Here is a 55323-nt window from a genome sequence, read left to right on the forward strand (position 1 = left end):
GCGCAGCGCGTCGTACACGTAGGAGTCGTTCTCGAAGGTCGTCACCACCACGATCCGGGGCGGCTCCGCCATCCCGGCGAGGATCTGCTCGGTGGCCCGGATCCCGTCGATCTCCGGCATCCGCACGTCCATGAGGACGACGTCCGGCCGCTCCGCCCGCACCACCGCCACCGCCTCGGCGCCCGTGGACGCCTCGCCGACGACCTCCAGGCCGGGTTCCGCGTCCAGGATGACCCGCAGGGCCGTCCGGACCATCCGCTCGTCGTCGGCGAGGACGACCCTGATGGGGGCGCTCACCGGGGGATCCTGACCGCGAGGCGCCAGGCGCCGTCCGCCGGACCCGCCTCGGCGGTGCCGCCGAGGAGCCCGGCCCGCTCGGCGATCCCGCGCAGGCCGCGCCCGCCGTCGGGCCGGGTGACCGGGGGACGGTCGGGGAGGGGGTTCTCCATCGTGATCTCCAATTCCTCGGTACGGGCGTCGAGCCGTACGGTGACGGGCGCGCCGCCCGCGTGCCGGGCCGCGTTCGTCAGCCCCTCCTGGACGATCCGGTACGCCTCCCGGGACAGCGCCTCCGGTACGGAGCCCAGGGCGCCGTCCACCGTCAGCGCCACCCGCGGACCGGCGCCCCGCACCAGGGCCTCCAGGGCGTCGAGCCCCGGGCCCACGCCCTCCTCGACCTCCCCGCCCCGGCGCAACAGGCCGAGGACCCAGTCCAGTTCGCCGACCGTGCGCCGGGTGGTCTCCTCGATCGCGGTCAGCGCCTCCCGGACGAACTCCAGGTCGGCCGCGTCGCCGTCCAGGACCCGGCGGGCCGCGCCCGCCTGGAGGGTGACCGCGCTCAGGGCGTGGCCGACCGAGTCGTGCAGTTCGCGGGCGAGCCGGTTGCGGGACTCGGCCTCGGCGGCGCGTCGCTCGGCCGCCGCGAGCCGGTCCGCCGGGCTCGGCCCGAGCAGCCGGGGCGCCTGCCGGGCGAGCAGGGCCCCGGTCGCGGCGGCGGCGGCGGCGAGCGCGAGCAGCATCAGGAGGCCGGCGGGGAGTGCCGCCCAGACCCAGGCCCGGTCGAGCCCCCAGAACCGGCCGAGTTCGGAGGTGCGGAGGGCCGGCGAGAACGGCAGCGCCATGACCGCGGCCGCGAACGGCGGCAGGGCCAGCGTCGCCCCGCTGAGCAGCGCCCCGGCGCCCAGGTGCAGGGTGAACCAGCCGGCCGTCCGGGCCCTGGCCTCCCGGCCGCGCGCGGGGCCGTCCGCGAACCGGTCCGGCTCCACCCCGCACAGGGCCCGCGCCGCCGCCACCGACATCGGGCGGGCCAGCGGGAAGAGCGCGGTGACCGCGGCGAGCGGCAGCCCCGCCGCGTACGCCCAGAGCTGTGTCCCGAGGCCGCCGGTGAACATGCCGCCGTCGTCCAGCAGCGGCGCCACGATCAGGGAGCCGACCATCCAGAACGGCATGAACAGCGCGCCGCCCAGGATCAGATGGAGCCAGCGCAGCCTGGCGCGCTGCCCGAACAGAGCCCGCACCGGTCTCACGCGTCGGCGCTCCGCCGCAGGGCTGCGCTCTTCCTCAAGTAAGCCGCCACGCACGCGGCGAGAAGGAACCCGGTGATCATCTCGCCAGCGTAGGACAGCTGTACGAGCCCGGGGATGCGCTTCGTCGGATCCGGATCCGGCAGCAGGGCGACGAGCGACATGTAGGCGCCCCAGCAGCCGACGGCACCCGAGGCCGTCCAGGCCAGGGCGAGCGTGGTGCGGACCCGGAGGCGGGCGGGCCGGCGCAGCACCAGGAACAGGGTCAGGGCGACGGCGACGACGAGGAAGCCGACCCACTCGGCCTCCAGGACGTAGAAGTCGGAGTCGCGTTCGGCGATCCGCCGGGCGGACAGGCCCGTGGTCGAGCCGGTCGCCCACAGCAGGTGGAGCGTGGCGGGCAGGAGGGAGACCACGGCACCGGCCACGGCGAGGGCCCGCGCGCCGGGACCGGAGGTGCGGGCGGGCAGCTCGCCGAGCCGGCCCTGCCACAGATGGCCCCAGCGGTCCCGGGTGTACAGGGCGAAGAGGGTGCCGAGGGAGAGGCCCTGGAGGATGAACCCGCCGTAGACGACGGCGAAGACCCAGTCGTCCAGGAAGGGTTCGGCGGGCGCGGCGGCCTTCTCGTCGCCGGTGAAGAGGGCGACCGCGAGCTGCGTGGGATAGCCGGCCATGATCGGGGCGAGCAGCCCGGTCGCCGCCCACATGGGGAGGGCGAGCGGCCAGGCGGGGAACCGCCGGCCCCAGGCCTGGGTGAGCAGCAGGGCGAGGACGGCGACGAGGACGTCGGCGACGACCGAGACCGAGTTGGCGATCACCAGCAGCTGCCGGTGCTCCAGGAGCGCGCTCCCGGCCGGGATGCCGATCTCGCTGCCCGCCACCCAGGCGATCTTGAGCGAGATGTACGGGAGGCAGGCGAGGATCGCGAGGGCGCGCAGCGCCCGGCGGGCGGTGCTCGGGCGAGGGCCGGCGGCGGGTGCCGGTGCGGTGGGACGCGCGGTCTGTGTCATGGCTCCACGCTCCCGCGCGGGCCCCGGCCGCCACCTCCTGCCGAGCGGTGAACCGCCTCCGCCGCGCGGGGGAGGGGCCCTCCTCCCGCCGTCAGGCCGGATCCAGATTGACCCATGTTTCTGGTGATCGATTGACCCTGCTGCGGGGGTCAATGGCCTTCTAGAGTAGTGATCATGAACGAGATCGAGACCTTCGCCCCGCTCCTCACCCGCGCCGCCACCGCCGAGACCACCGCCGACCCGAGCAGCGTGATGACCCTGCTCGCCGACTCCGACACCACCGGGGGTCAGCTCACCAGCTACCGCTCCTCGTTCGCGAAGGGCGCGGTCGGCGCCCCGGCGCACTTCCACACCAAGGCCTCGGAGATGTTCTTCGTGCTCGGCGGCTCGCTCCAGGTCCTGGTCGGCGAGGAGCTGACCGTCCTGGAGCAGGGCGACTTCCTCCTCGTCCCGCCGCACACCCCGCACGCCTTCGCGGCGGCGCCCGGCGCCGAGGCCGACGTCCTCTTCGTCTTCACGCCCGGCATGGCCCGCTTCGACTACCTGCGCCTCCTCGGCCGCGTCATGCGGGGCGAGGCGAGCTTCGAGGAGATCAAGGCCTCCTCGGAGCAGTACGACAACCACTACGTCGACAGCCCCGTGTGGCAGAAGGCCCTCGCCGACCGCGCGTGACCCGGCGGTTCAGAGGCGGCGGGTCGCCAGCGTCAGCCGGTCCCGCGCGTCGAACAGCGCGTCCTTGATCATCTGCTCGTGGGCCGGGGTGAGCCGCGCCACCGGCACCGAGCAGCTGATCGCGTCCCGCGCCGGGGTCCGGTAGGGGATCGCGACGCCGAAGCAGCGCAGCCCCAGGGTGTTCTCCTCGCGGTCCACCGAGTAGCCCTGCTCGCGGATGACGCGCAGCTCCTCGATGAGCTCCTCGCGGTCGGTGATCGTGTGCTCGGTCAGCGCCGGGAGGGTCTCGGGGAGCAGCTTGCGCACCTGCTCGTCGCTGTGGGTGGCGAGCAGCGCCTTGCCCAGCGAGGTCGAGTGCGCGGGCAGCCGGCGGCCGACCCGGGTGAACGGCCGCAGATAGTGCTGGGACTGACGGGTCGCCAGGTACACGACGTTGGTGCCGTCGAGCCGGGCCAGGTGGATGGTCTCGGTGGTGTCGTCGGAGAGCCGGTCGAGGGTGGGCCGGGAGGCGGCCACCACCTCGTCGCCGTCGATGTACGAGGTGCCGACGAGCAGCGCCCGCACCCCGATCCCGTACCGCGTGCCCGTCGCGTCCGTCTCCACCCAGCCCAGTTCGACCAGGGTGCGCAGCAGCATGTACAGGCTGGACTTGGGATAGCCGACGGCCTCCTGGACGGCGGCGAGCGAATGCATCCCGGGGCGCCCCGCGAAGTACTCGAGCAGCTCCACGGTCCGCACCGCGGACTTCACCTGTGCCCCACCCGCGTCGGCAGTCGCCATCACCCTCGCCCCTTTTCCGTTGTCCGGCCGCCCACCGGCCGCCCCGGCCGAACGGGGCCCTTGTGGAGACGGCCGGGCCGTCAATAGAGTCCCGCCCAGATGCGTTCATCTACGGGAACTGTGTTCAGAATAGCGAACAGGGGCGTGGCGGTGGCGGCAGAACCAGTGTGGAGTGTGGACCCCCGGACGGGGAAGCCGCGCGAGCAGGTTGCGGTGGAGGCCACAGCCGACGAGGTCGACCGCGCCGTCCGGGCCGCGCACGCCGCCCGCGAGGCCCTCGCCGACCGGGTGCTGCGGGCCGCCTTCCTCCGTACCGCCGCCGACCTCCTCGACGCCTCCGGCGAGCACGTCGTCGAGGCGGCCGACGCCGAGACCGCCCTCGGCCCCGTCCGGCTCACCGGCGAACTCGCCCGCACCACCGCCCAGTTGCGTGCCTTCGCCGAGGTCGTCGAGGAGGGCTCCTTCCTCGACGTCCGGATCGACGCGCCCGACCCCGCGGCCACCCCGCCCCGGCCCGACATGCGCCGCTGGAAGATCCCGCTCGGCGTCGTCGCCGTCTACGCCGCCAGCAACTTCCCCCTCGCCTTCTCCGTCCCCGGCGGCGACACCGCCAGCGCCCTCGCCGCCGGCTGCCCCGTGGTCGTCAAGGCCCACCCCGACCACCCGGCCACCTCCGAACTCTGCGCCTCCCTGCTGCGCCGGGCCGCCGCCAGGACCGGGCTCCCCGAGGACGTCCTCGTCCTCGTCCACGGCTTCGACGCGGGCGTGGAGCTCGTCCGTCACCCGCTCGTCGCGGCGGCGGGCTTCACCGGCTCGATCCGCGGCGGCCGGGCCCTCTTCGACGAGGCCGTCGCCCGGCCCGTCCCCATCCCCTTCCACGGCGAACTCGGCTCCCTCAACCCGGTCGTGATCACCGAGGCCGCCGCCGCGGAGCGCGCCGAGGAGATCGGCGCCGGGCTCGCCGGCTCCATGACCCTGGGCGTCGGCCAGTTCTGCACCAAGCCCGGCTTCGTGCTCGCCCCCCGAGGCGCGGACGGCGACCGCTTCCTCGACGCCCTCACCGCCGCCGTCAGCGAGACCGAGCCGGCCGTCATGCTCGACCACCGGATGCGGGACGCCTTCGTCGCCGGGGTCGCCGAGCGCGCCGCGCTCGCCGGGGTCCACACCCCGGTCACCCCCGGCGCGGGCGGCGCCCACACCGTCAGCGCCGGCGTCCTCGCCGTCGACGCCGCCGCGCTCGCCGACGGCGGCCACCGCCTCCTCCTGGAGGAGTGCTTCGGACCGGTCACCGTCGTCGCCCGCTACTCCACCCGGGAGGAGGTGACCGCCGTCCTCGGCCTGCTCCCCGGCAACCTCACGGCCACCCTGCACATCGCCGAGGACGACGAGGCGGCCGCGCCGCTGCTCGCCGAGCTCACGCCCCTCGCCGGCCGCGTCCTCGTCAACGGCTGGCCCACCGGCGTCGCCGTCGCGCCCGCCCAGCACCACGGCGGCCCCTACCCGGCCACCACCTCCACCTCCACCTCGGTCGGCGCGACCGCGATCGAGCGCTGGCTGCGCCCGGTCACGTACCAGTCGACGCCCGACCACCTCCTCCCGCCGGAACTCCGCGACGGCAACCCGCTGGGACTTCCGAGGCGCTAGGAACCGACCCGCACCACGATCTTCCCGAAGTGCGTGTTCGTCTCCATCAGCCGATGGGCGTCGGTGATCCGCTCCAGACCGTCGAAGGTCTCGGCGATCACCGGCGCCAGGGAGCCGTCCCGCAGCCCCGAGCCGATGAAGCCCGCCGCGAGCCGGCGGCCCTCCTCGGTCCTGGCCAGTGCCCCGTTCGCGTACGTGTGCGTGGCCAGCGGCCAGTTCCGGGAGAGCTCGACCGGCCGCGGGTCCAGCCAGCCGTACAGGACGGCGGTGCCACCGGTCCGCAGCGCGTCCCCGAGCCGGGCGAAGCCGGGCCCGCCGATCGCGTCGAACGCCAGGTCCGCGCCCCTGCCTCCGGTGATCCGCCGCACCTCGTCGACCAGGTCCTCGGTGTCGGTGGTGATCACGTGCGCCGCCCCCAGTCCGAGGAGCCGCTTCCGCTTGCCCTCGCCGCGGGTGGCGGCGATCGGTACGGCCCCGATTCGCAGCGCCGTCTGGATCGCGGCCGTCCCCACCCCGCTCGACGCGCCCGTGATCACCACATGGTCGCCGGGGCGCAGCCCGCCGGTCACCACCATCCCGCCGTACGCGGTGAAGTAGCTCAGCCACACCGCCGCCGCCGTCACCGCGTCCACCCCCGCGGGCCGGGCCACCACGTACTCCTCGGGGAGCACCACCCGCTCCGCGTACACGCCGTGCGTCCCGAACTCGAAGTTGGCCGCCGCCATCACCGGGTCGCCCGGGGCGTACGCGGTGACCCCCGCGCCCACCGCCTCGACCACGCCCGCCGCCTCGTAACCGAGCCGCGAACCCGGCAGCGTCGCCGGGTAGTAGTAGGTGCCGGCGCGGAACAGCGCCTCGGCGCGGTTGAGTCCGATCGCCTCGACCCGGATCAGCACCTCCCCGGGACCGGGGGCCGGCAGCGGTACCTCCTCGACCTTCAGGACCTCGGGGCCGCCGAGCTCGTGGAACAGAACTGCCTTCGTCGTCATGGCTGTTGTCGTCATGCCCTCGACGTTAGGAGCCGCGAGGAAGACGATCCATGTCTCCTCGACTCCGGGTCATGTCCGATCGTCTCGCACGCTACCGTTCAGGTCATGGACGTTCTGAGCGATGCCATCGCCGCCATGCGCACCGGGCTCCCGCACTCCTCCCGCACCGTCCGCCTCGCCCCCTGGGGCGTCCGCTACCCGTCGAGCGACAGCGCCGGATTCCACGTCGTGCTCCAGGGCACCGCCTGGCTGCTGCCCCCGGACGACGCCGCGCCCGTCCGGCTCGCCCCCGGTGACGTCGTCCTCTTCGCCCACGGCACCGGCCACGGAATCGCCGACCATCCCGGCACCCCGCTCGTCGACGTCCTGCCCGCCCCCGACGGCTCCTGGCCCACCCGGCCCGACCGGGGACCCGTCGGCACCGAGGAGATCGTGCTGCTCTGCGGCGCCTACCGGCTCAGCCGGGCCCGCGCCCACCCCCTGCTCACCGAGCTGCCGCCGTTCGTCCACGTCCCCGCACGCGTCGGCGCCCACCCCCGGCTGCGCGCCGCCGTCGACCTGCTCGGCGCCGAACTCGCCGAACCCCAGCCGGGATCCGACGCGATCGTCCCCGCCCTCCTCGACACCCTGCTCCTGTACCTGCTGCGCACCTGGTGGCTCGCCGAACGCGGCGACCGCTCCACCGGCTGGTCGGCCGCGCTCAGCGACCCGTCCGTCGCAGGCGCCCTGCGAGCCCTCCACGGCGACCCCGCCAGGGCGTGGACGGTCGAGGAGCTCGGCGCGCTCGGGGGCCTCTCCCGCGCGGCCTTCGCCCGCCGCTTCACCGCCCTCGTCGGCCGGCCGCCCCTCGCGTACCTCACCTGGTGGCGCATGACCACGGCGGGCCGCCTCCTCCGCTCCGACGACCTGCCCCTCCGCGCGGTCGCCGAACGCTCCGGCTACTCATCGGAGTTCGCCTTCGCCAAGGCCTTCAAGCGGGAGTACGGGGTGGCGCCGGGGCAGTACCGCAAGGGCGCCTAGGGCCTGCCCGCGCGGCGCGGCAGCCACAGCGAGGCCAGGGTGGTCAGGGCCAGCAGGCCGGCGCTGATCAGGAGGCTCGTGCGCAGGGCGGCCTCCAGGTCGCGGGCCGCGAGGGAACCGAAGACCGCGATGGCGAGGGCGCCCGCCGTCTGCCGGATCGCGTTGAGGAGGCCCGCCGCCGTGCCCGCCCGCTCCGCCGGGACGGCCTCCATCATGGCCGCGATCAGCGGCGGCAGGGAGAAACCGGCCCCGAGCGCGAGCGGCACGAGAAGCAGCGCCTGGGCCACCCGCGAGGAGTCCGCGTCCACGGTGAGCAGACCGAGCAGTCCGGCGACCGCGACCGCCTGGCCCAGGACGATCGGCAGCCGCGCGCCGTACCGCGCCGCCACCCTCGCCGACAGGATGTTCACCCCGGCGAGCAGCCCCGTCATCGGCAGGAACATCAGCCCCGCGCCGAGCGCCGAGAGCCCCAGCACCTGCTGGAAGAAGAGGCCGAACACGAAGATCATGCCGTAGAACGCCACGCTGTTCGCCGAGCCCGCCGCCACCGCCACCGCCACCGTCGTGTTCCGGAACAGCCCCAGCGGCACCATCGGCTGCCGCCGCCGCGCCTCGATCAGCAGGAACGCGCCGAACGCGGCCACCGCGATCCCCAGCGCCCACCGGCCCTCCGTACCGCCCTCGATGGCCGCGAAGGTCAGCGCCCCGAGCGCGGTCATCGCCGTCAGCTGGCCCGGCAGGTCCAGGGCGGCCGGCCTCCGCGCCGAGCGCGCCACCCGCGTCAGCAGGGCGAGCGCGAGGAGCCCGAGCGGCAGGTTGATGAAGAAGATGCCGCGCCAGCTCCAGGTCGTGGTCAGCGCCCCGCCCGCGACCGGACCGAGCGCCACGGCGACCGTGCCGCCCGCCGCCCACAGCGAGACCGCCCGGGCCCGCCGCCCCGGATCGCCGTACGCCTCCCGCACGAGTGCGAGGGAGGCCGGCAGCATCACGGCCGCCGCCACGCCCTGCACCGTCCGGGCCGCCAGGAGCCCCGGCAGACCCGGGGCCAGGCCGCAGGCGGCCGAGGCGAGCGTGAAGACGACGACCCCCGCCCCGTACGCCCGGCTCGCCCCGACCCGGTCGGCCAGCGCCCCGCTGGAGAGCAGGAGCGCGGCGAAGGCCAGCGTGTACGCGTCGACGACCCACTGGAGCCCGGACATCCCGGCCCGCAGGTCGGTGCCGATCGCGGGCAGGGCGACGTTGACGACGGAGGTGTCGAGGGTGATGAGGGCGAAGCCGAGCATGGCCGCGGCGAGCGCGGGGCCGGGGGCGGGGGCGTCGCGACCGGCGACGGGAGCCTTGGTGAGCAGTGTCGAGGACATGGGTCCACCTTCGTGACCTGCGCGCCCGTACAGTAGTGGCTGGAATGCCATACGACCGGAGGTTCTGGCCATGCCGCCGAGGAGTCCCTCGCCCGCCGCGCCCGCCGGGTCCGTCGGTTCCCGTGTGCGGCGCGTCGCCGTGATCGCCGCCCCGCCCGTCTCGATGTTCAACCTGGCCATCCCGGAGATGCTCTTCGGCAAGGTCGAGATCGACGGCGGACCCGGGTACGAGACGGTCATCTGCGCCCCCGACCCCGGGCCCGTCACCACCAGCGGCGGCCTCGACCTGGTCGTCCCGCACGGACTCGAAGCCGTGGAAGGGGCCGACACCGTGATCCTCGCGGGCAGCGGGGCCTACGAGGACCCCGACCCGCGCGTCCTCGACGTCCTGCGCGCGTCCGCCGCCGGGGGCAAGCGCATCGCCTCCATCTGCACCGGCGCCTTCGCGCTCGCCGAGGCCGGACTGCTCGACGGCCGCGCCGCGACGACGTACTGGGCCTACCGTCCGCTGCTCGCCGCCCGGCACCCGGCCGTCGACCTCCAGGACGACGTCCTCTTCGTCCAGGACGGTCCCGTGCTCACCTCCTCCGGATACGCGGCGGGCATCGACCTCTGCCTGCACGTCATCCGCACCGACCACGGCGCGGCCGTCGCCAACACCGTCGCCCGGCTCGCCCTCGTCGCGCCCGTCCGGCCCGGCGGCCAGACCCAGTTCACCCAGACCCCGCTGCCGCCCGAGCGAGGCGCCTCCTTCGCCGACACGCGCGCGTGGGCGATGGAACACCTCGACGAACCCCTCGGCCTCACCGACCTCGCCCGGCACGCCGGGGTCTCCGTCCGCACCCTCTCGCGCCGCTTCCACGCCGAGACCGGGGTCAGCCCGCTCCAGTGGCTGCTCCACCAGCGCGTCGAGCGGGCGAAGGAGCTCCTGGAGACCACCTCCCTCGCCATGGACCAGGTGGCCCGCGCGAGCGGCCTCGGCACCGCGGACTCGCTGCGCCGGCACCTCCTGCGCCGTACCGGCCTCACCCCCAGCGCCTACCGCTCCTCCTTCAGCCGTCTGGTGCTCCGGCTCACACCGGGCGCCGAAACGGAATGAACAGGACCGGTGGGCACGTTCCCTCCAGGTACACCCCACCGGCAACCCCTCGGAGAGAAGTCACATGCGCGTCGAGATCTGGAGCGACATCGCCTGCCCCTGGTGCTACATCGGCAAGGCCCGCTTCGAGAAGGGGCTCGCGGCCTTCGCCCACCGCGACGACGTCGAGGTCGTGCACCGCTCCTTCGAGCTCGACCCGCACCGCGCCAAGGGCGACACCGGCCCCGTCCTGGAGATGCTCGCGAAGAAGTACGGCCGCACCCTCGACGAGGCCCGCGCCATGGAGGCGCACGTCGCCTCGAACGCGCACTCCGAGGGCCTCGGCTACCGCACCGACGGCCGCGACCACGGCAACACCTTCGACATCCACCGGCTGCTGCACCTCGCCAAGGAGCGCGGCCGGCAGAGCGAGCTCCTGGACCTGGCCTACCGGGCCAACTTCGCCGAGGAGCGCTCCGTCTTCGACGCCGAGACCCTTGTGACGCTCGGTGTGGAGGCCGGTCTCGACGAGGCCGAGGTCCGCGCCGTCCTCGCCGACGAGACCGCCTACGCCGATGCCGTACGCGAGGACGAGCGCGAGGCGGCGGAACTCGGCGCCAACAGCGTGCCGTTCTTCGTCCTCGACCGCCGCTACGGCGTCTCCGGCGGCCAGCCCGCCGAGGTCTTCACCCAGGCCCTGGAGCAGGCCTGGCAGGGCCGGGTCCTCCAGCCGGTCGGCACCGACGCGGAGGCCTGCGGGCCGGACGGTGCCTGCGAGGTCCCGCAGGCCTGACCCGCTGACCTGCGGAGATAAGCGCGGCTTGGGTGTCCCCACGATCGAATCGCCATTGACGGGTGATCGTGGGGAATCCAGGGTGGGGCCATGGATTCCCTTGACCAGCCGCTCGGCGGCGCCGAGTTCGCGCCCAAGAAGACCTATCTGAACACCTCCGCCTGCGGACTGCTGCCCCGCCGGACGATCGAGGCCGTCACCCTCCTCGCCGAGGAGACCGCCGACGGCCGCCCCGACGGCGCGGGCAGCTTCGACATCGTGGACGAGGCGCGCGCCGCCTTCGGCCGGATCGCCGGTGTCTCCCACGAGCGCGTCGCCGTGGGCAGCTCGGTCGCCGTCCACTGCGGGATGATCGCCCAGTCGCTGCCCGCCGGGTCCGAGGTCCTCTTCCCCGAGGGCGACTTCTCCTCCGTCATCACCCCCTTCACGATCCGCGGCGACCTCAAGACCCGCTTCGCGCCCCTGGACCGGCTGGCCGAGTCCGTCCGGCCCGGGACCGCGCTCGTCGCGTTCTCCGCCGTGCAGTCGGCGGACGGGCGCACGGCCGACTTCGCGGCGATCCGGGAGGCGGCCGCCGCCCACGGAGCCCGCACCCTCCTGGACGCCACCCAGTCGGCGGGCTGGCTGCCGCTGAACGCGGGGGAGTGGGACTACACGGTCGCCGGCGGCTACAAGTACCTGCTCTGCCCGCGCGGGGCGTCCTTCCTCACCGTCACCGAGGAGGCGCAGGACTCGCTCCTCGCGATCCACGCCAACTGGGTCACGGGCGAGGAGCTGTGGGTCAACAGCTACGGCCCGGTGCGTGAACTGGCCCGCTCCGCCCGCCGTTTCGACGAGCCGGTGGCCTTCTTCTCGTACCACGGGGCGGCCCGTTCGCTCGCGCTCCTGGAGGAGATCGGCATCGAGCGGATCGAGGCACACGACAAGGGGCTCGCCGCCCGCTTCCGCTCCGGGCTCCTCGACCTCGGGCACGCGCCGGTCATGGACGACTCGACGGTCGTGGCCGTCCCCGGTCTCGGGGACCGTGCGGACGCCCTGCGCGAGGCCGGTGTCCTGCTCTCGGCCCGCGCGGGCCATCTGCGGGCCTCCTTCCACCTGTACAACACGGCGGCGGACGTGGACCGCGCCCTGGAGGTCCTGGCGGGCTGAACCGCCGGCGGGCCGAGCTCTGCCGCTCCGGGGGCGTCCGGCGGAGGGCGTCCGGTCGTGGCGGGCCGGTGCTCAGCAGAGGGCGCCCGGCCATGGCGGCCCCGTCAGCAGAGGGCGCCCGGCCCGGGCGCGCAGGCGTCCTCGCCCGCCTCCTTCGCCAGGTTCTCGCCCACGAGGCCGAGCAGCCGGGCGAGTTCCGCCCGTTCGGCCGGGGCGAGCCCGGCCAGCGTGCTCTGCTCCAGGTCGGCCCAGGCGTTCTCGACGCCGGCGCGCAGGGCGAGGCCCTCCTCCGTCGCCGCGACCAGGACCGCGCGCCGGTCGGCCGGGTCCGGGCTGCGGCGGACGTATCCGCACTGCTCCATGCGCTGGAGCATCTTCGTCACCGTGGAGGGGTCCAGGCCGAGCGACTGGATGAGCTCCGACTGGCGGACCGCCCCGCAGTCCCACAGGCGCATCATCATCAGCTCCTGGCCCGGGTAGAGGCCGAGGTCCCGCAGCCGCCGGCCCATGGCGATCCGATGGAGCCGCGCGACCCACGCCAGGGTGTGACTGACGGTCCCGGTGCACGAGGCGGAGGGCTGCGGCCCTGCGGACGGGGCGGTACAGACGGGGTCGGTTCCTGACATGCGGACTCCTCGGGACGGCTCTTGCCACAAGATTACCTTGGTCGGCCAATGAATGGGTTACAGTGACAGCGGCCCGATTAGTTGGCCGACCACATATTCATGTGAGGGACAGCCGTGACCACAGCATTCGACCCCATCGACCTCGCCGGTACCCGCCTCGCCAACCGCATCGCCATGGCCCCCATGACCCGCAGCCGGGCCAACGGCCAGGACGGCACGCCTCCGGCGATCGTCGCCGAGTACTACGCCCAGCGCGCCTCCGCCGGGCTGATCATCAGCGAAGGCGTCCAGCCGGTCCCCGAGGGCCAGGGCTACCCGAACACCCCCGGACTCCACAGCCGCGAGCAGATCGCCGCCTGGCGCGAGGTCACCACCGCCGTCCACGAGCGCGGCGGACGGATCTTCGCCCAGCTCATGCACTCCGGACGCATCGGCCACCCCGACATCCTCGACGGCGACCTCCACCCCGTCGGCCCCTCGCCCGTCGCCGCCGCCGGCCAGGTCTACACCCACGAGGGCCCCAAGGAGTTCGTCACCCCGCGCGAACTCACCGGCGACCAGGTGCGCGAGGCCGTCGCCGGCTTCGCCTCCGCCGCCCGCAACGCCGTCGAGGCCGGCTTCGACGGCGTCGAGATCCACGGCGCCAACGGCTATCTGATCCAGCAGTTCCTCGCCTCCGGCTCCAACCACCGCACCGACGAGTGGGGCGGCCCCGTCGAGAACCGCATCCGCTTCGCCGTCGAGGTCGTCAAGGCCGTCGCCGCCGAGATCGGCCCCGAGCGCACCGGCCTGCGCATCTCCCCGGCCAACACCCTGAACGACATCAGCGAGACCGACACCGAGGAGCTCTACACCCAGCTCCTCGCCGCGATCGAGCCCGTCGGCATCGCCTATCTCCACGTCCTGGAGACCGGCCCCGAGCGCCGCCCCCTCGTCCTCGACCTGCGCAAGCGGTTCGCCGGCACCTTCATCCTCAACCCGGCCACCGGCGAAGCCCCGACCGGCGCCGAGTCCCTGGCCCTCGTCGAGGACGGCACCACCGACCTCGTCGCGTACGGCAGGCACTTCATCGCCAACCCCGACCTGCCCGCCCGCCTGAAGACCGACGGCCCCTACGCCGCCCCGGACCCCGCCACCATGTACGCCGGCGGCCCCGAGGGCTACATCGACTACCCCGCGCTCTGACCCCGGGTACGCGAAAGGGGCGGGGTCCGGACCCCGCCCCTCTCCCGTACGGACCGCTACCAGGCCTCGGTGACCGCCCGCCGCGCGCCCTCCAGGTCCACCGGGCGGCCCGACTCGCCGAGCACCGCACCCAGGGCGGCGAGCGAGGACTGCACCGCCCCCGGCGTCGCGTCCACCCCGTAGTGGTTGACCCGGATCATCTCCTTGGCCAGCGCCCCGCCGCCCGCGATCAGCGGCAGCGACGGATCGGCCGCGAGCGCCTTCGCCACCAGCTCCGACGCGTCGAGACCGGCGGGCACGCGCAGCGTCGTCGCCACCGGCGCCGCGTCCTTCGCCTCGTACACGTACGGCTCCAGGCCGCCGCCCAGGGCCAGCGCGCCCGCTCGGGTCGCGGCCGCCGCCGAGGCGTGCCGGGCCATCAGCGCGTCCAGGCCCTCGGCCTCGATCCGCTCCACACAGGCCTCCAGGGCCAGCATCTCCAGCTGCGCCGGAGCGTGCAGGAGCGCCTTCCGGCCGCCGTCGATCCAGCGCTCCTTCCAGTCCAGGAGGGAGAGGTACGAGCGGCGCGGCGCGGCCGGGTTGGCGGCGAACCGCTCCCAGGCCCGCGCGCTCACCGACACCGCCGACACGCCCGCGGGGCCGCCCATCGCCTTCTGCGCGCCGATGATGCACATGTCCACGCCCCAGGCGTCCGGCAGCACCGGCTCGGCGCCGATCGACGCCACCGCGTCCAGGTAGAACAGCGCGCCGTGCGCCCGCACGACCTCACCGATCTCCGCCACCGGGTTGGTGTTCCCGGTGGCCGCCTCCGCGTGCACCAGCGACACGAAGTCGATCTCCGGGTGCTCGGCGAGCGCCCGCTCCACCTGCTCCGCCGTCACCGCCGCGTGGAAGGGCACCTCCAGGTCGACCACGGTCGCCCCGCAGTCCCGCAGCCAGTTCCCGAAGGTCTGGCCGTACGGACCGGTGACGACGTTCAGCGCCGTCGAACCCGCCCGGGCACCGCTGCGGATGCAGCCCTCCAGCGGCAGCAGCGCCTCGCCCTGGGTGATCACCACGTCCTGCTCGGTGGAGAGCAGGGCGGCGACCCGGCGCTCGATCGACGCGAACTGCGCGGCGGTCAGCGGGGCCAGGTCCAGCAGCGGATGTGTCACGGTCACGGGGGTTCCTTCTTCGGTGTCGCATGCGTGTCGCATACATCGGGATGAGGCTCGTGCCAGCCTAAGCGCCGCGCGGGCCCCGCCGGCGCGGCGCGGCACCCGTCCCGCAGACCGCGCGCCGTCACGGCGGTGTGCGGAACGTGTCACAGGGCGCGTACCGACGGGTTCCACCGCTTCCCCCGGAGCCTTGCCGGTGGGATGTTGCGGGCCGGAGCGGCCCGCAGGAAGCCGCCGGGAGGAACGGGGTGAACACCATGATCCGGAGAAGCGGAAGAACCGGAAGAACCGACGGGACCGGGAGGACCGAGGGGACCGGGAGGACCGAGGGGACCGGCCGAACCGAAGGGACCGGGAGAACCGAAGGGACATGGAGGACCGGCCGAACCGAAGGGACCGGCCGGGTCCGCGGGGCCGTCGGCACCCGCAGAGCGCGGCCGCGCCGGGCCGTGGTGGTCGCCGCGGCGCTCGCCCTCGCCGCACCGCTGACCCTCGGAGCCTCGGCGGACGCGGACGCGGACGCGGGGGCGGCCGGGGCGGCAGGGCCGGCCAGGGCGGTGTGGGCGGCCCCGGCCCGTCCGATCGTCTTCGCCCGCTACGACGCGACGCACCCCGTCGAGGACCTGTACGCGATCTCCCCGGGCGGCGGCACGCCCCTCGCGCTCACCCACACGCCCGCCGTCAGCGACGTGATGCCCAGCTGGTCCCCGGACGGCAAGCGGGTGGCGTTCCTCCGCTACGGCTCCGGCGGCGTGATCGACGGCATCTGGACGATGAAGAGCACGGGCGGCGACCTGAAGTCCGTGCCCGGCACCCAGGGCGCCTCCGAACCGGCGTGGTCCCCGGACGGCAAGCGGATCGCCTACTCCCGGCCGGTCGGCACCCAGCGCGAGATCTACGTGGCCGACGTCGACGGCACCCCCGCCACCCGGCTCACCCACACCCCGCAGGACGAGTTCCACCCCACGTGGTCCCCGGACGGCAAGAACCTGGCGTACAGCCGCGCGGACACGACCTCCGGGAACAGCAGGCTGATGCGGATCCAGCTGTCCACCCTGACGCAGACGCCGGTCACCCTGGCCGGTTCCCACGACTGGACGCCCGACTGGTCGCGCGGCGACCGCATCGCCTTCAGCCGGGTGGACTCCACCGGCTTCGCCCACCTCCACGTCGTCCGCCCCGACGGCTCGGGCACGTACCGCGTCACCTCGGCCCGCGCCAACGACAAGTCCCCCTCCTGGTCGCCGGACGGCAGGCGTCTGGTCTTCACCCGCGGCGGCACCGACGACGCGGACCCCGAGCACCTCTTCCTGGTGCGGGCCGACGGCACCGCGCTCACCCAGCTCACCACGGCCGACTCGCACGACCTGGAGGCCGACTGGCGCCCCTGACCGGCCCCCTCGACACGGCTCGTAGAGTGCGGGTATGAGCGATCACGTGGTGCTGCATGTGAAGGGGCGGGTGCTCGTCGGCCCGGAGGACGTCCGCGACGAACTGTGGTGCGTCGACGGGCGGATCACCTTCGAGCGGCCCGCCGCCGAGGCCGTGACCGTCGAGGGCTGGGTGCTCCCCGGACTCGTCGACGCCCACTGCCACGTCGGCCTCGACCGGCACGGTCCCGTCGACGAGGCCACCAGCGAGAAGCAGGCCCTCACCGACCGGGACGCCGGCACCCTGCTCATCCGCGACGCCGGCTCGCCCTCCGACACCCGCTGGATCGACGAGCGCGAGGACCTTCCGAAGATCATCCGGGCGGGCCGGCACATCGCCCGCACCCGCCGGTACATCCGTAACTACGCCCACGAGATCGAGCCCGCCGACCTCGTGGACCACGTCGGCCGCGAGGCGCGCCGCGGCGACGGCTGGGTCAAGCTCGTCGGGGACTGGATCGACCGCGAGGTGGGCGACCTCACCGCCTGCTGGCCGCGTGCCGAGGTCGAGGCCGCCATCGCCGAGGCGCACCGGCTGGGTGCCCGGGTCACCGCGCACTGCTTCGCCGAGGACTCGCTCCGGGACCTCGTCGAGGCGGGCATCGACTGCGTCGAGCACGCCACCGGGCTCACCGAGGACACCATCCCGCTCTTCGCGGAGCGCGGGGTCGCCATCGTCCCGACCCTCGTCAACATCGCGACCTTCCCGCATCTCGCCGACGGCGGCCAGGAGAAGTTCCCCCGCTGGTCGGCGCACATGCGCCGGCTCCACGAGCGCCGGTACGACACCGTCCGCGCCGCCTTCGACGCGGGCGTGCCCGTCTTCGTCGGCACCGACGCCGGCGGCTCCCTCGCCCATGGGCTCGTCGCCGAGGAGGTCGAGGAGCTGACCCGGGCGGGCATCCCGCCGATCGACGCGCTCTCGGCCACCGCCTGGGGGGCCAGGGCCTGGCTGGGCCGCCCCGCCCTGGAGGAGGGTGCCCCGGCCGACCTCGTCGTCTACGGCGAGGACCCGCGCGCGGACGTCCGTGTCCTCGCGGCGCCGCGCCGGGTCGTCGTCAACGGCCGGGTCGTGGGCTGATTCCCCCGGCCGATCCCGGGTCGTCGGCTGACCGCCCCGGCCGATCTCCGATCGTGGACCGGTCCCCCCGGCCGGTCCCGGACCGGGGAGCGGCCCGTCAGCGGCTCAGGAAGGCCAGCCGGGCCCGCTTCTCGGGGATGAAGACCTCCGGCAGGTCCACCTCGGGGAGCACGACCTCCGGGCCCAGCACGAATCCTGCCCGCACCATGCGGGCGAGCGCCTTCTCGTTGGCGGCGTCGGGCTCGATCACGATCCGGGTGCGGTCCGTCAGCGTGAAGTCGACGAGCGCGGTGAGCATGCGGCCGGTGAAGCCGGGCTCGGGAGCGAGGCCCGGCGCGACGAACAGGTGCACGCCGATGTCGCCCGCCTGCACCTCGTAGCACTCGCTGACCCGGTCCGCCTCGGGGTCGTACGTCTGGAGCAGGGCCACCGGCTCCCCGTCCCGGCTGACCAGGTAACCGTGGTGCGTGGTCAGCGAGTCGAGGTGCGCGTAGATCTCCCGGACCTGCTCGACGGTGGTGCCGACCATGCCCCAGAAGCGGGCCCGCTCCTCGTTGACCCAGCCGTGGAGGAGCGGGGCGTCGACGTCGGGGTCGACGGGCCGGACCGTGACGGTTCCGAAGCCCTCGACGGTCTGGACGTGTACGGCGGTGGTCATCCCTGCTCCTTGATGAGGTTCTGCCAGTCGGTGGTGACGGGGGCGAGCTCGCCCCGCAGCCACAGGGGGAGTTGGTCGCGGTGGTGCGGGTTTCCGGGGACGCCGGACGCGCCGAAGGGCACGATCCAGCGGCTCCGCTCCCGGTCGGCGAGGTCCCAGACGTACCGCGCGGCCGAGGCGCGGGCGCTGCGGTCCGTCCACCCGGGCACGCTGGACGTGGAGAGCACGCAGTCGTGGTCGCCGCCTAGCCCCGGCCACCGGTCGTCGTCCGGGTCGGGCAGTGCCTGCCAGGGCGCGAGCCGGTGCGTCACGCCCCAGGCGGCCGGCGGCTCACCGGCGCCGACCTCGTCGAGCGCCTCGCGCACGATCCGGTCGACGTCCCCGGCGGGCACGGGCCCGGCCACGAGCAGGGTCTCCAGGGCGAAGGCCACGCGCGGCCCGAGCGCGAGCCAGGGCCGGAAGAGCTCGGGGTACGGGGCGGGTTCGCGCAGCGCCGTGAAGGCCTCGTGCCCAGCCAGCCGGCGCACGACGGCCCCGCGCACGGCCGCGTAGAGCCCGGCGTCGGTGCTCTCCGCGTCCATCCGCCGGTCCCAGGCGAGCAGCCGCTCCCGGACGCCGGCGCCGGCGGGGGAGAGGGGTACGGGCGTGCCGCCCCCGTGGCGGCCCGGTGCGCCGGCGCCGGTCTCGGTGTCCTCGCCCGCGCGCCGTACCGCCTCCAGGAGGCGGGCCGCCGAGGGGTTGTCGGTGTCCGAGTGGATCGCGGCCGTCGTCTCCGGGGTCCAGGCCGCCGAGCCGTCGAGCAGCTCGCCGATCCGGGCGGCCCGGTGCGGCGGGGCGAACTCGACGCCCAGGGGCGCGGCCAGGCCCCGGGCGTTGGCCATCACGGCGTGCCCGCGGACCTCGGCGCGGGGCAGCGGTGCCGGCGCGTCGGCCCAGGCGTGCGCCGGGTCCCAGGCGGGCACGATCCGCAGGGAGTTGGCCCGGTCCCGTACGGGCACGTGGCCGGCGACCCGGTGCAGGAGGCCGCCCCGGGTGTCGGCGGCCTGGACGACGTTCACCGGCTCGACCCAGCCGTCGAGGGCCGTGTCCACGTCGGTGACGGTCCGGGCGCGCAGCAGCGCGGGCAGCACCCCGAAGCCCAGCTCGCCGGTGACCCGCGGCGGGTACCGCAGGGCGAGGGCCTCCCAGGGGGAGGAGCTGTCCCCGGGCTCGTCGTCCGCGCCGATGATCACCGGCCCCCGGGCCGTCTCGATCACCTCGACGACCACCGGCTCCGCGTCGGCGACCCCGAGCGTCTCCCGGTGCGCGGCGGCCGGGGCCCAGCCGTCCGGGCCGAGGGCCTCCACGGTGCCGTCGGGGAGCCGCCGCAGCCGCTCCCGGTACAGGTCCTGGTAGTCCGCCATCGCGTTGGTGATCGCCCAGGCCACCGGCCCGGTGTGGCCGAAGTGGGCGAGTCCGGGGACGCCGGGCACGGCGAGGCCCACGACGTCGTACGCGGGGCAGGCGAGCCGGATCTGCTGGTAGACGCCCGGTGCCTCGATGAACCGGTGCGGGTCGCCGGCCACCAGGGCGGCACCGCTCGCGGTCCGCCCGCCGGCGACGACCCAGCCGTTGGAGCCGGCGGTGCCGGGCCCGTCGGTCGCGAAGAGCTCCGTCCACTCCTCGCCGAGCCGCCGGGCGACCTCGTCCCGCCACAGCTTGGTGGGGAAGCCGGCGAAGAGGATGTGGGTCGAGAGCCAGACGGCGAGCGGGGTCCACGGCTCCCACCGGCCGGGCGTGAGGCCGGTGTCGGCGAACTCGGGTGCGCGGTCCGCCCCTTCGGCGAGACCGTCGTTGACCCCGTCCACGTACGCGCGTACCCATGCGGCCGTCGGGGCGTCGGTCTCCTCTAGGCGCGCGAAGCAGCGGCGGGCGGTGTCGGCGAGCCGGGCCCGCCGGACGAAGGTGTCCCAGCCGAGTTCGGCGGCGCCGAGGAAGGCGGCGGTGGTGCCCTGGGCCCGGTGCCGTTCGACCTCCAGCTGCCAGGCGCGGTCGCGGGCGGTGACCCGCCCCTGGGCGAAGGCGAGTTCGTCCGGGTCCGCGGCGCGCAGATGGGGGACGCCCCAGGCGTCCCGGTAGACCTCGATGCTCACGGAGACCCCGATCCCGTCCTTGTCCGACCGTAGATGTGCCGCCAACCCTTCTTAGGTTAGGCTGGCCTAAATTAATCTACAGGAGTTCGGGGGAGGGGTTCGCGGTGGGCCACGGCTGGCAGGGCGCGGTACTCAAGCTGATGCGCGGCAAGGACTTCACGTTCACCGTGACGGGGGCGGAGCGGGTCACCGAGGACTACCGCCGGGTGCACTTCACGGACGGCGGACTGCTCGCCGCCGCCGGTGTCCACCCGACGATGTGGGTCCGTGTCTGGTTCGACAACGCCGGCAAGCCCCATCAGCGCGCCTACACCCTGGTCGACCCGGACCCGGGCAGCGGCACCTTCAGTCTGGAATTCGCCCTCCACGACGGAGTCGCCAGCCGCTGGGCCCGCACCTGCGCCCCCGGCGACACCGTCGACGCCACCCTCCAGGGCACCGGCTTCGAAGCCCCCGGCCCGCTCCCCGGGCACCTGCTGGTGGTCGGTGACCCGGCCTCCCTGCCCGCCGTCAACTCCCTGCTCGACGCGTTCCCGGATGTCCCGGCCACGCTCTGGTTCGAGACCCAGCACGCCTCCGACGAGGAGCTGCCGGTGCGGCTCGACCCCGGCCGGCACGACATGCGCCGGGTCCCGCGCGAGGGCGGCGGCGCCGGGCTCGTCGCCCGGGTGAAGGCCGAACTGCCCGCGCTCGCCGACGCCGGTTCGTACGTGTGGATCGCCTGCGACACCGTGACCACCCGCACCCTCGCCGGGTACGCGCGCAAGGAGCTGGCCCTGCCCAAGGAGCGCGTCCACGCCCTCGGATACTGGCGCGCCGGCTGAGTGTGCCGGGTTGACGATCCGTGACCCGGGAGCATCACGGATCGTTCTCACCGATTCCGCGCACACCTCCCCGTACGAAACACGCGGGACAACCGGGAACGGTTGTGTCGAGGAAAATCGAAAATGAACACGGAAACCCCCCTTTGGAGTGAACTCACGCCAGGCGACTGCCGGTTCACTCTCCGTGCGTAAAGATTCCGGTGTCTCAAGTCGCCGAGGCCGCGCCGACCCACCGTCCCCGTGGTGAGCGGCCGGCGACGCCATGTCTCCTGTGGGGGTTCCACCATCTTGAACAGCAACACCTTCCGCATGCCCGTACGCCGTTCCGCCGCCGCCGCGACCGTCGCCGCCCTGGCCGTCGGCCCCGTGCTCCTCGCGGCCCCGGCGGCGCACGCCACGGGCGGCGAAGGGCGCGCCACCGCCGTCGTGCTGCGGGCGGGACTCGACGTCTCCCTCCTCGGCAAGACCGTGAACGTCCCGGTGCGGGCCTCTCTCAACGAGGTCAAGGCGCCGGAGAGCGAGAACGAGACCGCGCTCTCCGTGAAGGTGCAGGGAGCCGAGGGCGGTGAGCCGATCGACATCCTCAAGGCCGACGTCGCCACCGCGGACGCGACCGTGGACGAGAAGAAGGCCGAGGGGTACGTCAACCTCGTCAAGGCCCAGGTCCACGTCCCCGGCATCCCGCTGCTCTCCCTCGTCGAGGTCGAGAAGGTCACGTCCAAGGCGCTGTGCGAGGTGGGGAAGAAGCCGGTCGCCGAGTCCAACGTCCTCGGCCACGTCACCGTGTTCGGCAAGAAGACCACCCTGTCCGCGGCCGGCCGGACCCAGGTGAGCGTGCCGGGCGTCGGCGAGGTCACCCTGGACCTCTCCCGTACGTCCACGACCTCCCGCACCGCCGCGGCCACGGCCCTCGAACTCAAGGTGGAGGTCAACCCCCTGAAGCTCGGTGTCGCCGAGGTCAACGGCACGGTGACCCTCGCCCAGGCCACCTGCGAGACGCCCAAGGGCACGGCCCCGACGGAGAAGCCGACCGAGAAGCCCACCGACAACCCCACCGAGAAGCCGACCGAGCGCCCCAGTGAGCAGCCCTCGCAGCAGCCCTCGGTGAAGCCGAGCGACGCCGGCGGCATCAAGACCAACAACGGTGGCACCACGCCCACCGAGAACCTCGCCGAGACCGGCGGCAGCTCCACCACCCCGTACATCGCGGCCGGAGCGCTCGCCCTGCTCGTCGCCGGCGGCGGCGCCCTCGTCGTGACCCGCTCCCGCTCCCGCTCCCGCGGCTGACGGCCCGAGGGGGCAGCGCCGGGGGGCGCCGGGAGGGAACGAGGGTCCGGGGAGGGCGATGGTGACGACACCGCCCTCCCCGGACCCTTCCGTGTCCGCCCCGGCTCAGCCGCCGATCAGCAGCGCCTGGTCGAGTGCCTGCAGGAAACGGTTGGTCGTCGCCCGGTCCCGGACCGCCAGCCGCAGCCAGTTCCGGTCGAGCCCGGGAAACGTGTCGCCCCGGCGGGCCGCGAAGCCCAGCGACCGCAGCCGCTCCCGCACCGCGTCCGCCCCGTCGATCCGGATCAGCACGAAGGGACCCTCCGCCCCCGCCACCGTCCGCACCTCGTCGAACTCCGCGAGCCCGGCCAGCAGATGGGCCCGCTCCACCCCGATCCGGTGCGCCGCGTGCTCCGCCTCCGCGAGCGCCGCCCGCGACATGCACGCCTCCGCCGCCACCAGGGCCGGCGTCGACACCGGCCACAGCGGCTGCGTCCGCTCCAGAGCCGCGACCGTCTCCGGCTCGGCCAGCACGTAGCCGATGCGCAGCCCGGCGAGCCCCCAGGTCTTGGTGAGGCTCCGCAGCACCACGAGCCCCGGCACGTCGGTCCGCCCGGCCAGCGACTCCCGCTCGCCCGGCACCGCGTCCATGAACGCCTCGTCCACCACCAGGATCCGCCCCGGGCGGGCCAGCGCGGTGATCGAGGCGGCCGGGTGCAGCACGGAGGTCGGGTTCGTGGGGTTCCCGATCACCACCAGGTCCGCGTCCTCCGGAACGGCCGCCGGATCCAGCCGGAAACCGTCCTCCTCGCGCAGCAGCACCCGGCCCACCTCGTGCCCGGCGTCCCGCAGCGCCGCCTCCGGCTCGGTGAACTGGGGGTGCACCACCACCGGCCGCCGCACCGGCAGCGCCCGCGCGAGCAGCACGAACGCCTCCGCCGCGCCGGCCGTCAGGAGCACCCGGTTCGACGGCAGGTCGTGCCGCTCGGCGACCGCCGCCCGCGCGGCCCGGCCGTCGGGGTAGGCCGCGAGACCGGTCAGCGAGTCGGCGATGCGCTCCCGCAGCCAGTCCGGCGGCGTGTTCGTCCGGACGTTGACCGCCAGATCGATGAGTTTCTCGTCCCGGACCTCGGCGTCACCGTGGTGGCGCAGGTCGTGGGCGTCGGTATGCGTGTGGGTGTCCATGGCCGCCGTCGTGTGGGGGGTGGGGATGGTGGGGGGTGAGCCAGGCTCGCCAGCGATGTACCCGTGAGCCAGTGGCAACAACCGTACGCCTGGGGCATCTTCGTTCGGACGAACCGGGACGGAAGCGGCGAGAGCACACGTTGCGTACCGTGATTTCCGCTTCGGTACGAGAAGTAACGCCCCGCCCGCGCCGCCGAGCGGCACCACGTCCCCGGCCCCCCGGAGACCCTCACCCGCCGCGAGCAGCGCCGCCGCCTCCGCCACGGACGCCGTGCCCGTCGCGGCCAGCGGCCGCGCCGAGGGATGCGGTACGGGCACGGCCGCCAGCTCCGCGGCCCGGAAGCCGCGCACCGGCACCCCGAGCGCGGCCGCGGCCGCCACGATCCCCGGCTCCGCCGCCCGCGCGTCCAGCGTGCCGAGCGACCCGACGTCCGCGCGCGTCAGACCGGCCTCCCGCAGGACCGCGCCGACGAGCGCGAGGACCTCGTCCGCCGGCGCGCCCGACCGGGCCCCGACGCCGAGGTGCGCGGACGCCGCCCCATCCGATAGCAAAGGCCCATGGCTGTAGTCGTCGCGCTCGGCGCGTTCCTCATGACGCTCTTCGGCGGCTGGGTCGCGCAGCGCGTCACCGACCGCCGCCACCTCGTCCTCGGCCTGGCCGGCGGGCTCATGCTCGGCGTCGTCGGACTCGACCTCCTGCCGGAGGCCCTGGAGGCCGCGGGGGAGAAGGTGTTCGGCGTCCCGGAGGCCCTGCTGCTCTTCGTCGGCGGCTTCCTCTTCGCCCACGTCGTCGAGCGGCTCCTCGCCGTCCGCCGTGCGGCACACGGCGTCGGCGCCGACGAGCGGGCCCCGCAGGTCGGCCTCACGGCCGCCGCCGCGATGGTCCTCCACAGCCTCATGGACGGCATCGCGCTGGGCGCCGCCTTCCAGGTCGGCGGCGGCATGGGCGCCACCGTCGCCCTCGCCGTCATCACCCACGACTTCGCCGACGGCTTCAACACGTACACGATCACGAGCCTCTACGGGAACGCCCGCCGCAAGGCCCTCGCGATGCTCGTCGCGGACGCCGTCGCCCCGCTCGTCGGCGCCGCCTCCACCCTGCTGTTCACCCTTCCGGAGGAACTGCTCGGCAGCTATCTCGGCTTCTTCGGCGGCGCCCTGCTCTACCTCGCCGCCTCCGAGATCCTGCCGGAGGCCCACCACACGCACCCGGCCCGCTCCACCCTGCTGTGCACGGTGGCGGGCGTGGCCTTCATCTGGCTCGTGGTGGGCGTCTCCGGCGGCTGAGCTCACGCGCAGTGCCCCACGAACCGCGCGGCGACCTCCGGCGACCCCGCCCAGTGGGTGTGCACATAACTGGCGTGCACCCCGCCCTGCACGAAGCCCTCCACGCGCCGCTCCGGCTGCCGCAGCCCCCAGGCCGCCAGCGGCCCGGCGCCGGGCTCGATCACGGTGCGGTGGAACTCATGGCCCCGCAGCCGCGCCCCGGCCGGCGCCAGGACGCTGTCGCTGACGGCGACGGCGTCCCGGTACCCGAGCGTGAGCCGCTCCGACATCCGCGCGTCGGCGTCGAGCACCCCGCACATGGGCCTGCCGTCGAGCGACCGCGCCAGGTACAGCAGCCCGGCGCACTCGGCGGCGACCGGCGCCCCCGAGGCGGCGAGCTCGGCCACGGCCTTGCGGAGGGGTTCGTTGGCGGAGAGCTGCTCGCCGTACATCTCGGGGAAGCCGCCGCCTATGACGAGCCCGCGGGTCCCCTCCGGGAGGGCTTCGTCCCGGAGCGGGTCGAAGGTGACGACCTCGGCCCCCGCGGCGCGCAGCAGCTCGGTGTGCTCGGCGTACGAGAAGGTGAAGGCGGCCCCGCCGGCGACGGCGACGACCGGTGCGGGCACGCCGGAACCCCCGGCCCGCAGCCGCTCCCCGACCTCAGCCACCCACGGCTCGGCGGTCAGCGGCGGCGCCGACCGCGCGAGGGCCAGCAGCGCCTCCATGTCGCACCCGGCCAGAACCTGCTCGGCCTGCGCCGCCACCGCCTCCACGGCCTGCGCCTGCCGCTCGGCCACCGGCACGAGACCCAGGTGCCGTGACGGCGTCGCGACCGCCGGCGCCCGCCGCAGCACGCCCAGCACCGGAACGCCCGACTCCCCGAGCGCCTCCCGCAGGAGGTGCTCGTGCCGGTCCGTCGCGACCTTGTTGAGGATCACGCCCCCGATCCGCACCTCCGGGTCCCAGGACGCGAACCCGTGCACGAGCGCCGCCACCGACCGCGACTGCGAGGACGCGTCGACGACGAGCACCACCGGCGCCTTGAGCAGCTTCGCCACCTGCGCGGTGGACGCCAGCTCGCCCTGGTCGGCGGCCCCGTCGTACAGGCCCATGACCCCCTCGACCACGGCCAGGTCGCAGCCGCGCGCCCCGTGCAGGAAGAGCGGCGCGACCAGACCCGTACCGCACATGTACGCGTCGAGGTTGCGCCCGGGACGGCCGGTCGCCAGGGCGTGGTAGCCGGGGTCGATGTAGTCGGGGCCGACCTTGTGCGGGGAGACGGCCAGACCACGGCCGGCGAACGCGGCCATCAGGCCGGTCGCGACCGTGGTCTTGCCCGCGCCGGACGACGGCGCGGCGATGACGAGACGTGCTACCACTCGATGCCCCGCTGGCCCTTCTGACCGGCGTCCATCGGGTGCTTGACCTTGGACATGTCGGTGACGAGATCGGCGAAGTCGACGAGCTCCTGCGGCGCGTTGCGGCCGGTGATGACGACGTGCTGGTGCCCGGGGCGGTCGCGCAGCACCTCGACGACCTCCTTGACGTCGATCCAGCCCCAGTGCAGCAGATAGGCGAACTCGTCGAGGACGTAGAACTTGTACTTCTCCTCGGCGAGGTCCCGCTTGACCTGCTCCCAGCCCTCGCGGGCCTTCTCCTCGTGCGACTGCTCGCCCTCGGCGACCTCGCGCTGGATCCAGGACCAGCCCTCGCCCATCTTGTTCCAGGTGACCGTGCCGCCCTTGCCGGTCTCGCCGAGCGCCTTGAGGGCGTTCTCCTCGCCGACCTTCCACTTGGCGGACTTGACGAACTGGAACACCCCGATCGGCCAGCCCTGGTTCCAGGCGCGCAGCGCCATGCCGAACGCGGCGGTCGACTTCCCCTTGCCGACGCCGGTGTGCACCATCACCAGTGCCCGGTTGCGGCGCTGACGGGTGGTGAGACCGTCGTCGGGCACGACGGTCGGCTGTCCCTGCGGCATTAAGCGGCCCTCCTCTTAGTCTGTCCTGCTGCCTGTACGTCTCTGACGAGGCCGGCGATCGAGTCCGCGCGCAGCTCGTCCAAGGTCACTGCGGTGCCGCCGAGTTCGCGCGCCAGCGTCCCGGCGAGCCCGAGCCGCACCGGCCCGGTCTCGCAGTCCACGACCACCGACGCCGTGCCGTCGGCGGCGTGCAGCCGCGCCGCGCGGGCCGCGAGCGCCACCGGGTCGGCGCCGCCGCCGGTCGCCCTTCCGTCGGTCACGACGACGAGCAGCGGGCGGCGCGAGGGGTCCCGCAACCGTTCGATCCGGAGCACGTCATGGGCCTTGAGCAGCCCGGCGGACAGCGGCGTGCGGCCGCCGGTCGGAAGCTTCTCGAGCCGGGCGGCGGCCGCGTCCACGGACGAGGTCGGCGGCAGCGCGACCTCGGCGTCCCGCCCCCGGAAGGTGACGAGACCGACCTTGTCGCGCCGCTGGTAGGCGTCGAGCAGCAGCGAGAGCACCGCGCCCTTCACGGCGCTCATCCGCTGCCGCGCGGCCATGGAACCGGAGGCGTCCACGGCGAACAGCACCAGGTTGCCCTCGCGGCCCTCCCGGGTCGCCTGCCGCAGGTCGTCCCGGCGGACCACCAGACCGGGCCCGGACCGGCCGCGCGCCCGCTGGTGCGGGGCGGCGGCCTGCACGGTCGCGGCCAGGTGGAGCTTGGTCAGCGCGCCCCGGGGCCGGGTGGAGCCGGTGGTACGGCCGTGCTCGGTGCGGGCCCGGGAGCGGCGCCCGGCCGCGCCCTCGCCCAGACCGGGCACGCTCAGCACCTTCGTACGGAAGGGCTCGGCGGCCTTCACGGCCGCGCGCTCACCGGCGCCGGAGCCCTGCGGGGCCGGTGCGGGCGCGCTCTCCGGAGCCTCGGCGGACTCGGGAGAAGGAGCGTCCGGCCCCTCACCCTGCGGAGGGACACCCCCGCCGCCTCCCGGACCGCCGTCACCCGGCCCGTCCGGCTCGGGGTCGTCGTCCGGCTCGTCCCCCTTGAACTGCTCCAGGGTCTCGTCGAGCTTGTCCTCGTCGAGGCCGGGCGCGTCGAAGGGCGAGCGCCGCCGCCGGTGGGGGAGGGCCAGGAGCGCGGCCTGCCGCACGTCCTCCGAGGTCACCTCGGTCCGTCCGGCCCAGGCGGCGAGCGCGGTCGCCGTGCGGGCCATCACGATGTCGGCGCGCATGCCGTCCACCTCGAACGCGGCGCAGGTCGCGGCGATCTGGAGGAGCACCGCGTCGCCGAGGGTCACCTCGGGCAGCAACGTCCGCGCGGCGACGATCCGTCCGCGCAGCGCGGTCTCCTCACCGGCCCAGCGCGCGGCGAAGGCGGCCGGGTCGTCCTCGAAGGCCAGCCGCCGACGGACGACCTCGACCCGCTGCTCCGGGTCGCGGGAGGCGGCGACCTCCACGGTCAGCCCGAACCGGTCGAGCAGCTGCGGCCGCAGCTCGCCCTCCTCGGGGTTCATGGTCCCTACGAGCAGGAACCGGGCGGCGTGCCGCACGGAGACGCCCTCGCGCTCGACGTGGGAGGCGCCCATGGCGGCGGCGTCGAGCAGGTGGTCGATCAGGTGGTCGCTCAGCAGGTTGACCTCGTCGACGTAGAGGATCCCCCGGTGCGCGGCGGCGAGGAGCCCCGGCTCGAAGGCCTTCACGCCCTCGGCGAGGGCCTTCTCGATGTCCAGCGCGCCGACCAGCCGGTCCTCGGAGGCGCCGACGGGCAGCTCGACCATGCGGGCGGGACGGGCGGAGCCGGGCGCGTCGCCGTGCGGCCCGTCCGGGCAGCCCGGGTCGGGCGAGGCCGGGTCACAGCTGAACCGGCACCCGGCGACCACCGGCACCTCCGGCAGCAGCTCGGCGAGCGCGCGGACGGCGGTGGACTTGGCGGTCCCCTTCTCGCCCCGCACGAGCACTCCGCCCACGGCCGGGCTGACGGCGTTCAGCAGCAGCGCGAGCCGCAGGTCGTCCATGCCGACGACGGCGGTGAACGGATACCGGGTGCTCATCGGGTCTTCCTTCCATCGAGTTCGGTTCGCTGATGTCCCGGAGGACGGCCCGGCGTCACGGCGCACCCGGCGGCACGAACGGCAGGCCCGCCGGAGCGCCCTCCTCGATCAGCCGCAGCAGCGCGTCCGTGTCCGCGTGTTCCTCGATCAGGTCGCCGAGGCGGTCGAGCTGCTCCTCCCGGAGCGCGCCGAAGGACGTGTCGGGAGCCGGGACGAACCGCCGCCCCGCCGCCGCCGCGACCTCCCGCAGGAACGCCCGGCGGAAGCCGTCGCTCTCCAGCGAGCCGTGCCAGTGCGTGCCCCACACGGAGCCGACCCGGCAGCCGTCGAGGAACGGCTCCCCGCCGTCCACGGTGGCGACTCCGTGGTGGATCTCGTACCCCTCGACCCGCTCGCCGAGGGCCTCGCCGACCGGCCGGGCGAGGGTCTTCTCGACCCCGAACCGCACCCGTACGGGCAGCAGCCCGAGCCCGTCGACGACTCCGGCCTTCGACTCGACCTCGTCCTCGATGCGCTCGCCCAGGGCCTGGAAGCCGCCGCAGATGCCGAGCACCGGGCGGCCCTCGGCGGCGCGCCGCGCGAGGGCGTCCGCGAGGCCCCGCTCCCGCAGCCACGCCAGCGCCTTGACCGTTCCCCGGGTGCCGGGCACGACGACGAGGTCGGCGTCGACGAGCTCCTCGGGCCGGTCCACGAACCGGACGACCACGCCCGGTTCGGCGGCGAGCGCGTCGACGTCAGTGAAGTTGGACATCAGCGGGACGGCGCAGACGGCGACCCGCAGCACGTCCGCGCCGAGCGGCGGCGCGACGACCGACTCGCGGACGGTGCCCCGCAGGGAGACCCGCAGGCCGTCCTCCTCGTCGATGCCGAGTCCGTGCGCGTACGGCAGGACACCGAAGGTCCGGCGTCCGGTGAGCCCGTGCAGCATGTCGAGGCCCGGCTCCAGGAGGGTGACGTCGCCCCGGAACTTGTTCACGAGATAGCCCGCCACGAGCGACTGGTCCTCCGGCGAGAGCAGCGCCGTCGTGCCGAAGAACTGGGCGAAGACCCCGCCCCGGTCGATGTCGCCGACGACGACCACGGGCAGCTTCGCGGCCCGCGCGATGCCCATGTTCACGATGTCCGTGCGCCGCAGGTTGATCTCGGCCGGACTCCCCGCCCCCTCGCAGATCACGGCGTCATACGTGCCCCGGAGTTCCTCCAGGCACGCGAGCACCGGCTCGAAGAGTTCCTTCTGCCGCCCCCCGTGGTAGCCACGAGCGCTCAGCTCGCCGACCGGCTTGCCCATGAGGACGACCTGGCTGGAGCGGTCGCTGCCGGGCTTGAGCAGCACCGGGTTCATCAGGGCGGTCGGCTCCACACGGGCCGCCTGCGCCTGCATGGCCTGCGCGCGGCCGATCTCGGCGCCCTCCCGGGTGACGAAGGAGTTCAGGGACATGTTCTGTCCCTTGAACGGCGCGACCTTGATGCCCTGCCGGACCAGCCAGCGGCAGATGCCGGCCGTGACGACGCTCTTGCCCGCGTCGGACGTGGTCCCGGCGACGAGCAGCCCCCCACCCCTCATGCGTTCCTCCGCTTCAGCGCGTTCGCGATCATGCGGCCGCCCACACAGGCGGCCAGGGTCATTCCGGTGACCCGGCGGGACAGCCGGACCGCGCGGTCGATGTCGGCGACCTCGACGGGCCGCCCCTCCCCGTTGAGGACGGGCCGGTGCTCGACCCGCCCGGCGTACGAGAGGGTTCCCCCGAGCCGGATGCCGAGGGCGCCCGCGAAGGAGGCCTCGACGGGGCCCGCGTTGGGGCTCGGGTGCTTCGCGGCGTCCGCCCGCCAGGCCCGTACGGCTCCGCGCGGGTTCCCGCCGGCGACGGTCGCGAGGGCGGCGGTCAGCCGGGCCCCGGGCCAGCCGGCCAGGTCGTCGAGGCGGGCCGAGGCCCAGCCGTACCGTCGGTAGCGGGGGGACTTGTGGCCGACCATCGCGTCGAGGGTGTTCACCGCACGGAAGCCGACCAGGCCCGGCACGCCCGCGACCGCTCCCCAGAAGAGGGCGCCCACGACCGCGTCGGAGGTGTTCTCGGCGACGGACTCGACGACCGCGCGGGCCATCGCGGGTCCGTCGAGGGACTGCGGGTCGCGTCCGCACAGGTGCGGCAGCCGTTCCCGGGCGACCTCCAGGTCTCCCGCGGCGAGGGCCCCGCCGATCGCGCGGGCCTCGCGGCCCAGGGTCGTGCCGCCGACGACGGCCCAGACGGTGGCGGCGGTGAGCGCGGCGGATCCGGCGCGGCTGCCCCGTACCGTACGGGCGGCGAGGGCGCCGGCCGCGACGGCGGCACCGGCGCAGACGGCGGTGTGCAGGGCGCCCCACCCGCGGTGGTCGCGCCACAGGGCCTGTTCGACCCGGCCCGCCGCCCGGCCGAACGCGGCGACGGGATGTCCGCGGCGGGGGTCGCCGACGAGCAGATCGACGGCGAGACCGGCGGTCGCGCCGTACGCGAAGACACCGGTGGTTCTGGAAAGGAGGGGCCTGCGGCCGGGCATGGCGCTGTGTCCTCACTCAGGGTCCGCGCCCTGGCTCGACGTGACCGGCGGCGAGAGTTCCTGACTCCCGGACCCTTCGGATCCGGTCACAGTGGCGGGACCGCGCCGGATTCGCACCGGACTTCCTCTACTGCCGCCGTAATGGCCTCGGCAGTCCACCACGGCCCGAGAACAGCCGTCAACTCACCCTTGACCTGCACCGCGTCACTGTGCGAAGCACCACAAACACGGCGCCCGAAGCGGAACGGCCGGGCGGTCCGCACCCGAAGGTGCGGACCGCCCGGCCGAGGTACCGGGGACCGTCAGGCGACGATCAGGTAGATGCCGTACGCCACGGCCGCCAGGCACAGGGCGAAGCAGGCGTAGGCGCCGGTGCGGGCCAGGGCGGCGGAGCCTCCCTGGGCGGCGGCCTGCTCCTGCTTGGAGAGGCCGATGACACCGAGGGTGAAGAGGCCCACGAGGGCGACGGTCGCCACGAGGCTGACTCCGAAGACGGAGCCGAGGGCTGCCCAGTCGATCTTCATGCTTGGTTCCAGTTCCTTAGACCGCGGCGGCGGGGGCCGGGGGAGCGGCCGGGTCCGTGGGGACCGGCGCGGGGATGGTGGTCTTCAGGTCCTCGTCCGCGACGGCGGCGACGGAGCCGGCCGGCGGCGGGGTGACGGCCGCGATCGCGGTGGTCACGACGCCCGCGGGCTCGGTGTCGCCGTCGAGGTCGTCGTCCGTGACGTTGTGCTGGTCGACCGGCTTGCGGCGGGACAGCGACCAGATGACGCCCGAGCCGGCGACGAGCAGGACCGCGACGGCCACGATGCCCCAGGTGCCCTGCTTGGTGAGGAACTCGGCACCGGCGCCGACCAGGCCCGCGGCGGGCAGGGTCAGGCCCCAGGCGACGAACATCCGGGTCGCGGTCGACCAGCGGACGACACCGCCCTTGCGGCCGAGGCCGGCACCCATCACGGCACCCGAGCAGGACTGGGTGGTGGAGAGGGAGAAACCGAGGTGCGAGGAGGCGAGGATGACCGTGGCGGCGCTGGTCTGGGCGGCGAAGCCCTGCTGCGGCCGGAGGTCGGTGAGGCCCTTGCCCATGGTGCGGATGATGCGCCAGCCGCCGAGGTAGGTGCCGAGCGCGATGGCCACACCGGCGGAGACGATGACCCACAGGGGCGGGTTCGAGCCGGGGGCGACGACACCCTGGGTGACCAGGGCGAGGGTGATGATGCCCATCGTCTTCTGGGCGTCGTTGGTGCCGTGGGCGAGGGAGACGAGACCGGCGGAGGCGATCTGGCCGACCCGGTAGCCCTTGGCGGTGTGCTTCTCGTCGGTCTTCGCGCCGATCTTGTACGTCAGACGCGTGGCCAGCATCGCGGCGAGGCCGGCGACGATGGGCGCGGCGACGGCCGGGATGAGGACCTTGGTGACGATCGTCGGGGCGTTCACGGCGGACCAGCCGGCCGACATGACCGCGGCGCCGATGAGACCGCCGAAGAGGGCATGGGACGAGCTGGACGGCAGTCCGAGCAGCCAGGTCAGCAGGTTCCACAGGATGGCGCCCACGAGCGCCGCGAAGATCACTTCTGTACGAATGCCCTCTTCGTTGATGAGCCCGCCGGAGATCGTCTTGGCGACCTCCACGGACAGGAACGCGCCGACGAGGTTCAGCACGGCGGACATGGCCACCGCCGTCTTGGGCTTGAGAGCACCGGTCGAGATGGTCGTGGCCATCGCGTTGGCGGTGTCGTGGAAACCGTTCGTGAAATCGAACACGAGAGCTGTCACGACCACAATGGCGAGCAGCAGCGTGATGTGTTCCATTTACCCAGGCAATCGTTTGACGTCAGTGGCTCGTCGAACGTAAGCAACCTGGGTGAACGGAAGGTGAACTGGGGCGGGCGGCGTGGTGTCCCTATCCGGTGTCAAGAGGTTCCGCTTGTGGCCCCGGAGTGCCCGGGTGTCCACGATGCGGTCACCCGGCAACCACGGGTAATCCCGTGCCTCCCGGGGCACATACGACCTGCCCCGGTTCCTCCCCCGCCACCCGGTTCCGCTCCCTGGACAGAACCATCCGGCCGGGGGACCCCCAGGAGGAGACCCATGTCACTCCCCCGGGCGAGCCCTCCGGTTCGTCACCGCACGCGGACGGGTCCGGGTCCCGAGGGGGCGCGACGGGGTCCGTCCGGGTCCGTCCGGTGGCAGCCCCACCCCGCCCTGCCGACACTGGGAGCGTGCGCCCGGCTACAGCGACGGCAGCGGCCGTCACCACCCTGATCGGTGTCGGCGCGGCCGTGATCGCGGCCGGCCGGTACGCCAGCGATGTCGCCCTCAGGGCGCCGTCCGGACGACCACTGCCCGGAGACCCCAGACTCACCGTGCACGCCACGGGACCCGAGCGGATCACCCTCACCCGCAGCATCGCCTCGCTGCGCCCCGGCACGTACGGGATGGAGGCCACCGGCCTGCACGCCGTCCTCGGCCCCGTCCTCGACCGGGTCCCGCACACCGCCGACACCGTCGTCCGCCGCCTGGAGCGGGTCGAGCTCGGCGTCCTCGCACCCGGCGCCCGCGTCCGGCTCACCCCGCAGCTGCACCGGGGCACCCCGATCAGCGCCCTCGGGCTCGCCCAGGAGGACGTCGAGATCCCCGGCGAACTCGGCCCCCTGCCCGCCTGGCTCGTGGCCGCCCCCCGCACCACCTGGGTGATCGCCCTGCACGGCCTCGGCACCACCCGCGAGCACCCGCTGAACCTCGTCCCCTTCTACAACCGCCGCAAGATCCCCGTCCTCGTCCCCGCCTACCGGGGCGACGAAGGAGCACCCCCCTCCCCGGACGGCCTCGCCCACCTCGGCGACTCCGAGTGGCGGGACGTCGACGCCGCCATCCGCTACGCCGTCCGCCGGGGCGCCCGGAAGGTCGTCCTGCACGGCTGGGGGACCGGCGCCTCGATGGCCCTGCGCGCCGCGGCCGAGTCGGGCGTGCGCGACCGGATCGGCGGCCTCGTCCTCGACTCCCCGGTCCTCGACTGGGAGGCCACCCTCCGCAACCTCGCGGCGGCCCACCACGTCCCCGGACCCCTGCTGCCGCTCGCCGTCCGCGCGGCCCAGGGCAGGACCGGCCCGCACGGCGACCTCCTCCAGGCCGTCTCGGAGCCGGACGCCCTGCGCGTCCCGGTCCTCCTCTTCCACGGCCCCGACGACACGATCGCCCCCTGGGAACCCTCCGTCGAACTCGCCGCCCGCCGCCCCGACGTGGTCAGCCTGCAGACCGTGCGGTACGCGCCGCACGCCTCGATGTGGAACGCCGACCCGGTCCGCTACGAGGAGTCCCTCCGCCGCTTCCTCACCCCACTGCTCTGACGCCCCCGGCGGCGCCCGATCCGACGGGGCGTCCGATTCCGATTGGGCTTTCGGGCCGTCAGCGGGAAGACTGCCCCCGTGACGTCTCGAAAGCCCGATGAACCATTGGCGCGCAACTCCAGACTCCGACTCGTCCGCCCGCGGGCGCTGGCCACCGCCCGACGGGCGGTGACGACCCGGCGCACCCGGCCGGCGCCGAGGCCGCCCGAGGGCACTCCGCCCCGCGCGGAGCTCGCCCGCCAGGCCCGGCACGTCCTCGCCGACGCCGTACGGATCGCCCGCTGGGCCGCCGTCGAGCACGGCGCCGACACGGCACTCCGCACCGGCCCCGGAGCCGGCCCCGCCCAGGAACGGGCCGCGGCCGCACTGGAGCTGACACCCGGCCAGATCCGGGCTGGCTGGGACCGCGCCCGGCTCGCCGGACTCGTCGAGCTGCACGGCGAGACCGCCCGCCCCGGCTGGCGGCTGCACGCCTGGGACCGCGACGACTCCGCCGTCCTGCGCGGCTGGGTCGCCCTCTTCGACGCCTGGTCCCTGGTGCACCCGGCGCCCGAGGGCGTCGCCCCGAGCGCCGTCGCCGAGGTCGTCGAGGCCGTCCCGCAGGTGCTCTCGCTGCTCCAGCTCTCCCAGGGCCCGGTCCTCGTCCCCGCCCTCCTCGACCTCCTCGGCCAGCGCGTCGAGGAGCTCCGCGAGGAGCGCTGCGAGGTCCCCGCGGCCGAGCCGGCGCCCGAGTCCCCGGACGCCCCCGCCGGCGACGGGCTCCCCACGCTCCTCGACTGGGCGCTCGAAGGTCTGGCGGCCGTCGGCGCGCTCACCCTGGACCCCGGTGCGGAGGGGCGTCACGCCACCCTGACCCCGCTCGGCAACTGGGCGGTCTGGGTCAAGCTGGAGCAGATCTGCGTCGCCGCGCAGAGCCCCGCCGGGAACATCGAGCAGTCCGCCGAGGACATGCTCCGCGGCTGCGCCCGGCTCACCCCCGGCCCCGCCCGTGACGAGTACCGCGCCTGGCTCGCCGCCCGCACCCTGTCCAGCGCCGTGAGCGAACTCCTCGCCGTCGCCCGCGGCGAGGACGCCCTGCTGCGCGGGCTCGCCTTCGAGGCGCTCCGCGTCGTCGGCGCGCCCGCCGAGGCCGAGGTGCGGGCCACCGTCGCGGAGCCCTCCCTGCGGCCGTACGCGCTGCTCTGGCTCGCCGAGTACGAGGGCGCCGACCCCGACGACGCCCAGGAGGTCCTCACCCGCGAGGAGTCCACCTGGCTCTGGGTGGACACGGCCGCCGCCGTCGCCGACCACGGGGAGAGCGAGCTGCTCGTCCGGCACCTCGACTCCGCCGTGCAGGGCACCGTCCCGGCGCTGCTCGACGAGATCCGCGCCGTCGGCCACCCCCGTACCGTCCAGGTCCTGGTCGCCCTCGCCGCCGCCCACCCGGACCCGGCGCTGGCCAAGGCCGTCCGCCGGGCCGCCTTCCAGGTCCACACCGGAGGAGCGTGACGGGATCCCCGCCCCGGGATCCCTGAGGGCACGACCTCCCCGGCGCCCGGCTACTCCGCGGCGCCGGGGGTGTACGTCCCGAAGCTCCAGATGTTGCCCTCGGCGTCCCGCGCCATGTAGTCCCGCGAGCCGTACTCCTGGTCCTTGGGCGGCATCACGATCTCGACGCCGTGCGCCACCGCCCGTGCGTGGTGCTCGTCGACGTCGTCCACGTGCACGAACACACCGACCGGGCCGGCGTCGGCCATCAGCTTGTCGAACTCGCTGCCGGTGCCCTTGCTGCCCAGCATCACCATGCCGTTCCCGTACGACAGCTCGGCGTGCGCCACGCGCCCGTCCTCGGCCTCGTACACGGCGTTCGCCCGGAAGCCGAAGCCCTCCGTGAGCAGGCTGATCGCCGCCTTCGCGTCCTCGTACGTCAGCGTCGGACAGATGTGGGGAGCCTCAGCCATCCCGATCACTTCCTCTCGATTCAGTCGAATGTGACCCAGGTCTCAGTCTGGCAGTCCCCATCGGCAATCAGCGGAAGGTGTTGCACCGGGCCATGTCACCCGTCCGGTAGCCCTCGTAGAACCACTGCTGCCGCTGCGCCGCCGAGCCGTGCGTCCAGTTCTCCGGCGTCACCCGGCCCTGGAACCGCTCCTGGATCCGGTCGTCGCCCACGGCCGCCGCCGCGTCCAGGCCGTCCCGGATGTCCTCGTCGGTGAGCCGGGTGAGCAGCAGCCGGCCCGTCTTCTCGTCCGGCGTGGTCGTCGCGTGCCGCGCCCAGACCCCGGCGTAGCAGTCGGCCTGGAGCTCGACCCGCACGGCGTTGGAGTTCGCGCCGGTCCGCCCGTCCTGGGCGCGGCTCAGGGTCCCCATCAGGTTCTGGACGTGATGGCCGTACTCGTGCGCCACCACGTACGCCTGGGCGAAGGGGCCGCCGCTCGACCCGAACGTGGTCCGCAGCTCGTCGAAGAAGTCCAGGTCGAGATAGACCCGCCGGTCGCCGGGGCAGTAGAAGGGCCCGACCGCCGACGTGGCCGAGCCGCACGCGGTGCCGACCCGCTGGGTGAACATCACGGTGGCGGCGTTCCCGTAGGTGCCGCCCCGGCGCGGGTACTCGCTCCGCCAGTAGTCCTGGACGCTGTTGACGACGGCGACGATCCGGCAGTCCTGGCGCGTGTTGGCGTCCGCGCCCTTCCTGCAGCTCTGGTCCACCTGGGCCGCGGACGAGGAGGACGCGACCGGCTCGTCCCCGCCCGAGGAGAGCCCGAGCTGGTCGGGGCCCACCCCGAAGAGCACGCCCAGGATCAGCGCGATGAGGCCGACGATGCCGCCGCCGACGGTCGCCCTGCCGCCCGGGATGCGGCTGTTCCGGACGTCCCGTACCTCCGAGGTGTCCAGGTCGGCGTCGTCGTCGAACTGCACGGTCCACCACCCTCCGCGTCGCTGTCGCGGCGGTGGCCGCCGCCCTGCGCCGAGTATCGGACGATCTCCTCCGGTCCGCTCCTTTTATGCCGAGTCGGCAGGAATGTGAGAAAGACCCGAGTTCGTCCCCCGTACCCCGCATGGCCGAAAACCAGTTGCAGACGCCCGTTAGACTGGCCGCATGGCCATTCTCCTTTGGGTGCATTAGCGGCGTCGAAGCCCGCCACCAGCCGTCCTTCCGCCGTTTCCCACCGCCCTGGAGTCTGTCCGTGATCACCGCTTCCGGCATCGAGCTGCGCGCCGGCGCCCGAGTCCTCATCGAATCCGCTTCCTTCCGCGTCGCCAAGGGCGACCGCATCGGCCTCGTCGGCCGCAACGGAGCGGGCAAGACCACCCTCACCAAGTGCCTCGCCGGCGAGGGCCAGCCGGCCGCCGGCTCCATCGCCCGCTCCGGCGAGGTCGGCTACCTCCCGCAGGACCCGCGCACCGGCGACCTCGACGTCCTGGCCCGCGACCGCATCCTGTCCGCCCGCGGCCTCGACGTCCTCCTGAAGAAGATGCGGATGAACGAGGAGCGCATCGCCACCGGCTCCGGCGCCACCCGCGACAAGGCGATGCGGCAGTACGAGCGCCAGGAGACCGAGTTCCTGACCAAGGGCGGCTACGCGGCCGAGGCCGAGGCCTCCACCATCGCCGCCGCCCTCGGTCTGCCCGACCGGGTCCTCGGCCAGCCGCTGCACACCCTCTCCGGCGGTCAGCGCCGCCGCGTCGAGCTCGCCCGGATCCTCTTCTCGGACGCCGACACCCTGCTCCTCGACGAGCCCACCAACCACCTCGACGCCGACTCCATCGTCTGGCTGCGCGACTACCTGAAGACCTACCGCGGCGGCTTCATCGTCATCTCCCACGACGTCGACCTCGTCGAGACCGTGGTGAACAAGGTCTTCTACCTGGACGCCAACCGCTCCACGATCGACGTCTACAACATGGGCTGGAAGCTCTACCAGCAGCAGCGCGAGGCCGACGAGAAGCGCCGCAAGCGCGAGCGCCAGAACGCCGAGAAGAAGGCCGCCGCGCTCAACTCGCAGGCCGACAAGATGCGCGCCAAGGCCACCAAGACCGTCGCCGCGCAGAACATGGCCAAGCGCGCCGAGCGGCTGCTGTCCGGCCTGGAGGCGGTCCGCGCCTCCGACAAGGTCGCCAAGCTCCGCTTCCCCGAGCCCGCGCCCTGCGGCAAGACCCCGCTGACGGCCGAGGGGCTCTCCAAGTCCTACGGTTCGCTGGAGATCTTCACCGACGTCAGCCTCGCGATCGACAAGGGCTCCCGCGTCGTCATCCTCGGCCTCAACGGCGCGGGCAAGACGACCCTGCTGCGTCTCCTCGGCGGCGTCGAGCGGCCCGACACCGGCCAGGTCACCCCGGGCCACGGCCTGAAGCTCGGCTACTACGCCCAGGAGCACGAGACGCTCGACCCCGAGCGGACCGTCCTGGAGAACATGCGCTCGGCCGCGCCCGACCTCGACCTCGTGGACGTGCGCAAGACGCTCGGCTCCTTCCTCTTCTCCGGCGACGACGTCGACAAGCCGGCGGGCGTGCTCTCCGGCGGCGAGAAGACCCGGCTCGCGCTCGCGACCCTGGTCGTCTCCTCGGCGAACGTGCTGCTCCTCGACGAGCCGACGAACAACCTGGACCCGGCCAGCCGCGAGGAGATCCTCGGCGCGCTGCGCACGTACAAGGGCGCCGTCGTCCTCGTCACCCACGACGAGGGCGCCGTGGAGGCGCTCGACCCGGAGCGGATCATCCTGCTCCCCGACGGTGTCGAGGACCTGTGGGGCGCGGACTACGCGGACCTGGTGGCCCTCGCCTGACCCGGAGAAGGGCCTTCAAGCCCCTCGGGTGATCATCCCGGGCTGGATCATTCGGCTCATGGGTGATCCTTCATCTGAGTGAGGGTCTCTCGTACATCCCGGCGCGGTGCTCTGCCGAATCCTTCCGGCAGACCCGCGCCGCACGTGTGTTCCCCCTGCCGCGCTGACCTGGCACTTCCCGTACCGAACGGTCCGGAGGTGCCGTTTTCGCCGTGCGGAATCTGAGCTTCCGTTCGTGACGACGGCGTACTCGTCCACAAACCCGGCGGCACAGACCTTGTCGAATGGGTGGCCAGGACGCACGGGAGGGGTGATCATGAGAAGTCCAGAGCGCACTTCCCATGAGGAGGCACGGGTGGCCGAGACTCTGAAGAAGGGCAGCCGGGTGACCGGCGCCGCGCGCGACAAGCTCGCGGCAGACCTGAAGAAGAAGTACGACTCCGGTGCGAGCATCCGGGCGCTGGCCGAGGAAACCGGCCGCTCCTACGGATTCGTCCACCGGATGCTGAGCGAGTCCGGAGTCACGCTGCGTGGACGCGGCGGAGCGACACGGGGCAAGAAGGCGGCCTCGGCCTGACATCGGGGCGGCTCGACCGGTCCACCGGGACCTCCCGGTGGGCACCCGGTCGACCCTGCGGTCGGCCAGGTGGTTACTGTGCAGTCACTTAGCATGTCGCATGCAGTGCTGCACCGGAACCGGAGGCGCCCCCATGACTACGCTCGACGACTCTGAGCTCGTATTCGACAAGGACGGTGTACGGCTCACCGTCGAGGACGCCGTTGCCACGGTGACCCTGACCAACCCGGCGAAGCGCAACGCCCAGTCTCCCGCTCTGTGGCGGGCGTTGACGGAAGCCGGACGGTCGTTGCCCGGCAGCGTGCGGGTCGTCGTTCTGCGTGGCGAGGGCAAGTCCTTCTCCGCCGGACTCGACCGGCAGGCGTTCACGCCCGAGGGCTTCGACGGCGAGCCGTCCTTCCTCGATCTCGCGCGCGGTTCCGACGAGGACCTCGACGCGGTCATCGCCGAGTACCAGGAGGCTTTCACCTGGTGGCGCCGGAGCGACCTGGTGTCGATCGCCGCCGTCCAGGGCCACGCCATCGGCGCGGGCTTCCAGCTCGCCCTCGCCTGCGACCTGCGGGTCGTCGCCGAGGACGTGCAGTTCGCCATGCGCGAGACCAGCCTGGGTCTCGTCCCGGACCTGACGGGGACGCACCCGCTCGTCTCGCTCGTCGGCTACGCCCGCGCGCTGGAGATCTGCGCCACCGGCCGCTTCGTGCACGCGGAGGAGGCGGAGCGCATCGGCCTCGCCAACCTGTCCGTGCCCGCCGACGAGCTCGACGCGGCGGTACGGGACCTGAGCGCCGCCCTGATCGCGGCGCCCCGCGACGCGGTCACCGAGACCAAGGCGCTGCTCCAGGGCGTCTCCGGCCGTTCCTACGAGGAGCAGCGCACCGCCGAGCGTGCCGCCCAGGCCCGCCGCCTGCGCGACCTGGCCGGCCTCGGCGACTGACCCGCACGCCGCCGAGCCGGCGCGTGCGGCGGGTACGCGCCCGACCCGCGCACACGCTCAGCGCAGCTCCGACACCAGTACCGTGACCGCGGTCGCCCCCTCGGCGGCCGCGGTCGCGGCGCTCCGGGCCGCGCGGGCCACGTCCAGCGGCCGGTGACCGGCCGTCACCGCCAGCTCCACCCGCACCTGGCCGGGGCCCCGGTGCACCGGCGGCCCCCAGGTGTCCGTCACGCCCGCCACGCCTTCGACCCGCAGGACCGCCAGGGCCACCGGATCGTCCGTCGCCGGAGCGGGCCGCCCCGGCGGGGGAGCGGCCGCCCCCGTCTCCGGCGGCTCCGCGTCCAGCAGCTCCGTCACCCGCAGGTCCACCGCCGTCACGCGCAGCCCGAGCCCGTCGCGCGCCGCCCCGAGCAGGGCCGCCCGGAGCTCCTCGGCCAGCTCCGGCAGCGGGCGGCCCGCCACCGCCCCGAAGTCCGCCGTGATCCGCAGCGCCCCCGGCCCGAGCGCCCCCGGCGGTACCGGGAGGGGCTCGGCCGGTGCCTCCCCGTCGTCCTCGGCCAGCGGGTCGGACCCGACCCGCAGCTCGCCGGGCACCACCCCCCGCACCGCCGTGGCGGCCGGGGCGAGGACCCCCCGTGCCGCGCGCTCGGTGATCCACGCACCGTCCCCGGCCGCCCCGAGCGGCAGCAGCCTGCCCGGCGCGAGGCGGTCCCGTACCGCCGCCGTCCAACCCTCAGCCGTCGTCATTCCCCCAGCCTGCCGCATCCCCGGGGCGGATCGGGGCAAGCGCCCTTAGTGTGGGCGAGGAACCCCGAAATATCGCAGAAGGGGCTAAATCATGACGGACACCACCCAGTCCGGAGGACTCGCGCCGGACGATCCCCGCGAACCCCGCCGCACGTCGGTGACCAAGCGCGGCGGCGGCGCGGCGGCCTCCCGGGGCCGCACCACGATCGCCGACGGCGTCGTGGAGAAGATCGCCGGTCTCGCCGCGCGCGACGTCGTCGGCGTCCACGCCATGGGCAGCGGCCTCTCCCGCACCTTCGGCGCCGTCCGCGACCGGGTCCCCGGCGGAGGCGGCGGCAAGGCGAACGCCACCCGAGGGGTGAAGGCCGAGGTCGGCGAGGTGCAGACCGCGCTCGACCTGGAGATCGTCGTCGACTACGGCGTCTCCATCGCCGACGTCGCCGGCGACGTCAGGGAGAACGTCATCACCGCCGTGGAGCGGATGACCGGCCTCGAGGTCGTCGAGGTCAACATCGCGGTCAGCGACGTGAAGCTGCCCGACGAAGAGGAAGAGGAGCCGGAGCCCCGGCTCCAGTAGTCGTCGGAACCCCGGCGACCAGGGTCAGGAAAGGGGCTCGGAATGAGTATGGCGGTGGTCGGCCTGGTGGCCGGCATGGCTCTCGGCTTCGCCGGATACTTCGGCGGCTTCGGAGCGTTCGTCCTGGTCGCGGCTCTCGGCGCGATCGGCTTCGTGGCAGGCCGGTTCCTCGACGGAGACCTCGAACCCGGCGATCTGTTCCGGGGACGCGACCGCGGCGACCGGCGGCGGTGACCCGGGGTGGTGACGGATCTGGCAGACGGCCCGGTACGGGACGGGGCGCGGAACCGCGGGGCGACCAGCATCGCCGACCGGGTCGTCGCGAAGATCGCCGCCCAGGCGGCCCGAGAGGCCGTCGACGCCGTCCCCGAAGGAGGATCCAAGCCCCACGCCTCGGTCGTCGTCCACCGGGAGATCGCCCGCGTCTCGGTGAGCCTCGACCTCGACTACCCCTCCGACGTCGGCCGCCAGTGCGGCGCCGTCCGGAGCCGGGTACGCACGCGCGTGGAGGAGCTCGCCGGTCTGGAGGTCCACGAGGTGACCGTCCACGTCGAGCGCCTCCACTCCGCGCACACCCGCCACGCCACGCCGAGGGGCCGCCTCGCATGACCACCACCCCGCGACCGGACACCGAGCCCCCCGAAGGCACCCCGGAGCCGGGGGGCACCGCGCCCCTCCCGGACGACGTGCCCGCACCGCCCGCCCGCCGCTTCTGGGCCGTACGCCGCATCCCCGCCGCCCTCCTCGCGGCCGTCGTCCTCGGCGGGGCCGGGCTGCTCCTCTACGACGTCGCGGCCGTACGGGCCGACCGCTCCGCGATGTCCTGGCGGCGCGAGCTCGCCGACGCCCTGGCGACCCGGCCGCTCGACGACACGGTGATCGTCGTCGGCGCGGCCGTCGCCGTGCTGCTCGGCGTCTGGCTCCTCGTCCTGGCCGCCACCCCGGGGCTGCGCGACGTCCTCCCGATGCGCCGCGAGCACACCGACGTGAGGGCGGGACTCGACCGCGAGGCCGCAGCCTTCACCCTGCGGGACCGCGTCATGGAGGTCTCCGGAGTGCAGTCCGTCCGGGTGCGCGTCGGCCGCTCCAAGGTCGGCGTCCGGGCGGTGTCCCACTTCCGGGCCCTCGACGAGGTCCGCGCCGACGTGGAGACGGTGCTCGCCACCGGCGTCGGCGAGCTCGGTCTCGCCCGCCCGCCCGCGCTGACGGTCCGGGTGACCCGGCCGGCACGGAAGGAAGGGAAGGCCGCATGACCGTCGTCCTCCGGCGCGTCAACCGCGCCCTGCTCGGGCTCGCCGGGCTGCTCCTCGTCCTCGGCGGCGGCGCCGTCATCGCCGCCGCCGTCGACCTGCCCGTGCCGTCCTGGTGGCCCTGGTCGGGCCCCTCCGACGTGCTGCTCTCCACCGCCGACCGGCAGCGCTGGCGGGACGAGAGCTGGTGGTGGCCGGTCGTCATCGCCGTCCTCGGGCTCGTCGTCCTGCTCGCCCTCTGGTGGCTGCTCGTCCAGTTCCGGCGGGCCCGGCTCGCCGAGGTCCTCGTCGACACCGGCGACGGCGAGGCGGCGGTGCTGCGGGGCAGGGCGCTGGAGGGCGTCCTGGAGGCGGACGCCGCCGCGCAGGACGGCGTCGCCCGGGCCAAGGTCGCCCTCACGGGCCGCCGCACCGCCCCCCGGACCCGGATCGCGCTCCTCCTGGAGCCGTACGCCTCCCCGGGGGACGCCCTGACCTCCCTCAGCACCGAGGCCCTCGCCCACGCCCGCACGTCGGCGGGGCTTCCCGCACTGCCCACCGAGGCGCGCCTGCGCGCGGTGAAGCACCGCGCCCGCAGGGTCGCCTGAGGGTCAGAACCCGGAGCGGGCCCCGCCGTCCACCGGCAGCATCAGACCCGTCAGGTACGAGGCGGCCGGCGAGAGCAGGAAGGCCGCCGTGCGCCCGAACTCCTCCGGAGTGCCGTAGCGGCGCAGCGGGATCGTGAGCTCGTTCGCCGCGCGGGCCGCGTCGGCGTCCCCGGAGAGCGCGTCCAGCGAGCGGACCCGGTCCGTGTCGATCCGGCTCGGCAGCAGGCCGACGACCCGGATGCCGCGCGGGCCCAGGTCGTTGGCGAGGGACTTGGCGAAGCCGGCAAGCCCCGGGCGCAGCCCGTTGGAGATGGTCAGGCCCGGGATCGGCTCGTGGACCGAACCGGACAGGACGAAGCCGATGACCCCGCCCTCGGTGAGGGTCTCGGCGGCCGCACGGGCCAGCCGTACCGCTCCCAGGAAGACCGTGTCGAAGGCGGCCGCCCACTCCTCGTCGGTGTTGTCCGCCGCGAAGCCGGGCGCCGGGCCGCCGACGCTGATCAGGATGCCGTCGAAGCCGCCGAAGCGGGCCCGCGCCTCGGCGATCAGCCGGGCCGGGGTCCCCGGGTCGGTGTTGTCGGCGGCGATCCCGGCCGCGCCCTCGCCCAGCTCGGCCACCGCGTCGGCGACCGTCTTCTCCTCGCGCCCGGTGATCAGCACCTTCGCGCCCTCCGCGAGCAGCGCCTCGGCGGAGGCCCGGCCGAGCCCCCGCGTCGCACCGGTCACCACGTACACACGGTCCTTCAGTCCCAGATCCATGGGCCTATCCTGCCGTCTCCTCGGCGGCGAGCGCGATGGCGGTCCCCACAAGCCCGATGTGGCTGAACGCCTGCGGGAAGTTCCCCAGCTGACGCCCCGACACCGGGTCGTACTCCTCGGCGAGGAGCCCCACGTCGTTGGTGAGCGCGACGAGCCGCTCGAAGAGCGCGCGCGCCTCCTCCGTGCGCCCGGTCAGACGCAGCGCGTCCGCCAGCCAGAACGAGCAGACCAGGAAGGTGCCCTCCTGGCCCGGCAGCCCGTCCACGGCCGTCGAGCCGGGGCTGTACCGGCGCAGGAACCCGCCGTGCATGAGCTCGTCCCGTACGGCGTCCACGGTCCCCACCACGCGGGGGTCGTCCGGCGGCAGGAAGCCGACCTGCGGGATGAGGAGGGTGGCGGCGTCCAGCTCGGGCGAGCCGTACGCCTGGGTGAAGGTGTTCCGCACGGGGTCGTACGCCCGCGCGCACACCTGGGCGTGGATCTCGTCCCGCATCGCCCGCCACCGCGCCGCGTCCCCCGGCAGCGAGGGATCGGCCTCCAGGGTGCGGACCGCGCGGTCGGCGGCGACCCAGGCCATCACCTTCGAGTGGGTGAAGTGGCGGCGCGGCCCGCGGACCTCCCACAGGCCCTCGTCGGGCTCCCGCCAGGTGGACTCCAGGAAGCCGAGCAGGCTCAGCTGGAGGTTCCAGGCGTGCCGCTCCGCCGGGATCCCGGCCTCGTGCGCGCGGTGGAGGGAGTCCATGACCTCGCCGTACACGTCGAGCTGGAACTGGTCCACCGCCGCGTTCCCGGTCCGTACCGGCGCCGAGCCGGCGTAGCCGCGCAGCCAGGGCAGGCTCGTCTCCGGCAGCCGGCGCTCCCCGGCCGGTCCGTACATGATCTGCAGGTCGGCGGGGTCGCCCGCGACGGAGCGCAGCAGCCAGTCGCGCCAGGCGGCCGCCTCCTCGTCGTACCCGGCGGCGAGCAGCGCGCCGAGGGTGAGGGAGGAGTCGCGCAGCCAGCAGGCCCGGTAGTCCCAGTTGCGCACGCCGCCGAGCTCCTCCGGCAGGGAGGTGGTGGGGGCGGCCATGATCCCGCCCGTGGGGGCGTACGTGAGGGCCTTGAGGGTGATCAGGGAGCGCAGCACCGCGGCCCGGTAGGGGCCCTCGTAGGTGCAGCGGGCCGACCACTCCCGCCAGTCCGCGAGGCACTGCTCCAGGGCGTCGAAGGGGTCGACGAGCTCCGGGCGCGGCTCGTGCGAGGGGTGCCAGGTCAGGACGAAGGCCACCTTCTCGCCGGCGGCGACGGTGAAGGCGGACTGGGTGGAGAACTGCTGGCCCCAGGTCTTCACGTGCGGCTCGCTGCGCAGCCAGACCGAGTCCGGCCCGGCGATCGCGACCCGGTGGCCGTCGGCCCGGCGCACCCAGGGCACGATCGAGCCGTAGTCGAAGCGGAGCCGCAGCACGGAGGTCATCTCGACACTGCCGCTGATCCCCTCCACGATCCGCATCAGGTCCGGGGACCTGTCCCGCTGCGGCATGAAGTCGACGACCTTGACCGTGCCCGTACGGGTCTCCCAGGAGGTCTCCAGGACGAGGGAGTCCTCGGCGTAGCGGCGGCTGGTGCAGCTGGTGGCGCCCTTGGGCGCGATCGTCCAGTGGCCGTTGTTCTCGTCGCCGAGGATGGCGGCGAAGCAGGCGGCGGAATCGAAGCGGGGCAGACACAGCCAGTCGACCGACCCGTCGCGGCCGATGAGCGCGGCGGTCTGGAGATCGCCGATGAGGGCGTAGTCGTCGATACGTTGCGTCACGCTTTGGGCTGTTCCCGGAAGCGACGACGGTCAATCAGCGGGACGGGGTGGCCTGGGCCTCGGCCGTGTCGCTCTCCGGGGATGCGGGGACGTCGGAGGCGGTCCCGGCCTCCCGGTCGTGCTTCTCCCGGCGCACCAGGATCACCCAGCCGACGGGTACCCCGGCGGCGAAGAGCCACCACTGCACCGCGTACGCCATATGGGCGCCGATCGAGTCGTGGTCCGGCTCGGGGATCATCTCGGGGGTGCCGCCGGCCGCTTCGGGCGCGGTCTGCTCCAGGTAGCCGCCGAGCACCTCGCGGCCGATGAGCTCGGCCTGCTGCCGGCTGCTGATGAGCATGACCTGGCGGTCCGGCAGGCCCTTCAGGTCCTTGATGCCGCTGGCGCCCGTCGTCTCGTCCGCCTTGAGCCGGCCGGTGACGGTCACCTCGCCCTTGGGGGCCGGAGGCACCGGCGGGTAGGAGTGCTGGTCGGCGGCGGCCGGGATCCAGCCGCGGTTGACCAGGACCACCCGCCCGTCGCGCAGCACCAGCGGCGTCAGGACGTGCATGCCGACCCGGTCGTCGGAGGAGGTGCGGCGGCGGACGACCACCTCGTGGGCGGTGTCGAAGGTGCCGGTGGCGGTGACCGGGCGCCAGTAGTCGGCGCGCGGGACGGTGTGGCCGGGGGAGGTGAGTTCCTCGACCGGGAGCGGCTTCGCCCCGAGGTTGTCCGCGATCAGGGCGTTCTGGGCGACCCGGCGTTCGTGCCGGTGGAACTGCCAGAAGCCCAGCTCGATCATCGTCGGGACGAGGACGAGGGCGATGAGGGTGAGGATCACCCACTGCCGGGACAACAGGAAGCGGTACACGCCGTCGACGGTACATTGCGGCGAAAGGCCCCCTTGCGGCGGGTGCCGCAGGGGGGCCTGGAGCGGTTCGGGGTCACACCCTGTCGACGATGCCCACCTTTCCCTCCGCGCGGGCGCAGTGGCCGCCGCAGTACCAGCTGCCCTCGACCTCGACGCCCTGTCCGATGATCTGGACCCGGCAGTGCTCGCAGATGGGCGCCATGCGGTGGATGGCGCAGGCGAAGCAGTCGAAGACGTGCACCGCGCCCTGCGCGTGCACCTCGAAGGACATGCCGTAATCGTTTCCGCAGACCTCACAACGTGCCATGCGCCACAGGGTGGAGCGCCCGGCGGGCGCGCGCAGCTCGGCACGCCCGCAGGGCCGGGGGCGTCACCCGTCTGCCGGGGTCACGTCCCGCAGCAGCTGGGTGTAGGCGGCCTCGTCGACGACCGGGGTGCCGAAGGATCTGGCCTTGAGGGTCTTGGAGGTGGCGGAGTCCGGGTCGTTGGTGACGAGGAGGCTCGTCAGCCGGGAGACGCTGCCGGCGACGTGGAGACCGGCCTCGACGGTGCGGTCCTCCAGGAGCTCGCGATCGACGGAGGTGTCGCCGGAGAAGGCCACCCGCATGCCCTGCTTGAGTGGTTTGTCCGACTCGTAGCGCCCGGGGTTGGGGTACGGGCACGGCGGGCGCTTCCGCGAGGGGCGCCAGCTGCCCGCCCGGTAGGAGGACTGCCGGCCGATCGTCGGCTGCGTGGGCGCCGAGGCCCACTCGGTCAGCGGCCGGCACTCCAGGAGCGGCAGCCGTACGTTCCGCTCGGCCGCCGCGTGCAGGCTCGGCCGGAACGCCTCGGCGAGCACCCGCGCGTCGTCGAGCGCGTTGTGCGCGCGCTGCTGCACGACACCGAAGTGCGCGGCGAGCGACTCCAGCTTGTGGTTGGGCAGCGGCAGCGACAGCTCCTTGGCGAGCGCGATCGTGCAGAGCCGCTGGCGCACGGGCGCGGCGGACTCCGCGCGCGCGTACTCCCGGGCGATCATCTGCCAGTCGAACATCGCGTTGTGCGCGACGAGCACCCGGCCGTCGAGCCGCGCCGCGAACTCCGCCGCGATCTCCGGGAAGAGCGGCGCGCCCTCCAGGACGTCGCTGGTCAGCCCGTGGATCCAGACCGGACCCGGGTCCCGCTCGGGGTTGACGAGCGTGTACCAGTGGTCCTCGACGTTCCCCTGGGCGTCCAGCCGGTAGACGGCAGCCGACACTATCCGGTCGTCCCGTGCGAGTCCGGTGGTCTCCACGTCGACGACCGCGTACCCCTGCGGGTAGGCGGCCGGCCACATCGCTGCTGTCGTACGGTCGTCAAGCACGGTCACTGAGAATACGGCCCGCGACCGACACTCCCGTCCCCGGTGCCCCCGGAGGCGTCGGCGAGCAGGCCGTCCACCAGGGCCCGTACGGAGTCGGCGAAGAGCCGCTCGGTGTCGATCGGCGCGGACAGGGCCCGCGCGAGGGGCCCGTCGGCCTCGGCGTCCTCCCCGCGCCACAGCTCCTCCTCGGCGGGGGACTGGGCGGGGGCCCGCTCGCGGTTGCGCTCCACCAGGACGTAGCCGACGACCTGGAACTGCACGGCCCGGACGGCCCGGGCCGCGCGCGCCCCGCGGAGCCCCGCCGCGTGCGCCTCGTGGACCAGGGCGCGCTGGGCCGGCAGGAACATGCGCTCCGTCAGCCCCCGTTCGTGGACCATCGCCACCAGGTGCGGGCGCTCGCGCAGCGCGTGGCGCAGCGCGCGGGCCACCGAGACGATCCGCTCGGCCGGGGTCGCGCCCCGGGGGCGGATCGTGCCGAGGTCGGCGACCGTGCGGGCGACGAGGGCGTCGAGGAGCGACTCGCGGTTGCCGACGTGCCAGTAGATCGAGGTGACCGCGGTCCCCAGCTCGGCGGCGAGCCGGCGCATCGTGAGCGCGTCCGGGCCGTGCTCCCTCACCAGGGCGGCCGCGGTGTCCAGGACCTCGTCGCGGGTCAGCGCGGAGCGTGCCATCGGTTCCCCCAACTCCTCTGCGTGCACACCTCTTTACCCTTCGGCGGCCGCGGTGTAACTGTGTTACAGGCCGACGATCCCGAAGGGTGGTACGTCATGGCACGAGTACGGTACGGGGCGCGCAGCGACGCGGAGGCGGCGGCGGCCCGCGAGCGGTCCGCCAAGCTCCCCGACATCTGGTCCACCGGTGTGGTCGCCGTCTGGGAGACCGACCCGGACGTCGTGGCGGCGGTCCTGCCGCCCCCGCTGAAACCCACCGCGCGCCCCCTCGTGCGCGCCAACATCAGCAAGGTCGACCTGCCCGGCTATCCGCTCGGCGCCGGCTCGGTGGCGGTGGCCGCCGCCCACGGCGACCGGGAGGGCTGGTACCCGCTGGTCATGCCGATGACCCACGAGCGGGCCCTGATCGGCGGGCGCGAGGTCTTCGGCGAGCCGAAGAAGCTGGGCGAGGTCACGGTCGAGCGCGAGGGGCTCGTCGTGCGCGCCGCCCTCGCCCGGCACGGCATCGCCTTCGTGGAGGTGCGCGGCGCGGTCTCCGGACCGCTGCCGCTGCCGGAGCCCGTCGAGAAGACCGACTTCTACTTCAAGTTCCTCCCCGGCGTCGAGGGCACCGGCTTCGACGCCGACCCCGTCCTGGTCCACTGCGTCCGCAACGAGAAGGTGCGGAGGCTGGAGCGGATCACCGGCGACGTCGTCCTGCGCGAGTCCATGTACGACCCGGTCGCCGACCTCCCCGTGCGCCGCCTCGTCGAGATCACGATCGGCGAGAAGACCACCGACCAGAAGGGCACCGTCGCCGAACGCGTCTCCGCCCGGGACCTGCTGCCCTTCGTCCACCAGCGGTACGACGACCCGCTCCAGATCCTCGACGGACCCCCGGAAGGAAGTGCCTGATGGAGCTGCGTGAGGGGCAGGTCGCCGTCGTCACGGGCGCGGCGAGCGGCATCGGGCTCGCGATGGCCCGCCGCTTCGCCGCCGAGGGGCTCGCCGTCGTCCTCGGGGACGTCGAGCGGGCCGCGCTGGAGGAGGCCGCCGACGAGCTGACGGCGAGCGGGGCGCGGGTCCTCGCCCGGACGGTCGACGTCTCCGACCCCGACGACGTGCGGGCCTTCGCGGAGGCCGCGTACGACGCCTTCGGCGCCGTCCACGTCCTCTGCAACAACGCGGGCGTCGGCTCCGGCGCCGAGGGCCGCATGTGGGAGCACGAGCCGAACGACTGGAAGTGGGCCTTCTCCGTCAACGTCTGGGGTGTCTTCCACGGCATCCAGGCCTTCGTCCCGCGCATGCTCGCGGGCGGCGAACCCGGCCACGTCGTGAACACCTCCTCCGGCGACGGCGGCATCGCCCCGCTGCCCACCGCCTCCGTGTACGCGGTCACCAAGGCGGCCGTCGTCACCATGACCGAGTCCCTGTACGCGCACCTGAGGGCGGAGCACGCGCGCGTGGGCGCCTCCGTCCTCTTCCCGGGCCCCCACATGCTCCGCACCGGTCTGTGGGAGTCGCACCGCAACCGCCCCGAGCGTTACGCCAAGCAGAAGCCGCGCAGGACCCCGTACCGCAGCCTCGACCAGTGGGAGTCGGCGATGAAGGAGGCCGGGCACGAGGTCGCCTTCACACCGGTCGAGGACGTCGCCGAGCACGTCGTCGAGGGCATCCGCGCCGACCGTTTCTGGATGCTGCCGGAGAGCGAGCACAGCGACCGCCAGATCAGGGCGCGCTCGCGGTCCATGCTCGACCGCGCCAACCCGTCGTACCTGGAGAGCTTCATCCTCGACTGACCCGCCTGAGGGGGCTGCACGATGAGCTACGAGGACCCGTATCTGATCATCTCGTCCGACTGCCACGCCGGGCTTCCCACCGAGGAGTACCGGCCCTATCTCGACCCCCGCTTCCACCGGGACTTCGACGACTTCCTGGCGGGGCGCGAGGCCCGCCGGGAGGCCATGACCCGGCTCGGGGTGCGCAACGAGGCCTTCGCGAACAAGTGGTTCAGCGACAACGAGGAAGGTCTGCGCGGCGGCTGGGACGCCGCCCGGCGCATCAAGGAGCTCGACGGCGACGGGGTGGCCGCCGAGGTCGTCTTCCCCGACGCGGACGCCGTCGACAGCCAGACCGCCGCGCCCTTCGGTGTCGGCCTCGGACTCTCCGGCGACCAGGACCCGGAGCTCGGCATGGCGGGCGCGAAGGCGCACAACCGCTGGCTCGCCGAGTTCGTCTCCGCGAACCCCGCACGGCACTGCGGGGTCGCCCTCCTCCCCGTCACCGCGGACGTCCGCGAGGTCGTCGCCGAGATCCACCGGGCCAAGGAGTCCGGGCTCGGCGCGCTCATGATCCCCTCCATGTGGGTGGACAAGGCCCCGTACCACGACCGGCGCTACGACCCGGTGTGGGCGGCGGCGGCCGAGACCGGCATGCCGGTCGTCACCCACTCCGGGGCGGCGCCGCGCGAGGAGTACGGCGACCACCTCGGCATCTACGTCTCCGAGGTCACCTGGTGGCCGGCCAGGCCGCTGTGGTTCCTGCTCTGGTCGGGCGTCTTCGAGCGCCACCCCAGCCTCCGGTTCGGGGTCGCCGAGTCCGGCTGCTGGTGGCTGCCGAACCTGCTCTGGTTCATGGACCGGCTCTACCTGGGCGCGCACGGCGGCAAGAAGCTGTCCCCGTTCGCGGAGCTGAAGCGGCCGCCGAGCGAGTACCTGGACCGGCAGGTCTTCGTGTGCGCCACCAACACCAAGCGGCGCGAGCTCGCCCAGCGGTACGAGATCGGCGTCGACAACATCCTGTGGGGCTCGGACTTCCCGCACCCTGAGGGCACCTGGCCCGACACGCGCGCGTGGCTGCGGAAGACCTTCCACGACATTCCGGTCGAGGAGACCCGGCGGATGCTGGGCCTCGCCGCCGCCGAGGTCTTCGGATTCGACGTCCCCACACTGGATCCGATCGCCCGCCGGATCGGCCCCACCCCCGCCGACCTCGGCCAGCCCGCCGACCAGACCGCCGTCGAAGCCTCCTGGGCCCGCTCGCGCGAGGTCGGCCGGCACTGGCTCACCGACCACGAGTTCCCGGTCATCGGAGCGAACTGATGGACAGGCCGATGGACAGATACACCGTCATCTCCGCCGACTGCCACGCGGGCGCCGACCTCCTCGACTACAGGCCGTACCTGGAGAAGAAGCACCACGACGACTTCGACGCCTGGGCCGCGACCTACGTCAACCCGTACGAGGACCTGCTCGCCGACACCGCCGACCGCAACTGGAACTCGCGGCGCCGGCTGCGCGAGCTGGAGGCGGACGGCATCGTCGCCGAGGTCGTCTTCCCCAACACCATCCCGCCGTTCTTCCCCAAGGCCTCCCTGATGGCCCAGCCGCCCACCCGCGCCGAGTACGAGCAGCGCTGGGCCGGGCTCCAGGCGCACAACCGCTGGCTGGCCGACTTCTGCGCGGACGCCCCGGGACGCAGGGCCGGAGTGGCGCAGATCCTCCTCAACGACGTGGACGCGGCGGTCGCGGAGATCCGCCGCGCCCGCGAGGCCGGACTCACCGGGGGCATCCTGCTGCCCGGAGTCCCGCCGGGCTCGCCCGTCCCCGAGCTGTACTCCGAGGCGTACGACCCGATCTGGGCCGTCTGCGCCGAGCTCGACGTCCCGGTCAACCACCACGGCGGCTCCGCGTCACCGCCGCTCGGGGACGAACCGGCCGCCCGGGCGGTGTTCATGGTGGAGACCACCTGGTTCTCCCACCGGGCCCTGTGGCACCTGATCTTCGGCGGCGCCTTCCGGCGCCACCCGGGGCTCAAGCTGGTCCTGACCGAGCAGGGCTCGGGCTGGATCCCGGGCGTGCTCGACATGCTGGACTACTACCACCGGCGCCTGGTGTCGGCCGCGACGCGGGCCGCCACCGCCGAGTCCAAGTTCGGCGCCGGGCTCGCGGAGTCCATGGGCAAGGGCCCCGGCGAGGTCTGGCGGGACAACTGCTTCGTCGGCGCGAGCTTCATGCGCCCCCACGAGGTGCCGCTGCGCGACCGGATCGGCCTCGACAAGATCATGTGGGGCAGCGACTACCCGCACGACGAGGGCACCACCCCGTACTCCCGCGAAGGCCTCCGCATCGCCTACGCGGGACTGCCCCGGGAGGAGGTCGCGGCCATGGTCGGCGGGAACGCCGCCCGGGTCTACGGCTTCGACCTCGCCCTCCTCGACCGCCTCGCCGCCGTCCACGGACCGGCCGTCGAGGAGATCGCCCAGCCCCTGAAGGAGGTCCCCGAGGGCGCCACCAGCCCGGCCTTCGCCCCGGGCGGGTCGGTCCGCGTCTGGTGAGCCGCCGGGTGCGACCCTCCTGACGTGACGTCACCCCCCGCGCCCGACCCGGCCCACGACGAGGCCCACGGCGGCGGCCTCGGCGCCCGTCTCAACTGGCTCCGGGCCGCCGTGCTCGGAGCCAACGACGGCGTCGTCTCCACCGCCGGCCTCGTCGTCGGCGTCGCCGGCGCCACCGAGTCCCGGGCCGCCCTGCTCACCGCCGGCCTCTCGGGGCTGCTCGCCGGCTCGATGTCGATGGCGGCGGGGGAGTACGTCTCGGTCTCCAGCCAGCGCGACTCCGAGAAGGCCGCGCTCGCCCAGGAGAAGCGCGAGCTGCGCGAGCGGCCGGAGGCCGAGCTCGACGAACTCACCGGCCTGCTCGCCGCCCGAGGCCTCTCCCCGGACGTGGCCCGCGAGGCCGCCGAACAGCTCACCGCCCGCGACGCGCTGCGCGCCCACGCGCGCGTGGAGCTCGGCATCGACCCCGACGCCCTCACCAACCCCTGGCACGCGGCCGGCGCCAGCTTCCTCGCCTTCACCGTCGGCGCCCTGCTCCCGCTCCTCGCGATCGTCCTCCCGCCGGCCTCCGCACGCCTCTGGGTCACGGTCCTGTCCGTGCTCGCGGCCCTCACCTTCACCGGCTGGTGGAGCGCCCGCCTCGGCAGCGCCCCCACGGGCCCCGCGATCCTCCGCAACGCGGCGGGCGGAGCCCTCGCCATGGCGGTCACCTACGGCGCGGGGTCCCTCCTGGGAGCGGCGGGGGTGTAGGGCCTGTCTTTCGGATCAGGCCGGATCAGGGGGCTTGTCGGAAGGTGCCAAAGCTTGCTGACAAGTCGTCTCGCATACTTGTTGGTAACCACGTCTATCCGTGCCCGGCCCGCGCCTCTACCGTCGACGGCATGCCGAACCTGCCCGATGTCGTGCTCTGGTCCATACCGGCGTTCGTCCTGCTCACCGTCGTGGAGATGGTCAGCCACCGGATCCACCCCGACGAGGACGCCGCCGGGTACGAGGCCAAGGACGCCGCCACCAGCATCGGCATGGGCCTGGGAAGCCTCTTCTTCGACGCGCTGTGGAAGATCCCCGTGGTCGCGATCTACACCGCCGTCTACGAGCTGACCCCGCTCCGCGTCCCCGTCCTCTGGTGGACGATCCCGCTCATGCTGCTCGCGCAGGACTTCTTCTACTACTGGCAGCACCGCGGACACCACGTCATCCGCATCCTCTGGGCCTGCCACGTCGTCCACCACAGCAGCCGGAAGTACAACCTCAGCACCGCCCTGCGGCAGCCGTGGACCGGCGTCACGGGCTGGCCCTTCTACCTGCCGGTGATCGCCCTCGGCGTCCACCCCGCGGCCCTGGCCTTCTGCTACTCGGTCAACCTCGTCTACCAGTTCTGGATCCACACCGAGCGCATCGGCAAGCTGCCCCGCCCCTTCGAGTACGTCCTCAACACCC

At 74.0% G+C, this 55323-nt stretch carries 55 protein-coding genes and 1 riboswitch (2 of these 56 only partly in view); of the genes, 28 read left to right on the top strand and 27 right to left on the bottom strand.

The genetic code is table 11. From position 1 onward, the window contains the following. The 3 genes in view from IE237_RS15265 to IE237_RS15275 are tightly spaced (at most 8 nt apart) and all read right to left on the bottom strand, a layout consistent with a single transcriptional unit that may run on beyond the window. A protein-coding gene (locus IE237_RS15265) for a response regulator transcription factor (RefSeq protein WP_189802594.1) crosses the window boundary here: on the bottom strand, window positions 1–285 show its 5' end (the start). The gene continues 363 nt to the left of window position 1, outside the view; only the first 285 of its 648 coding nucleotides appear in the window; it begins with the start codon at window positions 283–285; the stop codon falls past the left edge of the window. 8 nt (window positions 286–293) lie between these two features. After that, window positions 294–1526 carry a sensor histidine kinase gene (locus tag IE237_RS15270; RefSeq protein WP_189802446.1) on the bottom strand — a complete coding sequence of 411 codons (1233 nt, stop codon included), beginning with the start codon at window positions 1524–1526 and terminating at the stop codon, window positions 294–296. Next, a complete protein-coding gene (locus tag IE237_RS15275) occupies window positions 1523–2533 on the bottom strand; it encodes a hypothetical protein (protein WP_189802447.1) in 1011 nt (336 codons plus the stop codon). The genes IE237_RS15270 and IE237_RS15275 overlap by 4 nt, the downstream gene beginning before the upstream one ends. Window positions 2534–2707: 174 nt before the next feature. On the opposite strand from IE237_RS15275, the gene IE237_RS15280 reads away from it, so the two are divergent. Further along, window positions 2708–3205, top strand: coding sequence for a cupin domain-containing protein (locus IE237_RS15280; protein WP_189802450.1), 498 nt, complete (start codon window positions 2708–2710; stop codon window positions 3203–3205). 9 nt (window positions 3206–3214) lie between these two features. On the opposite strand, the gene IE237_RS15285 is transcribed toward IE237_RS15280, so the two are convergent. Beyond that, a complete protein-coding gene (locus IE237_RS15285; RefSeq protein ID WP_189802451.1) occupies window positions 3215–3985 on the bottom strand; it encodes an IclR family transcriptional regulator in 771 nt (256 codons plus the stop codon). A gap of 150 nt (window positions 3986–4135) precedes the next feature. Between IE237_RS15285 and IE237_RS15290 the strand changes: the two genes are divergently transcribed. Next, window positions 4136–5629: an aldehyde dehydrogenase (NADP(+)) gene (locus tag IE237_RS15290; protein ID WP_189802452.1), complete on the top strand. Its 1494-nt coding sequence runs from the start codon at window positions 4136–4138 to the stop codon at window positions 5627–5629. Here IE237_RS15290 and IE237_RS15295 read toward each other — a convergent pair. After that, window positions 5626–6633, bottom strand: coding sequence for a zinc-dependent alcohol dehydrogenase family protein (locus tag IE237_RS15295; protein ID WP_189802453.1), 1008 nt, complete (start codon window positions 6631–6633; stop codon window positions 5626–5628). The two genes, IE237_RS15290 and IE237_RS15295, sit on opposite strands and share 4 nt — an antisense overlap. 90 nt (window positions 6634–6723) lie before the next feature. Between IE237_RS15295 and IE237_RS15300 the strand changes: the two genes are divergently transcribed. Further along, complete coding sequence (locus IE237_RS15300) at window positions 6724–7638, top strand: AraC family transcriptional regulator (RefSeq protein ID WP_189802454.1); 915 nt, start codon at window positions 6724–6726, stop codon at window positions 7636–7638. On the opposite strand, the gene IE237_RS15305 is transcribed toward IE237_RS15300, so the two are convergent. Further along, a complete protein-coding gene (locus IE237_RS15305; RefSeq protein WP_189802455.1) occupies window positions 7635–8999 on the bottom strand; it encodes an MFS transporter in 1365 nt (454 codons plus the stop codon). The two genes, IE237_RS15300 and IE237_RS15305, sit on opposite strands and share 4 nt — an antisense overlap. Before the next feature lie 70 nt (window positions 9000–9069). On the opposite strand from IE237_RS15305, the gene IE237_RS15310 reads away from it, so the two are divergent. From IE237_RS15310 to IE237_RS15320, 3 genes are all read left to right on the top strand, one after another. Then, entirely contained in the window at window positions 9070–10098 is a 1029-nt protein-coding gene (locus tag IE237_RS15310) for a GlxA family transcriptional regulator (RefSeq protein ID WP_189802456.1), read from the top strand. Between the two features lie 64 nt (window positions 10099–10162). Continuing rightward, window positions 10163–10870 carry a DsbA family oxidoreductase gene (locus IE237_RS15315; protein WP_189802457.1) on the top strand — a complete coding sequence of 236 codons (708 nt, stop codon included), beginning with the start codon at window positions 10163–10165 and terminating at the stop codon, window positions 10868–10870. Window positions 10871–10960: 90 nt separating this feature from the next. Beyond that, the gene (locus IE237_RS15320; protein WP_189802458.1) at window positions 10961–12019 is read left to right on the top strand and encodes an aminotransferase class V-fold PLP-dependent enzyme; all 1059 of its coding nucleotides are present in this window, start codon (window positions 10961–10963) and stop codon (window positions 12017–12019) included. A gap of 104 nt (window positions 12020–12123) precedes the next feature. Here IE237_RS15320 and IE237_RS15325 read toward each other — a convergent pair whose 3' ends face one another. Then, on the bottom strand, window positions 12124–12645 hold the full coding sequence (locus IE237_RS15325; RefSeq protein ID WP_189802459.1) for a MarR family winged helix-turn-helix transcriptional regulator: 522 nt from the start codon (window positions 12643–12645) through the stop codon (window positions 12124–12126). A gap of 114 nt (window positions 12646–12759) precedes the next feature. On the opposite strand from IE237_RS15325, the gene IE237_RS15330 reads away from it, so the two are divergent. Beyond that, window positions 12760–13830 carry an alkene reductase gene (locus IE237_RS15330; RefSeq protein WP_189802460.1) on the top strand — a complete coding sequence of 357 codons (1071 nt, stop codon included), beginning with the start codon at window positions 12760–12762 and terminating at the stop codon, window positions 13828–13830. Window positions 13831–13886: 56 nt separating this feature from the next. Here the strand turns inward: IE237_RS15330 and IE237_RS15335 are convergent, their stop codons facing one another. Next, a complete protein-coding gene (locus tag IE237_RS15335) occupies window positions 13887–14984 on the bottom strand; it encodes a pyridoxal-phosphate-dependent aminotransferase family protein (protein ID WP_189802595.1) in 1098 nt (365 codons plus the stop codon). 452 nt (window positions 14985–15436) lie between these two features. Between IE237_RS15335 and IE237_RS15340 the strand changes: the two genes are divergently transcribed. Then, window positions 15437–16378, top strand: a complete 942-nt coding sequence (locus tag IE237_RS15340; RefSeq protein ID WP_189802461.1) for a PD40 domain-containing protein — start codon at window positions 15437–15439, stop codon at window positions 16376–16378. Between the two features lie 34 nt (window positions 16379–16412). Then, window positions 16413–17498: an amidohydrolase family protein gene (locus IE237_RS15345; RefSeq protein WP_189802462.1), complete on the top strand. Its 1086-nt coding sequence runs from the start codon at window positions 16413–16415 to the stop codon at window positions 17496–17498. Window positions 17499–17595: 97 nt separating this feature from the next. Here the strand turns inward: IE237_RS15345 and IE237_RS15350 are convergent, their stop codons facing one another. Beyond that, complete coding sequence (locus tag IE237_RS15350; RefSeq protein WP_189802463.1) at window positions 17596–18156, bottom strand: GNAT family N-acetyltransferase; 561 nt, start codon at window positions 18154–18156, stop codon at window positions 17596–17598. Further along, a complete protein-coding gene (locus IE237_RS15355; RefSeq protein ID WP_189802464.1) occupies window positions 18153–20288 on the bottom strand; it encodes a penicillin acylase family protein in 2136 nt (711 codons plus the stop codon). Before IE237_RS15355 ends, IE237_RS15350 begins: the two co-directional genes overlap by 4 nt. 104 nt (window positions 20289–20392) lie before the next feature. Here IE237_RS15355 and IE237_RS15360 point away from each other — a divergent pair, with 104 nt between their 5' ends. After that, window positions 20393–21112, top strand: coding sequence for a siderophore-interacting protein (locus IE237_RS15360; RefSeq protein ID WP_189802465.1), 720 nt, complete (start codon window positions 20393–20395; stop codon window positions 21110–21112). A gap of 288 nt (window positions 21113–21400) precedes the next feature. Then, entirely contained in the window at window positions 21401–22399 is a 999-nt protein-coding gene (locus IE237_RS15365; RefSeq protein ID WP_189802466.1) for an SCO1860 family LAETG-anchored protein, read from the top strand. A 105-nt stretch (window positions 22400–22504) separates the two neighbouring features. Here the strand turns inward: IE237_RS15365 and cobC are convergent, their stop codons facing one another. Continuing rightward, window positions 22505–24115 (bottom strand): Rv2231c family histidinol phosphate aminotransferase CobC, encoded by a 1611-nt coding sequence (cobC, locus tag IE237_RS15370; RefSeq protein ID WP_189802467.1) that lies wholly within the window; start codon window positions 24113–24115, stop codon window positions 22505–22507. A 6-nt stretch (window positions 24116–24121) separates the two neighbouring features. Here cobC and IE237_RS15375 point away from each other — a divergent pair, with 6 nt between their 5' ends. Continuing rightward, window positions 24122–24850, top strand: coding sequence for a ZIP family metal transporter (locus tag IE237_RS15375; RefSeq protein ID WP_189802468.1), 729 nt, complete (start codon window positions 24122–24124; stop codon window positions 24848–24850). Between the two features lie 2 nt (window positions 24851–24852). Here the strand turns inward: IE237_RS15375 and IE237_RS15380 are convergent, their stop codons facing one another. The 7 genes from IE237_RS15380 to IE237_RS15410 form a co-directional block, all read right to left on the bottom strand. Next, on the bottom strand, window positions 24853–26208 hold the full coding sequence (locus tag IE237_RS15380) for a cobyrinic acid a,c-diamide synthase CobB (protein ID WP_189802469.1): 1356 nt from the start codon (window positions 26206–26208) through the stop codon (window positions 24853–24855). Further along, entirely contained in the window at window positions 26202–26810 is a 609-nt protein-coding gene (gene cobO, locus IE237_RS15385; protein WP_017238571.1) for a cob(I)yrinic acid a,c-diamide adenosyltransferase, read from the bottom strand. The genes IE237_RS15380 and cobO overlap by 7 nt, the downstream gene beginning before the upstream one ends. Continuing rightward, a complete protein-coding gene (locus tag IE237_RS15390) occupies window positions 26810–28837 on the bottom strand; it encodes a putative cobaltochelatase (RefSeq protein WP_189802470.1) in 2028 nt (675 codons plus the stop codon). Before IE237_RS15390 ends, cobO begins: the two co-directional genes overlap by 1 nt. 55 nt (window positions 28838–28892) lie before the next feature. After that, window positions 28893–30401, bottom strand: coding sequence for a cobyric acid synthase (locus IE237_RS15395; protein ID WP_189802471.1), 1509 nt, complete (start codon window positions 30399–30401; stop codon window positions 28893–28895). After that, window positions 30398–31372, bottom strand: a complete 975-nt coding sequence (locus IE237_RS15400) for a cobalamin biosynthesis protein (protein WP_189802472.1) — start codon at window positions 31370–31372, stop codon at window positions 30398–30400. Before IE237_RS15400 ends, IE237_RS15395 begins: the two co-directional genes overlap by 4 nt. Before the next feature lie 35 nt (window positions 31373–31407). Then, a riboswitch (cobalamin riboswitch) is annotated at window positions 31408–31547 on the bottom strand. 127 nt (window positions 31548–31674) lie between these two features. Beyond that, window positions 31675–31896 carry a hypothetical protein gene (locus IE237_RS15405; protein ID WP_189802473.1) on the bottom strand — a complete coding sequence of 74 codons (222 nt, stop codon included), beginning with the start codon at window positions 31894–31896 and terminating at the stop codon, window positions 31675–31677. Between the two features lie 16 nt (window positions 31897–31912). Next, window positions 31913–33184 (bottom strand): inorganic phosphate transporter, encoded by a 1272-nt coding sequence (locus IE237_RS15410; protein ID WP_189802474.1) that lies wholly within the window; start codon window positions 33182–33184, stop codon window positions 31913–31915. A 410-nt stretch (window positions 33185–33594) separates the two neighbouring features. Between IE237_RS15410 and IE237_RS15415 the strand changes: the two genes are divergently transcribed. Both IE237_RS15415 and IE237_RS15420 read left to right on the top strand, forming a co-directional pair. Further along, complete coding sequence (locus IE237_RS15415) at window positions 33595–34722, top strand: alpha/beta hydrolase (RefSeq protein WP_189802475.1); 1128 nt, start codon at window positions 33595–33597, stop codon at window positions 34720–34722. A 78-nt stretch (window positions 34723–34800) separates the two neighbouring features. After that, window positions 34801–36210 carry a hypothetical protein gene (locus tag IE237_RS15420; protein ID WP_370468180.1) on the top strand — a complete coding sequence of 470 codons (1410 nt, stop codon included), beginning with the start codon at window positions 34801–34803 and terminating at the stop codon, window positions 36208–36210. A 50-nt stretch (window positions 36211–36260) separates the two neighbouring features. On the opposite strand, the gene IE237_RS15425 is transcribed toward IE237_RS15420, so the two are convergent. Continuing rightward, on the bottom strand, window positions 36261–36662 hold the full coding sequence (locus IE237_RS15425) for a VOC family protein (protein WP_187624080.1): 402 nt from the start codon (window positions 36660–36662) through the stop codon (window positions 36261–36263). Between the two features lie 67 nt (window positions 36663–36729). Next, window positions 36730–37620: a KPN_02809 family neutral zinc metallopeptidase gene (gene ypfJ, locus IE237_RS15430; protein WP_189802476.1), complete on the bottom strand. Its 891-nt coding sequence runs from the start codon at window positions 37618–37620 to the stop codon at window positions 36730–36732. Between the two features lie 269 nt (window positions 37621–37889). Between ypfJ and IE237_RS15435 the strand changes: the two genes are divergently transcribed. The 3 genes from IE237_RS15435 (at window position 37890) to IE237_RS15445 (ending at window position 40999) form a co-directional block, all read left to right on the top strand. Next, window positions 37890–39488, top strand: a complete 1599-nt coding sequence (locus IE237_RS15435) for an ABC-F family ATP-binding cassette domain-containing protein (protein WP_189802477.1) — start codon at window positions 37890–37892, stop codon at window positions 39486–39488. Window positions 39489–39843: 355 nt separating this feature from the next. Next, the gene (locus IE237_RS15440) at window positions 39844–40065 is read left to right on the top strand and encodes a helix-turn-helix domain-containing protein (RefSeq protein WP_006123601.1); all 222 of its coding nucleotides are present in this window, start codon (window positions 39844–39846) and stop codon (window positions 40063–40065) included. Window positions 40066–40198: 133 nt separating this feature from the next. Beyond that, window positions 40199–40999, top strand: coding sequence for an enoyl-CoA hydratase/isomerase family protein (locus IE237_RS15445; protein WP_189802478.1), 801 nt, complete (start codon window positions 40199–40201; stop codon window positions 40997–40999). 57 nt (window positions 41000–41056) lie between these two features. Here the strand turns inward: IE237_RS15445 and IE237_RS15450 are convergent, their stop codons facing one another. Continuing rightward, entirely contained in the window at window positions 41057–41746 is a 690-nt protein-coding gene (locus IE237_RS15450; protein WP_189802479.1) for a hypothetical protein, read from the bottom strand. Between the two features lie 91 nt (window positions 41747–41837). On the opposite strand from IE237_RS15450, the gene IE237_RS15455 reads away from it, so the two are divergent. Genes IE237_RS15455 through amaP form a run of 5 tightly spaced genes read left to right on the top strand, consistent with a single transcriptional unit; the run spans window position 41838 to window position 44160 of the window. After that, window positions 41838–42323, top strand: coding sequence for an Asp23/Gls24 family envelope stress response protein (locus IE237_RS15455; protein WP_189802480.1), 486 nt, complete (start codon window positions 41838–41840; stop codon window positions 42321–42323). Window positions 42324–42365: 42 nt separating this feature from the next. Next, window positions 42366–42557 carry a hypothetical protein gene (locus tag IE237_RS15460; RefSeq protein ID WP_055602871.1) on the top strand — a complete coding sequence of 64 codons (192 nt, stop codon included), beginning with the start codon at window positions 42366–42368 and terminating at the stop codon, window positions 42555–42557. Between the two features lie 9 nt (window positions 42558–42566). Continuing rightward, on the top strand, window positions 42567–42932 hold the full coding sequence (locus tag IE237_RS15465) for an Asp23/Gls24 family envelope stress response protein (RefSeq protein ID WP_229842687.1): 366 nt from the start codon (window positions 42567–42569) through the stop codon (window positions 42930–42932). Next, on the top strand, window positions 42929–43576 hold the full coding sequence (locus IE237_RS15470) for a DUF6286 domain-containing protein (protein ID WP_229842688.1): 648 nt from the start codon (window positions 42929–42931) through the stop codon (window positions 43574–43576). Before IE237_RS15465 ends, IE237_RS15470 begins: the two co-directional genes overlap by 4 nt. Then, window positions 43573–44160, top strand: coding sequence for an alkaline shock response membrane anchor protein AmaP (gene amaP / locus IE237_RS15475; protein ID WP_189802481.1), 588 nt, complete (start codon window positions 43573–43575; stop codon window positions 44158–44160). The genes IE237_RS15470 and amaP overlap by 4 nt, the downstream gene beginning before the upstream one ends. Before the next feature lie 3 nt (window positions 44161–44163). Here the strand turns inward: amaP and IE237_RS15480 are convergent, their stop codons facing one another. The 6 genes from IE237_RS15480 to IE237_RS15505 form a co-directional block, all read right to left on the bottom strand. Further along, complete coding sequence (locus IE237_RS15480; RefSeq protein ID WP_189802482.1) at window positions 44164–44919, bottom strand: SDR family oxidoreductase; 756 nt, start codon at window positions 44917–44919, stop codon at window positions 44164–44166. Between the two features lie 4 nt (window positions 44920–44923). After that, on the bottom strand, window positions 44924–46708 hold the full coding sequence (locus IE237_RS15485) for a glycoside hydrolase family 15 protein (RefSeq protein ID WP_189802483.1): 1785 nt from the start codon (window positions 46706–46708) through the stop codon (window positions 44924–44926). Window positions 46709–46742: 34 nt separating this feature from the next. Then, a complete protein-coding gene (locus IE237_RS15490) occupies window positions 46743–47558 on the bottom strand; it encodes an SURF1 family cytochrome oxidase biogenesis protein (RefSeq protein WP_189802484.1) in 816 nt (271 codons plus the stop codon). Between the two features lie 73 nt (window positions 47559–47631). Then, the gene (locus IE237_RS15495) at window positions 47632–47865 is read right to left on the bottom strand and encodes a metallothionein (RefSeq protein WP_030691654.1); all 234 of its coding nucleotides are present in this window, start codon (window positions 47863–47865) and stop codon (window positions 47632–47634) included. Window positions 47866–47928: 63 nt separating this feature from the next. Further along, the gene (locus IE237_RS15500) at window positions 47929–48903 is read right to left on the bottom strand and encodes a DEDDh family exonuclease (protein ID WP_189802485.1); all 975 of its coding nucleotides are present in this window, start codon (window positions 48901–48903) and stop codon (window positions 47929–47931) included. Next, entirely contained in the window at window positions 48900–49568 is a 669-nt protein-coding gene (locus IE237_RS15505; protein ID WP_189802486.1) for a TetR/AcrR family transcriptional regulator, read from the bottom strand. The genes IE237_RS15500 and IE237_RS15505 overlap by 4 nt, the downstream gene beginning before the upstream one ends. 96 nt (window positions 49569–49664) lie before the next feature. Here IE237_RS15505 and IE237_RS15510 point away from each other — a divergent pair, with 96 nt between their 5' ends. The 6 genes from IE237_RS15510 to IE237_RS15535 form a co-directional block, all read left to right on the top strand. Next, entirely contained in the window at window positions 49665–50462 is a 798-nt protein-coding gene (locus IE237_RS15510) for an acetoacetate decarboxylase family protein (protein WP_189802487.1), read from the top strand. Beyond that, window positions 50462–51346 carry an SDR family NAD(P)-dependent oxidoreductase gene (locus IE237_RS15515; RefSeq protein WP_189802488.1) on the top strand — a complete coding sequence of 295 codons (885 nt, stop codon included), beginning with the start codon at window positions 50462–50464 and terminating at the stop codon, window positions 51344–51346. Before IE237_RS15510 ends, IE237_RS15515 begins: the two co-directional genes overlap by 1 nt. 21 nt (window positions 51347–51367) lie before the next feature. Continuing rightward, window positions 51368–52648 (top strand): amidohydrolase family protein, encoded by a 1281-nt coding sequence (locus tag IE237_RS15520; RefSeq protein ID WP_189802489.1) that lies wholly within the window; start codon window positions 51368–51370, stop codon window positions 52646–52648. Window positions 52649–52659: 11 nt separating this feature from the next. After that, a complete protein-coding gene (locus tag IE237_RS15525; RefSeq protein ID WP_189802490.1) occupies window positions 52660–53883 on the top strand; it encodes an amidohydrolase family protein in 1224 nt (407 codons plus the stop codon). Window positions 53884–53907: 24 nt separating this feature from the next. Beyond that, entirely contained in the window at window positions 53908–54633 is a 726-nt protein-coding gene (locus IE237_RS15530) for a VIT1/CCC1 transporter family protein (protein ID WP_189802491.1), read from the top strand. A 131-nt stretch (window positions 54634–54764) separates the two neighbouring features. Next, window positions 54765–55323 carry the 5' portion of a sterol desaturase family protein gene (locus tag IE237_RS15535; protein ID WP_189802492.1) on the top strand. The gene runs 332 nt beyond the window's last position, so 559 of the gene's 891 nt are visible here — the first part of the coding sequence; its start codon is at window positions 54765–54767; its stop codon lies beyond the right edge, outside the window.

This window comes from Streptomyces tanashiensis, from assembly GCF_014648895.1.
GTDB lineage: Bacteria > Actinomycetota > Actinomycetes > Streptomycetales > Streptomycetaceae > Streptomyces > Streptomyces tanashiensis.

Excerpts from the sequence above, each read along its gene's own strand:
- IE237_RS15275 (WP_189802447.1), bottom strand. The coding sequence starts at position 2,533 with ATGACACAGACCGCGCGTCCCACCGCACCGGCACCCGCCGCCGGCCCT.
- IE237_RS15280 (WP_189802450.1), top strand. The coding sequence starts at position 2,708 with ATGAACGAGATCGAGACCTTCGCCCCGCTCCTCACCCGCGCCGCCACC.
- IE237_RS15285 (WP_189802451.1), bottom strand. The coding sequence starts at position 3,985 with ATGGCGACTGCCGACGCGGGTGGGGCACAGGTGAAGTCCGCGGTGCGG.
- IE237_RS15295 (WP_189802453.1), bottom strand. The coding sequence starts at position 6,633 with ATGACGACAACAGCCATGACGACGAAGGCAGTTCTGTTCCACGAGCTC.
- IE237_RS15300 (WP_189802454.1), top strand. The coding sequence starts at position 6,724 with ATGGACGTTCTGAGCGATGCCATCGCCGCCATGCGCACCGGGCTCCCG.
- IE237_RS15305 (WP_189802455.1), bottom strand. The coding sequence starts at position 8,999 with ATGTCCTCGACACTGCTCACCAAGGCTCCCGTCGCCGGTCGCGACGCC.
- IE237_RS15310 (WP_189802456.1), top strand. The coding sequence starts at position 9,070 with ATGCCGCCGAGGAGTCCCTCGCCCGCCGCGCCCGCCGGGTCCGTCGGT.
- IE237_RS15315 (WP_189802457.1), top strand. The coding sequence starts at position 10,163 with ATGCGCGTCGAGATCTGGAGCGACATCGCCTGCCCCTGGTGCTACATC.
- IE237_RS15320 (WP_189802458.1), top strand. The coding sequence starts at position 10,961 with ATGGATTCCCTTGACCAGCCGCTCGGCGGCGCCGAGTTCGCGCCCAAG.
- IE237_RS15325 (WP_189802459.1), bottom strand. The coding sequence starts at position 12,645 with ATGTCAGGAACCGACCCCGTCTGTACCGCCCCGTCCGCAGGGCCGCAG.
- IE237_RS15345 (WP_189802462.1), top strand. The coding sequence starts at position 16,413 with ATGAGCGATCACGTGGTGCTGCATGTGAAGGGGCGGGTGCTCGTCGGC.
- IE237_RS15350 (WP_189802463.1), bottom strand. The coding sequence starts at position 18,156 with ATGACCACCGCCGTACACGTCCAGACCGTCGAGGGCTTCGGAACCGTC.
- IE237_RS15375 (WP_189802468.1), top strand. The coding sequence starts at position 24,122 with ATGGCTGTAGTCGTCGCGCTCGGCGCGTTCCTCATGACGCTCTTCGGC.
- cobO (WP_017238571.1), bottom strand. The coding sequence starts at position 26,810 with ATGCCGCAGGGACAGCCGACCGTCGTGCCCGACGACGGTCTCACCACC.
- IE237_RS15390 (WP_189802470.1), bottom strand. The coding sequence starts at position 28,837 with ATGAGCACCCGGTATCCGTTCACCGCCGTCGTCGGCATGGACGACCTG.
- IE237_RS15395 (WP_189802471.1), bottom strand. The coding sequence starts at position 30,401 with ATGAGGGGTGGGGGGCTGCTCGTCGCCGGGACCACGTCCGACGCGGGC.
- IE237_RS15400 (WP_189802472.1), bottom strand. The coding sequence starts at position 31,372 with ATGCCCGGCCGCAGGCCCCTCCTTTCCAGAACCACCGGTGTCTTCGCG.
- IE237_RS15405 (WP_189802473.1), bottom strand. The coding sequence starts at position 31,896 with ATGAAGATCGACTGGGCAGCCCTCGGCTCCGTCTTCGGAGTCAGCCTC.
- IE237_RS15410 (WP_189802474.1), bottom strand. The coding sequence starts at position 33,184 with ATGGAACACATCACGCTGCTGCTCGCCATTGTGGTCGTGACAGCTCTC.
- IE237_RS15425 (WP_187624080.1), bottom strand. The coding sequence starts at position 36,662 with ATGGCTGAGGCTCCCCACATCTGTCCGACGCTGACGTACGAGGACGCG.
- IE237_RS15445 (WP_189802478.1), top strand. The coding sequence starts at position 40,199 with ATGACTACGCTCGACGACTCTGAGCTCGTATTCGACAAGGACGGTGTA.
- IE237_RS15450 (WP_189802479.1), bottom strand. The coding sequence starts at position 41,746 with ATGACGACGGCTGAGGGTTGGACGGCGGCGGTACGGGACCGCCTCGCG.
- IE237_RS15455 (WP_189802480.1), top strand. The coding sequence starts at position 41,838 with ATGACGGACACCACCCAGTCCGGAGGACTCGCGCCGGACGATCCCCGC.
- IE237_RS15460 (WP_055602871.1), top strand. The coding sequence starts at position 42,366 with ATGAGTATGGCGGTGGTCGGCCTGGTGGCCGGCATGGCTCTCGGCTTC.
- IE237_RS15470 (WP_229842688.1), top strand. The coding sequence starts at position 42,929 with ATGACCACCACCCCGCGACCGGACACCGAGCCCCCCGAAGGCACCCCG.
- amaP (WP_189802481.1), top strand. The coding sequence starts at position 43,573 with ATGACCGTCGTCCTCCGGCGCGTCAACCGCGCCCTGCTCGGGCTCGCC.
- IE237_RS15480 (WP_189802482.1), bottom strand. The coding sequence starts at position 44,919 with ATGGATCTGGGACTGAAGGACCGTGTGTACGTGGTGACCGGTGCGACG.
- IE237_RS15495 (WP_030691654.1), bottom strand. The coding sequence starts at position 47,865 with ATGGCACGTTGTGAGGTCTGCGGAAACGATTACGGCATGTCCTTCGAG.
- IE237_RS15505 (WP_189802486.1), bottom strand. The coding sequence starts at position 49,568 with ATGGCACGCTCCGCGCTGACCCGCGACGAGGTCCTGGACACCGCGGCC.
- IE237_RS15510 (WP_189802487.1), top strand. The coding sequence starts at position 49,665 with ATGGCACGAGTACGGTACGGGGCGCGCAGCGACGCGGAGGCGGCGGCG.
- IE237_RS15515 (WP_189802488.1), top strand. The coding sequence starts at position 50,462 with ATGGAGCTGCGTGAGGGGCAGGTCGCCGTCGTCACGGGCGCGGCGAGC.
- IE237_RS15520 (WP_189802489.1), top strand. The coding sequence starts at position 51,368 with ATGAGCTACGAGGACCCGTATCTGATCATCTCGTCCGACTGCCACGCC.
- IE237_RS15525 (WP_189802490.1), top strand. The coding sequence starts at position 52,660 with ATGGACAGATACACCGTCATCTCCGCCGACTGCCACGCGGGCGCCGAC.